This is a genomic window from Enemella evansiae (genome assembly GCF_002250705.1).
Taxonomy (GTDB): Bacteria; Actinomycetota; Actinomycetes; order Propionibacteriales; family Propionibacteriaceae; genus Enemella; species Enemella evansiae.
In genome coordinates this window covers 1-55,684 of record NZ_NMVP01000013.1, presented here as the reverse complement: position 1 = coordinate 55,684, position 55,684 = coordinate 1, and the positions used below count along the sequence as shown (strand labels likewise).

52 protein-coding genes are annotated in these 55,684 nt (G+C 69.7%); 37 read left to right on the top strand and 15 right to left on the bottom strand.

Annotated elements, in window-relative coordinates:
* Window positions 1-286: 286 nt before the first annotated feature.
* The 4 genes from BI335_RS10670 (at window position 287) to BI335_RS10655 (ending at window position 3,654) form a co-directional block, all read left to right on the top strand.
* On the top strand, window positions 287-1,417 hold the full coding sequence (locus tag BI335_RS10670; protein WP_094430896.1) for a serine hydrolase domain-containing protein: 1,131 nt from the start codon (window positions 287-289) through the stop codon (window positions 1,415-1,417).
* Between the two features lie 9 nt (window positions 1,418-1,426).
* Entirely contained in the window at window positions 1,427-1,780 is a 354-nt protein-coding gene (locus tag BI335_RS10665) for a TraR/DksA family transcriptional regulator (protein ID WP_094430894.1), read from the top strand.
* A 44-nt stretch (window positions 1,781-1,824) separates the two neighbouring features.
* Complete coding sequence (locus tag BI335_RS10660) at window positions 1,825-2,631, top strand: LGFP repeat-containing protein (RefSeq protein WP_144009110.1); 807 nt, start codon at window positions 1,825-1,827, stop codon at window positions 2,629-2,631.
* A gap of 105 nt (window positions 2,632-2,736) precedes the next feature.
* Window positions 2,737-3,654: an SDR family oxidoreductase gene (locus BI335_RS10655; RefSeq protein WP_094430890.1), complete on the top strand. Its 918-nt coding sequence runs from the start codon at window positions 2,737-2,739 to the stop codon at window positions 3,652-3,654.
* Window positions 3,655-3,657: 3 nt separating this feature from the next.
* Here BI335_RS10655 and BI335_RS10650 read toward each other — a convergent pair whose 3' ends face one another.
* Entirely contained in the window at window positions 3,658-4,248 is a 591-nt protein-coding gene (locus BI335_RS10650) for a DUF998 domain-containing protein (protein WP_094430888.1), read from the bottom strand.
* A gap of 1 nt (window position 4,249) precedes the next feature.
* Window positions 4,250-4,693, bottom strand: coding sequence for a MarR family winged helix-turn-helix transcriptional regulator (locus BI335_RS10645; protein ID WP_094430886.1), 444 nt, complete (start codon window positions 4,691-4,693; stop codon window positions 4,250-4,252).
* A gap of 66 nt (window positions 4,694-4,759) precedes the next feature.
* Between BI335_RS10645 and BI335_RS10640 the strand changes: the two genes are divergently transcribed.
* From BI335_RS10640 to BI335_RS10600, 9 genes are all read left to right on the top strand, one after another.
* Window positions 4,760-5,131, top strand: a complete 372-nt coding sequence (locus BI335_RS10640; protein ID WP_094430884.1) for a hypothetical protein — start codon at window positions 4,760-4,762, stop codon at window positions 5,129-5,131.
* The gene (locus BI335_RS10635) at window positions 5,132-5,398 is read left to right on the top strand and encodes a DUF1345 domain-containing protein (protein WP_094430882.1); all 267 of its coding nucleotides are present in this window, start codon (window positions 5,132-5,134) and stop codon (window positions 5,396-5,398) included. It begins immediately after the preceding gene.
* 71 nt (window positions 5,399-5,469) lie between these two features.
* On the top strand, window positions 5,470-6,177 hold the full coding sequence (gene pyrH, locus BI335_RS10630) for a UMP kinase (protein WP_094430880.1): 708 nt from the start codon (window positions 5,470-5,472) through the stop codon (window positions 6,175-6,177).
* Between the two features lie 56 nt (window positions 6,178-6,233).
* Window positions 6,234-6,788, top strand: a complete 555-nt coding sequence (gene frr / locus BI335_RS10625) for a ribosome recycling factor (RefSeq protein WP_172421843.1) — start codon at window positions 6,234-6,236, stop codon at window positions 6,786-6,788.
* Window positions 6,788-7,702 (top strand): phosphatidate cytidylyltransferase, encoded by a 915-nt coding sequence (locus tag BI335_RS10620; protein WP_094430876.1) that lies wholly within the window; start codon window positions 6,788-6,790, stop codon window positions 7,700-7,702. Before frr ends, BI335_RS10620 begins: the two co-directional genes overlap by 1 nt.
* A complete protein-coding gene (rlmN, locus tag BI335_RS10615) occupies window positions 7,699-8,880 on the top strand; it encodes a dual-specificity RNA methyltransferase RlmN (RefSeq protein WP_094430874.1) in 1,182 nt (393 codons plus the stop codon). The genes BI335_RS10620 and rlmN overlap by 4 nt, the downstream gene beginning before the upstream one ends.
* Window positions 8,881-8,936: 56 nt before the next feature.
* Complete coding sequence (locus BI335_RS10610) at window positions 8,937-9,320, top strand: nucleoside triphosphate pyrophosphohydrolase family protein (RefSeq protein ID WP_229119544.1); 384 nt, start codon at window positions 8,937-8,939, stop codon at window positions 9,318-9,320.
* Between the two features lie 15 nt (window positions 9,321-9,335).
* Complete coding sequence (locus tag BI335_RS10605; RefSeq protein ID WP_094430872.1) at window positions 9,336-10,823, top strand: DCC1-like thiol-disulfide oxidoreductase family protein; 1,488 nt, start codon at window positions 9,336-9,338, stop codon at window positions 10,821-10,823.
* Window positions 10,824-10,979: 156 nt separating this feature from the next.
* On the top strand, window positions 10,980-12,368 hold the full coding sequence (locus tag BI335_RS10600) for a dicarboxylate/amino acid:cation symporter (RefSeq protein ID WP_094430870.1): 1,389 nt from the start codon (window positions 10,980-10,982) through the stop codon (window positions 12,366-12,368).
* A 65-nt stretch (window positions 12,369-12,433) separates the two neighbouring features.
* Here the strand turns inward: BI335_RS10600 and BI335_RS10595 are convergent, their stop codons facing one another.
* Window positions 12,434-13,966 carry an MFS transporter gene (locus tag BI335_RS10595; protein WP_094430909.1) on the bottom strand — a complete coding sequence of 511 codons (1,533 nt, stop codon included), beginning with the start codon at window positions 13,964-13,966 and terminating at the stop codon, window positions 12,434-12,436.
* A gap of 150 nt (window positions 13,967-14,116) precedes the next feature.
* Between BI335_RS10595 and BI335_RS10590 the strand changes: the two genes are divergently transcribed.
* Window positions 14,117-14,734 (top strand): TetR/AcrR family transcriptional regulator, encoded by a 618-nt coding sequence (locus BI335_RS10590; RefSeq protein WP_094430868.1) that lies wholly within the window; start codon window positions 14,117-14,119, stop codon window positions 14,732-14,734.
* A 15-nt stretch (window positions 14,735-14,749) separates the two neighbouring features.
* On the opposite strand, the gene BI335_RS10585 is transcribed toward BI335_RS10590, so the two are convergent.
* Together BI335_RS10585 and BI335_RS10580 are read right to left on the bottom strand one after the other, a co-directional pair.
* Window positions 14,750-16,042: an MFS transporter gene (locus BI335_RS10585; protein ID WP_094430866.1), complete on the bottom strand. Its 1,293-nt coding sequence runs from the start codon at window positions 16,040-16,042 to the stop codon at window positions 14,750-14,752.
* A gap of 76 nt (window positions 16,043-16,118) precedes the next feature.
* Window positions 16,119-16,328 (bottom strand): heavy-metal-associated domain-containing protein, encoded by a 210-nt coding sequence (locus BI335_RS10580; protein ID WP_094430864.1) that lies wholly within the window; start codon window positions 16,326-16,328, stop codon window positions 16,119-16,121.
* 295 nt (window positions 16,329-16,623) lie between these two features.
* On the opposite strand from BI335_RS10580, the gene BI335_RS10575 reads away from it, so the two are divergent.
* Together BI335_RS10575 and BI335_RS10570 are read left to right on the top strand one after the other, a co-directional pair.
* On the top strand, window positions 16,624-17,619 hold the full coding sequence (locus BI335_RS10575) for a heavy-metal-associated domain-containing protein (protein WP_229119543.1): 996 nt from the start codon (window positions 16,624-16,626) through the stop codon (window positions 17,617-17,619).
* Window positions 17,606-19,936: a heavy metal translocating P-type ATPase gene (locus BI335_RS10570; RefSeq protein WP_172421842.1), complete on the top strand. Its 2,331-nt coding sequence runs from the start codon at window positions 17,606-17,608 to the stop codon at window positions 19,934-19,936. Before BI335_RS10575 ends, BI335_RS10570 begins: the two co-directional genes overlap by 14 nt.
* Here BI335_RS10570 and BI335_RS10565 read toward each other — a convergent pair.
* Window positions 19,929-21,017 (bottom strand): LOG family protein, encoded by a 1,089-nt coding sequence (locus BI335_RS10565; RefSeq protein ID WP_094430862.1) that lies wholly within the window; start codon window positions 21,015-21,017, stop codon window positions 19,929-19,931. The genes BI335_RS10570 and BI335_RS10565 overlap by 8 nt on opposite strands.
* Entirely contained in the window at window positions 21,017-22,579 is a 1,563-nt protein-coding gene (locus BI335_RS10560) for an LLM class flavin-dependent oxidoreductase (RefSeq protein ID WP_094430860.1), read from the bottom strand. The genes BI335_RS10565 and BI335_RS10560 overlap by 1 nt, the downstream gene beginning before the upstream one ends.
* Before the next feature lie 64 nt (window positions 22,580-22,643).
* Here BI335_RS10560 and BI335_RS10555 point away from each other — a divergent pair, with 64 nt between their 5' ends.
* Window positions 22,644-24,062: an MFS transporter gene (locus BI335_RS10555; RefSeq protein WP_094430858.1), complete on the top strand. Its 1,419-nt coding sequence runs from the start codon at window positions 22,644-22,646 to the stop codon at window positions 24,060-24,062.
* A gap of 133 nt (window positions 24,063-24,195) precedes the next feature.
* Here BI335_RS10555 and BI335_RS10550 read toward each other — a convergent pair whose 3' ends face one another.
* Window positions 24,196-25,788 carry a DUF222 domain-containing protein gene (locus tag BI335_RS10550; RefSeq protein WP_094430856.1) on the bottom strand — a complete coding sequence of 531 codons (1,593 nt, stop codon included), beginning with the start codon at window positions 25,786-25,788 and terminating at the stop codon, window positions 24,196-24,198.
* A gap of 245 nt (window positions 25,789-26,033) precedes the next feature.
* Window positions 26,034-27,578 (bottom strand): S8 family peptidase, encoded by a 1,545-nt coding sequence (locus BI335_RS10545; RefSeq protein WP_094430854.1) that lies wholly within the window; start codon window positions 27,576-27,578, stop codon window positions 26,034-26,036.
* A 156-nt stretch (window positions 27,579-27,734) separates the two neighbouring features.
* On the opposite strand from BI335_RS10545, the gene dxr reads away from it, so the two are divergent.
* The 10 genes from dxr (at window position 27,735) to BI335_RS10495 (ending at window position 38,060) form a co-directional block, all read left to right on the top strand.
* Window positions 27,735-28,985 (top strand): 1-deoxy-D-xylulose-5-phosphate reductoisomerase, encoded by a 1,251-nt coding sequence (gene dxr, locus BI335_RS10540; RefSeq protein WP_094430852.1) that lies wholly within the window; start codon window positions 27,735-27,737, stop codon window positions 28,983-28,985.
* Window positions 28,986-28,994: 9 nt separating this feature from the next.
* On the top strand, window positions 28,995-30,302 hold the full coding sequence (locus BI335_RS10535; RefSeq protein WP_094430850.1) for a M50 family metallopeptidase: 1,308 nt from the start codon (window positions 28,995-28,997) through the stop codon (window positions 30,300-30,302).
* A 40-nt stretch (window positions 30,303-30,342) separates the two neighbouring features.
* A complete protein-coding gene (ispG, locus tag BI335_RS10530; RefSeq protein WP_094430847.1) occupies window positions 30,343-31,482 on the top strand; it encodes a flavodoxin-dependent (E)-4-hydroxy-3-methylbut-2-enyl-diphosphate synthase in 1,140 nt (379 codons plus the stop codon).
* Window positions 31,483-31,506: 24 nt separating this feature from the next.
* Window positions 31,507-32,349, top strand: a complete 843-nt coding sequence (locus BI335_RS10525) for a GNAT family N-acetyltransferase (RefSeq protein ID WP_094430904.1) — start codon at window positions 31,507-31,509, stop codon at window positions 32,347-32,349.
* A gap of 55 nt (window positions 32,350-32,404) precedes the next feature.
* Window positions 32,405-33,148 (top strand): VOC family protein, encoded by a 744-nt coding sequence (locus tag BI335_RS10520; RefSeq protein WP_094430845.1) that lies wholly within the window; start codon window positions 32,405-32,407, stop codon window positions 33,146-33,148.
* A gap of 95 nt (window positions 33,149-33,243) precedes the next feature.
* Window positions 33,244-35,022, top strand: a complete 1,779-nt coding sequence (locus tag BI335_RS10515) for a proline--tRNA ligase (protein WP_094430901.1) — start codon at window positions 33,244-33,246, stop codon at window positions 35,020-35,022.
* Window positions 35,015-35,647 carry a LysE family translocator gene (locus BI335_RS10510; RefSeq protein WP_172421841.1) on the top strand — a complete coding sequence of 211 codons (633 nt, stop codon included), beginning with the start codon at window positions 35,015-35,017 and terminating at the stop codon, window positions 35,645-35,647. The genes BI335_RS10515 and BI335_RS10510 overlap by 8 nt, the downstream gene beginning before the upstream one ends.
* A gap of 74 nt (window positions 35,648-35,721) precedes the next feature.
* Window positions 35,722-36,546, top strand: coding sequence for a sulfite exporter TauE/SafE family protein (locus tag BI335_RS10505; RefSeq protein ID WP_229119541.1), 825 nt, complete (start codon window positions 35,722-35,724; stop codon window positions 36,544-36,546).
* A gap of 138 nt (window positions 36,547-36,684) precedes the next feature.
* Window positions 36,685-37,542: a DUF222 domain-containing protein gene (locus BI335_RS10500; protein WP_172421840.1), complete on the top strand. Its 858-nt coding sequence runs from the start codon at window positions 36,685-36,687 to the stop codon at window positions 37,540-37,542.
* Window positions 37,539-38,060, top strand: a complete 522-nt coding sequence (locus BI335_RS10495; protein WP_172421839.1) for an HNH endonuclease signature motif containing protein — start codon at window positions 37,539-37,541, stop codon at window positions 38,058-38,060. Before BI335_RS10500 ends, BI335_RS10495 begins: the two co-directional genes overlap by 4 nt.
* Window positions 38,061-38,150: 90 nt before the next feature.
* Here the strand turns inward: BI335_RS10495 and BI335_RS10490 are convergent, their stop codons facing one another.
* Together BI335_RS10490 and BI335_RS10485 are read right to left on the bottom strand one after the other, a co-directional pair.
* Complete coding sequence (locus BI335_RS10490; RefSeq protein WP_229119540.1) at window positions 38,151-38,813, bottom strand: DUF2071 domain-containing protein; 663 nt, start codon at window positions 38,811-38,813, stop codon at window positions 38,151-38,153.
* 33 nt (window positions 38,814-38,846) lie between these two features.
* Window positions 38,847-39,380 (bottom strand): PadR family transcriptional regulator, encoded by a 534-nt coding sequence (locus BI335_RS10485; protein WP_094430837.1) that lies wholly within the window; start codon window positions 39,378-39,380, stop codon window positions 38,847-38,849.
* An 87-nt stretch (window positions 39,381-39,467) separates the two neighbouring features.
* On the opposite strand from BI335_RS10485, the gene BI335_RS10480 reads away from it, so the two are divergent.
* The 6 genes from BI335_RS10480 to BI335_RS10455 are packed head-to-tail and all read left to right on the top strand — an operon-like array spanning window position 39,468 to window position 47,775.
* The gene (locus BI335_RS10480; RefSeq protein WP_094430835.1) at window positions 39,468-41,900 is read left to right on the top strand and encodes a xanthine dehydrogenase family protein molybdopterin-binding subunit; all 2,433 of its coding nucleotides are present in this window, start codon (window positions 39,468-39,470) and stop codon (window positions 41,898-41,900) included.
* A 2-nt stretch (window positions 41,901-41,902) separates the two neighbouring features.
* Window positions 41,903-42,682 (top strand): enoyl-CoA hydratase/isomerase family protein, encoded by a 780-nt coding sequence (locus BI335_RS10475; protein ID WP_094430833.1) that lies wholly within the window; start codon window positions 41,903-41,905, stop codon window positions 42,680-42,682.
* Window position 42,683: 1 nt separating this feature from the next.
* Entirely contained in the window at window positions 42,684-43,541 is an 858-nt protein-coding gene (locus tag BI335_RS10470; protein WP_094430831.1) for an FAD binding domain-containing protein, read from the top strand.
* The gene (locus tag BI335_RS10465; protein WP_094430829.1) at window positions 43,538-44,809 is read left to right on the top strand and encodes a xanthine dehydrogenase family Fe-S subunit; all 1,272 of its coding nucleotides are present in this window, start codon (window positions 43,538-43,540) and stop codon (window positions 44,807-44,809) included. The genes BI335_RS10470 and BI335_RS10465 overlap by 4 nt, the downstream gene beginning before the upstream one ends.
* Before the next feature lie 3 nt (window positions 44,810-44,812).
* Window positions 44,813-46,366, top strand: a complete 1,554-nt coding sequence (locus tag BI335_RS10460) for a class I adenylate-forming enzyme family protein (RefSeq protein WP_094430827.1) — start codon at window positions 44,813-44,815, stop codon at window positions 46,364-46,366.
* Window positions 46,363-47,775, top strand: a complete 1,413-nt coding sequence (locus BI335_RS10455) for an MFS transporter (RefSeq protein ID WP_094430825.1) — start codon at window positions 46,363-46,365, stop codon at window positions 47,773-47,775. Before BI335_RS10460 ends, BI335_RS10455 begins: the two co-directional genes overlap by 4 nt.
* On the opposite strand, the gene BI335_RS10450 is transcribed toward BI335_RS10455, so the two are convergent.
* Window positions 47,746-48,762: a DUF4439 domain-containing protein gene (locus tag BI335_RS10450; protein WP_094430823.1), complete on the bottom strand. Its 1,017-nt coding sequence runs from the start codon at window positions 48,760-48,762 to the stop codon at window positions 47,746-47,748. The genes BI335_RS10455 and BI335_RS10450 overlap by 30 nt on opposite strands.
* Window positions 48,763-48,896: 134 nt before the next feature.
* Between BI335_RS10450 and rimP the strand changes: the two genes are divergently transcribed.
* The gene (rimP, locus tag BI335_RS10445; RefSeq protein WP_229119539.1) at window positions 48,897-49,397 is read left to right on the top strand and encodes a ribosome maturation factor RimP; all 501 of its coding nucleotides are present in this window, start codon (window positions 48,897-48,899) and stop codon (window positions 49,395-49,397) included.
* Window positions 49,397-50,362: a transcription termination factor NusA gene (nusA, locus tag BI335_RS10440; RefSeq protein WP_094430821.1), complete on the top strand. Its 966-nt coding sequence runs from the start codon at window positions 49,397-49,399 to the stop codon at window positions 50,360-50,362. Before rimP ends, nusA begins: the two co-directional genes overlap by 1 nt.
* A 175-nt stretch (window positions 50,363-50,537) precedes the next feature.
* On the opposite strand, the gene BI335_RS10435 is transcribed toward nusA, so the two are convergent.
* From BI335_RS10435 to BI335_RS10425, 3 genes are all read right to left on the bottom strand, one after another.
* Window positions 50,538-53,066, bottom strand: a complete 2,529-nt coding sequence (locus BI335_RS10435; protein WP_094430819.1) for an excinuclease ABC subunit UvrA — start codon at window positions 53,064-53,066, stop codon at window positions 50,538-50,540.
* A gap of 22 nt (window positions 53,067-53,088) precedes the next feature.
* Window positions 53,089-53,790, bottom strand: coding sequence for a M50 family metallopeptidase (locus BI335_RS10430; RefSeq protein WP_094430817.1), 702 nt, complete (start codon window positions 53,788-53,790; stop codon window positions 53,089-53,091).
* A 276-nt stretch (window positions 53,791-54,066) separates the two neighbouring features.
* Window positions 54,067-54,615, bottom strand: coding sequence for a hypothetical protein (locus tag BI335_RS10425; protein ID WP_094430815.1), 549 nt, complete (start codon window positions 54,613-54,615; stop codon window positions 54,067-54,069).
* 119 nt (window positions 54,616-54,734) lie between these two features.
* On the opposite strand from BI335_RS10425, the gene BI335_RS10420 reads away from it, so the two are divergent.
* Both BI335_RS10420 and BI335_RS10415 read left to right on the top strand, forming a co-directional pair.
* Complete coding sequence (locus tag BI335_RS10420) at window positions 54,735-55,007, top strand: YlxR family protein (RefSeq protein WP_094430813.1); 273 nt, start codon at window positions 54,735-54,737, stop codon at window positions 55,005-55,007.
* A 184-nt stretch (window positions 55,008-55,191) separates the two neighbouring features.
* A partial coding sequence (locus tag BI335_RS10415) for a translation initiation factor IF-2 N-terminal domain-containing protein (protein ID WP_172421838.1) occupies window positions 55,192-55,684 on the top strand: 493 nt, incomplete at its 3' end.

Sequence of the window (55,684 nt, the reverse complement as noted above, 5' to 3'; positions counted from 1 at the left end):
TGGTCATCATCGGCCGGCTGCGCCGCGACCCCGACACCCAGGCCTACTTCCACCGACGCACCAGCGAACACAAGACCCGCGCCGAAACCATCCGATGCCTCAAACGCCACCTCGCCCGCACCATCTATCGAAACCTCAAAACCGACCTCATGACCACTTGACGATCTATAGGACCGTCGTTCGGCATTGCTCCGCTTCGCTGCGCATGCCGAACTACTCGATGAGCGTTCGGCACTCCGCAGGATCGGAGAAGTGGAACCCCGCCCGCGCCGAGCAGGCTGGTCCCATGAGCGAACTGAGCGAGCTGCTGCAGCGACACGTCGATGCCGGAACCCTGCCCGGGGCGGTGGCGGTCCATCGTCACCCCGGTGGTACCGAGACCGTCGCGGTCGGCGTACAAGACCTGGACACGGGTACGCCGATGGCGCCGGACACGCTGTTCGCGATCGCCTCGGTGACCAAGCCGATCACCGCCTTCGCCGCACTGCTGCTTGTCGCCGACGGCACCATGGCGATCGACGACCCGGTCACCCGCTGGCTGCCCGAACTCACCGACCCGCGCGTCCTCCGCGATCCGCACGGGCCGATCGAGGACACGGTGCCCGCGACCCGGCAGATCACCGTCGAGGACCTGCTCACCCTGCGCAACGGGCTCGGCTTCCCCGGCGACTTCACCGGTCCGGTGATGGACCGGCTGGTCAGCGACCTGAGCGAGGGTTCGCCGCTGCCACCCGGCGCCGAACCGGACGCCTGGCTGGCCGCCGCCGGCCGGATCCCGCTGCTGCACCAGCCGGGGGAGGGCTACAGCTACAACACCGGCAGCGCCCTGCTCGGGCTGCTCGTCGGCCGGGCCAGCGGCCAGGGACTCGCCGGGTTCCTCACCGAGCGGGTGTTCGAACCCCTCGGCATGGCCGATGCGCGCTGGTGGGTGCCGGCGGATCAGCGGCACCGGTTCGCGACCCGGTACGCACCCACCGACGATCCGACCCGCTTAACCGTCAGTGACCCCGTCGGCGGCGCCTGGGCGGCGCCACCGGCCTTCCCGAACGGCGCCGGCGGGCTGGTCTGCACCGCCGATGACTGGCTGCGCTTCGGCACGATGCTGCTCTGCGGCGGCGCCCACGAGAACGAGCAACTGCTGCCGCGCGAGCTGGTCGCCGCGATGATGACCGATCAGCTCACCGACGCCCAGCGGGCCTCCGCCGGCCTCTTCCTCGCGGGCGGCCAGGGCTGGGGTTACGGCGGTTCCACCCGCGCCGACGGGTCCTACGGCTGGGACGGTGGCACCGGCACCACTGCCCGGGTCAACCCGCGTACCGGGCAGGTCAGCATCCTGTTCACCCAGATCGAGATGCTCGACCCGCAACCCACCCCGATCGTCACCGAGTTCGAGTCCTTCGTCAGGGCGGCCGTCTAGGCTCACCGGATGGAGCAGGAGCGGGCGAAGCGGTTGCTGGTGGCCGCCCAGCGTGAGGTGCTGGAGCGGGCCGGGGCCCTGGACGACGCCTTCGACGACGTGGTCGCCGCGCTGCGGGACAGCAATGCCGACGACGAACACGACACCGAGGGGCAGACCATCGCCGTCGACCGGGCGATGGCCGACGCCCTGCGCCGCGGCGCCCGGGACCAGTTGGAGCGGATCGATGCCGCGCTGGAGCGGCTGGACGAGGGCACCTACGGGGTCTGTACCGCTTGCGGTGAGCCGATCGCCGATGAGCGGCTGGAGGCCCTGCCGACCACGACGCGGTGCATCACCTGCGCCGCCCGCACCGCGAACTGATCGAACCCTTGACTCGCTCCGCACCGCGGGGTGAGAGTCGTCTCATGAACAAGATCGCTCGGGGGACCGGTCTTGCCACGCTCGCCAGCCTGCTGATCCTCAGTGGTTGGGCGAGCAGTGCGCAGGCCGCACCCACCCCCACACCGACAACCATGTCCACAACCACACCCGCGACGGCCCCCAGGGGCACGCCGACACCGGCTTACCCGCCGTTCACCTGCTACTGGCCCACGATGGAGGACACCTACGACGCCAACAAGGACTGGCTCGGTGACTACGTGCGCAGCGCGACGTGCATCGCCGAGTTCACCAATGGCGCGTTCGACAGCGGCAACAAGTACGAGACCTACCTGATCCGCGACCGGATGTGGACCAGGTACCACGCCCTCGACGGCTACACCGGCTTCCTCGCCCGGCCGACGAGCAACCAGTTCCCGGTCCGCGACGGTGGGCTGGTGCAGCGCTTCGAGGGTGGCACCATGTACGCCGTGCCGAACGCCGGTACCTACGTGGTCCGCGATGAATTCCTGCGCCGCTACGGTGAGTTCGGCTATGAGAACGGCGTGCTGGGCTTCCCGGTCTCCGACCGGTTCTGCGGGTTACGCGGAGGTGGATGCGGTCAGCACTTCCAGACCGGTTCGCTCTACCAGGCGGCCCCCACGGCCGCGATGTTCGCGGTGCACGGACTGTTCCGCGACACCTGGTCGGCCAACGGCTGGGAGAACGGGTACTTCGGCTATCCGATGACCGATGAGATCAACGAGACATCCGACCAGGTCACCCAGCGATTCGAGGGCGGCTGGATGCGCTACAACTTCCGCACCGGCGTACTGACCACCGGTCGTTGGTGACCCCGCTCCGCGCCCACGGAATTCGCCGCCCGACGGCCGTTTAACGACCCCTGATCTCGGGGAACACACAGAGTGAATCCCCCGAGAAGCGAGAAGGAGTCGACGATGGCCGACGGCCAGAACGAGCAGCAGACCGACCAGCTCACCCTGCAGAACCCCGTCACCCGCTACGAGCAGATCTCCCCGCCCGCGGAGAAGCAGTCCGGGACCGGGCTGGATGCCGAGATGACCCCGCAGGCCGACCTGGGGGAGAAGTCCTATCGCGGGACCGGCCGGTTGAAGGGCCGGCGTGCGCTGATCACCGGTGGTGACTCCGGGATCGGCGCCGCGACCGCGATCGCCTTCTCCCGGGAGGGTGCCGATGTCTGCATCAACTACCTGCCCCAGGAAGAGGAGGATGCGCAGAACATCGCGAAGGTGATCCGCGAGGATGGCGGCGTGGTCGCCCTGGTACCCGGCGATCTGCGGGACCGTCACTTCGCCAAGAAGCTCGTCGACGAGGCGGTACGCGAGCTCGGCGGCCTGGACATCCTGGTCAACAACGGCGGCAAGCAGGTGGCTGCCAAGGAGTTCGACGAGATCGACGACGAGCAGCTCGAGGCGACCTACGACGTGAACATCCTGGCGATGTTCCGGCTGGTCCGGCAGGCGCTGCCGCATCTGGAGCCCGGCTCGACGATCATCAACTCGACCTCGATCCAGGCGTACAAGCCCTCGCCGACGCTGATCGACTACGCCTCGACCAAGGCGGCGATCAACAACTTCACCAAGGGCCTGGCGCAGCAGCTGGCACCGGCGGGCATCCGGGTGAACGCCGTCGCCCCGGGGCCGGTGTGGACCCCGCTGCAGCCCTCGGGCGGGCAGCTGCCCGAGGACCTGCCGGAGTTCGGCCAGTCGACGCCGCTGGGCCGGGCCGGTCAGCCGACCGAGCTCGCGCCGGCGTACGTCTTCCTGGCCTCGCCGGAGTCCAGTTTCGTGGTCGGCGAGACGCTGAACGTCAACGGCGGCCAGCCCACGCCCTGACCCTCAGCCGAGGACCGCGGCGACGGCGAAGGTCAGGTAGAACAGCGCGATCGCGAGCAGGAAGATCCGCTCGAACAGCCCGAACCAGCGCCGCAGCCGCGGTACCAGGCAGACGCAGAGCAGGATCAGCGAGATCAGCGCGACCCAGTGCAGCCCGACCAGCAGCCCGCCGCCGGTGGTCATCATCCGGGAGATGTCGCCGGTCAGGCTGTAGCTGAGCCCGAAGCCGAGGATCGCGATCAGGTAGTGCAGCAGCCCGCGGCGGGTCAGCTTCTCCCCCTCCAGGTCGGTGGGGACGAACAGCAGGGCGGCGCCGAGTACGCCGAGGGCGACCAGCATCAGCGCCGCAGTACCGCGATAACTCCAGTCGGGGAAGGCGAACCAGGTGCCGAGCGCCAGCGCCAGCCAGGCGGCGGCCTGCAGCCCGCCCATCACGCTGAACAGCCGCCGGCTCGGCCCGACGCCGTAATCGCTGACGGCCTCGCGGACCGGGTGCCGGTCGGAGGTGCGGTGCAGCGCGACGAAGACGCCGAGGCGGCCGACGATGAGGGCGGCGGCCCCGCCGAAGGCGAGGGCGGGAATGGCGAGGGGCATATCAGTGTCCGTTCTGGTTGTCGTCAGAGGTCGGTTCGGGGGAGAGCATCAGCTCGTGGATGTCGCGCAGGGCGCGGGCCAGGGCCTCGGGGTCGTGACCGCTGCGGCGTACCAGCTCGTCGAAGCCCGATCCCAATGCGGCGGTGGTACGCCCCAGCAGTGCGGTTCCGCTGTCGGAGAGCCGCAGCTGCTGACGGTTGCCCGAACCGGGCTCGGCCGCGTCCACGACCCAGCCGGCGGCCAGCAATCCACGGACGATCCCGGTGGTGGCCGGGGCGCTGACCCGCAGCCCGCCGGCCAGCTCCCGGCCGGCCAGCCCGGGGTGCTGGCCGATGATGGTCAGCGCGATGTGCTGGCGCAGGCTCACCCCGAGCGGGGCGAGGAGATCACCGGCCTGCCGATCCATCGTCAGCACCAGATCGTGCAGTTCGAAGGAGAGATCCATGGCCACTACATTAACTAGTTAATTTAAAGGGCGCAAGACGCTTGCGTGGGGCGATACGCTCACGGGGTGAATCGGGTCTGGCGCTGGGCGACGTGGCTGGCGGAACTGCTGCTGGTGGTCCTGGCCGTGCTGGTGATCACGGCCTCGGACAACGACGTGCTGTTCGCCCTGCTGGCCTGGAACCTGGTCGCCCTGGTGATGCTGATCCTCGGTGCCATCCAGCTCCGGCGTTCCCGGGACCGCGAGGTGGACGACCTCCCCGATGCGAACCGGGCGAACTTCCGGCTCACCGGTTTCCTCTGGGCGGTGATCCCGCTGCTGACCAGCCTCACCGGCATGGTCGCCGCGATCACCGTGGTGCTCAACGAGGAGAGCAGCAACCCCGATGCGGCGCTCGCCGCCAAGGTGATCGGCCCGCTGACGATGATCCTGGCCTAGCTGATCCTGCACGCCACCTATGCGCTGCGCTACGCGTGGTGGTACGCCCGGCTGGGGCGGCGCGGGCTCGAGTTCCCCGAGACCGAGAATCCGCACCTGATCGACTTCTACTACTTCTCCTTCACCCTGGGCACCAGCTTCGCCACCTCCGATGTGAACATCACCGACCGGCGGATCCGCTGGCAGGTGCTGGTGCAAACCGTGCTCGGCTTCTTCTACAACGCGGTCGTGCTCGCGGTGGCGTTCAAACTGCTCACCGGCGGCTGACGCGTCGGTTTGGGTCGCGCGAACCGGGTACGCGATACTGGCGGGCAGTGTCCACAGGCGAGGGAGAACCCATGGCGTACAAGCGCGTGCTGCTGAAGCTGTCCGGTGAGGCCTTCGGAGGGGGCAGTGTCGGGGTGGATCCCGATGTGGTGGCCTCGATCGCCAACCAGGTGGCCGACGTGGTACGCAGCGGCGTACAGGTCGCAGTCGTCGTCGGCGGGGGCAACTTCTTCCGCGGCGCCGAACTGCAGCAGCGCGGCATGGACCGCGACCGCGCGGACTACATGGGCATGCTCGGTACCGTGATGAACTGCCTTGCCCTGCAGGACTTCTGCGAGAAGGCCGGGATCGACACCCGCGTGCAGACCGCGATCACCATGGGCCAGGTCGCCGAGCCCTACATCCCGCGCAAGGCCGAGCGGCACCTGGAGAAGGGCCGGCTGGTGATCTTCGGCGCCGGGTCGGGGATGCCCTACTTCTCCACCGACACGGTCTCGGCCCAGCGGGCCCTGGAGATCGGTGCCGAGATTCTGCTGATGGGCAAGCAGGGCACCGACGGGGTGTACGACGCCGACCCGCGGACCAACCCGCAGGCGCAGATGTTCAGCGACCTCAGCTATGACGAGTTCCTGGCCCGCGACCTCAAGGTCGCCGACGCCACCGCGATCTCGATGGCCCGTGATTACGCGCTGCCGATGATTTTCTTCAACCTCGATACCGAGGGCAACATCGCACGAGCCGTCAGTGGTGAGAAGATCGGTACCACGGTGCACGCCTGAGCACCGGTGCCGCCCGAGATTTTCAGTCCAGCAACCAGGAAGGAGCGGTCGCCGTGATCGCTGACATCATGCGTGAGGCCGAGCAGAAGATGGACGCTGCGGTCGAGCACGCCAAGGAGGAGTTCGCAGCGATCCGTACCGGCCGCGCCCATCCCGCCATGTTCAACAAGATCATGGCCGAGGCGTACGGGCAGCCGATGCCGATCCAGCAGCTCGCCACCATCCAGGTGGTGGACGCGCGGATGGTGCTGGTCAGCCCGTTCGACAAGTCCACCCAGAACGCCATCGAGAAGGCGATCCGCGACTCCGATCTCGGCGTGAACCCGGCCAGCGACGGCCAGAACATCCGCGTCGCCCTGCCGCAGCTCACCGAGGACCGGCGCAAGGAGTACATCAAGCTGGTCAAGAACAAGGCCGAGGAGGCCCGCGTCTCGGTCCGCAACGCCCGGCGTACCGCCAAGGACGGGATGGACAAGCTGGTCAAGGACAAGGAAGTCGGCGAGGACGAGGTGACCCGCGCCGAGAAGCAGCTGGAGTCGGCGACCAAGACCCGTACCGACCAGATCGACGAGGTGCTGAAGAACAAGGAAGCCGAGCTGCTCGAGGTGTGATGACCACGTCCGAGCCTGGTGCGCGCGAGCCACAGGCCTCCACTCCGGATGCGAGTGGGGCCCCGCGCAACCATGGCCGGGCCGGGCGCAACCTTCCCGCGGCCATCGGGGTGGGGGTGGTGCTCGGCGCCGCCCTGGTAGTCACACTCGGATGGTGGCCGCCCGGCTTCGTGCTGCTGGTGGCCGCCTTCCTCGCGCTCGGCGCACTGGAGGTCCATCAGGCGCTGAAGCGGCTGGACATGCACTCGGCGATCCTGCCGATCCTCGTCGGCACGGTCAGCATCGTCACCGGTTCCTATTTCGCCAGCAGCCAGAGCCCGCTGGAGATACCGACCAACACGCTGATGCTGGCGATGATCGGGATCACCGCGCTGGTCTGCATGGTCTGGCGGATGTTCGCCGGCGAGCACGGTTATGTCCGCGATGTCGCGGCCAGCATGCTGATCATCGGTTACATCCCGCTGCAGGGCGCCTTCGTCGGGCTGATGCTGGGTGACCAGCTGGGCCGCGCGCGGGTGATCACCTTCATCGTGGTGGTCGCCTTCGGGGACATCGGCGGCTATGTGCTCGGGGTGCTGTTCGGGCGGCACAAGATGGCGCCGCGGATCAGCCCGAAGAAGACCTGGGAGGGTTTCGCCGGATCGCTGCTGTTCGGCATCGTGGCCGCGGTGCTGATGACCACGCTCGTGCTGAAGGCCGCTTGGTGGGTGGGGGTTATCCTCGGAGTGGTGCTGGTCGTGGTCGGCGCCTGCGGCGACCTGATCGAGTCGCTGATCAAACGCGATATCGGGATCAAGGACATGTCCTCGATCCTGCCCGGCCACGGCGGGGTGATGGACCGGCTCGACTCATTGCTGGTGGCCGCGCCCGCAGCCTGGTTGTTGATGTTCCTACTGATCCCGGGGGTCCGATGAGTGTCGGTGAGCCGCTCAAGCTCGTCTTCGACGCGCCGCGCCGCGGCAAGCCGCCGAAGCACTGGGCCGATCTGGCCGTCGCCGAACGCCGGCCCGCGCTGAGCGAGGCCGGGCTGCCGGCGTTCCGCGCCGACCAGCTGTCGCGGCACTGGTTCGAGCGGCTGGAGACCGATCCGACCACCTGGACCGACCTGCCCGCCGACCAGCGCGAGGCGGTCGCCGAGGCGTACTTCCCAACCCTGCTGAACCCGCTGAAGCGGCAGGCCTGCGACGACGGCACCACGCTGAAGACGCTGTGGCGGCTGCACGACGGCTCCCTGGTCGAGTCGGTGCTGATGCGGTACGCCCGGGGCGTACGCAGTGCCGACGACCTCGCCGACGACGAATCCCCGGAGTCGAAGGGAAAGGGCATGCGATCCACCATCTGCATCTCCTCCCAGGCCGGCTGCGGGATGGCCTGCCCGTTCTGCGCCACCGGACAGGGCGGGCTGCAGCGCAATCTGTCCACCGCCGAGATCGTCTCCCAGGTCGCCGACGGGGCCCGGATGCTGCGCAACGGCGAGGTACCGGGCGGGGTCGGCCGGATCAACAACGTGGTCTTCATGGGCATGGGGGAGCCGCTGGCGAACTACAAGGCGGTGATCGGCGCCGTCCGTTCGCTGACCACCCCGGAGCCGCACGGGCTCGGCATCTCCGCGCGCGGCGTGACGGTCTCGACCGTCGGGCTGGTGCCGCGGATCCGCCAGCTGGCCACCGAGGGCCTGCCGGTCACCCTGGCGCTCAGCCTGCACGCCCCCGACGACGAACTGCGCGATGAGCTGGTACCGGTGAACAACCGCTGGCCGGTCGACGAGGTCGTCGACGCGGCGTACTTCTATGCCCGCGAGACCGGTCGCCGGGTCTCCATCGAGTACGCCCTGATCCGCGACATCAACGACCAGGCGCACCGCGCCGACCTGCTCGCCAAGGTGCTGCGCAAGCGCGGCAAGGGCTGGGTGCACGTCAACCTGATCCCGCTCAACCCGACTCCCGGATCGAAGTGGACGGCGTCGCGTCGTTCCGATGAGAAGGAGTTCGTACGCCGGCTCGAGGCCGGCGGGGTACCGGTCACCGTCCGCGACACCCGCGGTCAGGAGATCGACGGCGCCTGCGGCCAGTTGGCCGCCACCGAACGCTGACGTTCGGCACCGGTTCGGCAGCGGCCAAGCGGTGAGACCGTGAAAGGCTGCCACCCATGGAAATGTCCGAGTGGATCGATCGGCTGGAACTGATCTCCGACGGGTACGCCGAGGTGTACGGCATCGACCGCAGCCCGGAGTGGATGCTGCTGAAGCTCACCGAGGAACTGGGGGAGCTAAGTCAGGCCTGGCTGGTCGCCTCCGGCCAGGGCCGCGACCGTAACCAGTCACCGGCGCAGGCTCAGGCCACCCTCGCCGCCGAGTGCGCCGATGTCGTCGCGATGGCGCTGCTCACCGCGCGCCGGATGGGCGTCGATATCGAGGCGTCGATGAGCGAGAAATGGCTGGTCTGGGAGGACTACCACCGGCGCCGGCGCGACGAGGGCGACGCCGCTGTACCGCCGATCGCGCTGGACGGCAACGCGTTCGGCACCGCCTGATGTGATGATGGCGTGATGCTGACGGTGCTCTACGACGGCCAGTGCGAGATCTGCCAGGCCGGCGTCTCCTGGATCGCCGCCACCGACACCCACCACCGGGTGCGACCCGTTGCCATCGAGGACGCCGACCCGGCGGCGTACGGGCTCACCGAAACCGAGTGCCTCACCCAACTGCACGTCATCGACGAGGCCGGCACCGTCCGGGCCGGCTGGGAGGCCGTGGCCGCGGTCGCCCGGGCGCTGCCGGCCTTCGCGCCGCTGACCGCGCTCGACCGGATCCGCCCGCTGCACCGGGCCGCCGACCGCGGCTACCGCTGGGTCGCGGCGAACCGGCTCGCGCTGTCCACCTGCCGCGGCGGCAGCTGCCACGTCGCCGACGTCACCGACGTCCGCCGGCGCGCCGACTCCGGCGCCTTCTGGAGCTGCTGGAGCCTCGGCCTGCTCGCCCGGCTCCCGCTGATCGCCGCCCTCGGCGTACGCGACCAGGCCCTGCGGATCCGCGACCACGCCGCCACCTTCCGCAAGCGGATCGTGGTGATCCCCGATCTGCTCGAACTCTGGTTCCTCGGCGGGCGGGCCAGCGACCTGGTACCGCTGGCGTTCGGCGAACGGTTCTGCGCGATCTGGTACGACGGCGCGATGCTGGATCCCGGATCGGTGGTGATGCGCCGCTCGCTGGCCCGACACCTCGACGCCCATACCGGCCGCGGCGGCACCCTGACCGCGATCGCCGCCACCCACGCCCACGAGGAACACATCGGCAACCTCGAATGGGCCGCCGACCGCCACCACCTCCCTGTGTACGCCGCAGCGGCCACCGACGCGAGGCTCCGCCCGGCCGAACGGATCCCGCTGGAACGCGCCCTGGTGATCGGCCAACCACCCAGCCTCACCGGCCCGACCCACGACACCACCACCGGCGTACCGCTGCGCGCCGGCCGCCGACTCGACGCCCACCCCGCCCCCGGCCACTGCGCCGACCACATCGTGCTGTTCGACCCCGAGCACAGGGTCGCGCTGGTCGGCGACGCGTTCATGGGGGCGTACTTCTCCTCACCGAACGCCGAGGTCGACTCCCGCGTCTGGATCGCCACCCTGGAACGATTGCTGGCACTCGACGTCCGCGTGCTGGTCGAGGGTCACGGCCACGTGCACACCCTCGACCCGGCGATCGCCGACCGCACCGGGGTGGTGATCCGGGAGGATCCCCGCGCCGCGATCGAGGAGAAACTCACCCAACTGCGCTGGCTCGCCGACCGGATCGACGAGGCCGCCGAGCTCGGCATGGAGCCCGGAGCGGTGACCGCGAGCTGCTTCCCGTGGGGGAGACGCAACTCCTGGGAGACCTTCCTGGCCGACGAGACGGCCCGGCTCGCCACCCGCGGCGGATTCTCCCGCGGCGAACTGATCCGCTCGTTCAACCGCCGGCCGGGGGAGACCCTGCCGACCCTGTTGGAGGCCCGCATCCGCAGCGGGCAGAAAACTCCCGACCGGGTGGAATGAAACCGCCCCCGGCGGGGTTGCCCTGATCGTGCACAACCATGTCTGCGGCCTGTGGTGCCGCCGCTACGTCGACCTGGCGCGGACCGCCAGCGCAGTGTGTCGACCGCGGTCGATGTCCTAACCTGCTTTCACCAACCCCAGACCCGGAGCACACCCATGTCTTCTTCCACCACCCATGCGGCCGAACCCAGTCCGGCCAAGCCCAAGCGCCGCGGCGTACCCTTCTGGGCGCAGACTTTCATCGGTCTCGCCGTCGGCATCATCCTCGGTTTCGCGGCCCGCCAGTGGGACATCAACTGGCTGACCACCACCCTGACCACCGTCGGCACCATCTTCGTGCAGTTGCTCAAGGTGGTCGTCGTGCCGCTGGTGCTGACCGCGATCATCGTCTCGATCGCGAACCTGCGCCAGGTGGCCAACGCCGCCAAGCTCGCGGTGCAGACGCTGATCTGGTTCGCGATCACCTCGGCCATCGCGGTCGTCATCGGGATCGCGATCGGCCTGCTCACCAACCCCGGCGCGCACGCCTCCCTGGACACCGCCGCCGGCAAGGCGCCGAGCAGCACCGGCAGCTGGCTCGACTTCCTGAAGTCGATCGTGCCGGGCAATGTCTTCGGCCTGGAGGTCTCCAGCAAGGCCGCCGGCAGCGGCGCGGCCATCCAGGTCACCTCCAGCCTGTCGTTCAACGTGCTGCAGCTCGTGGTGATCGGCATCTTCGTCGGCGCCGCCGCCCTCGCCGTCGGCCCCAAGGCCGAACCGGTGCTGAAGTTCGCCGAAGGCGTGCTGGAGATCTTCTCCAAGCTCACCTGGTGGGTGATCCGACTCGCCCCGATCGGTACTGCCGCGCTGATCGGCAAGGCCGTCGCCAGCTACGGCTGGGATCTCCTTGCCCCTTTGGGAATCTTCACCCTCGACATCTATCTCGGCTGCGCGATCGTGCTGTTCGTGGTCTACCCGCTGCTGGCGAAGCTGCACGGGCTGAACCCGATCAAGTTCTTCGCCGGTGCCTGGCCGGCGATCCAGTTCGGTTTCGTCTCCCGGTCCTCGGTGGGTACGCTCCCGCTCACCCAGCGCGTCACGACGCGGAACCTGGGCGTGGCCGAGGAGTACGCCTCCTTCGCCGTGCCGATCGGTTCGACCACCAAGATGGACGGCTGCGCCGCGATCTACCCGGCGATCGCCGCGATCACCATCGCCCAGCTCTACGGCATCCCGCTGGGCATCCAGCAGTACCTGCTGATCGCGCTGGTCTCGGTGATCGGTTCGGCCGCCACCGCCGGCCTGACCGGTTCGGTGGTGATGCTGTCGCTGACGCTGAGCACCCTGGGTCTGCCGCTGGAGGGCGTCGGCCTGCTGCTCGCCATCGACCCGATCATCGACATGATGCGCACCGCGACCAACGTCGCCGGCCAGGCGCTGGTACCGACGATCGTCGCCAAGCGCAACGGCCTGCTGGACCAGAAGGTCTACGACGCCAGCACCTTCGGCAATGCGGAGGAGCGCCTGGACACCCCGGAGAACGACCGCGCGAAGGTCGCCGCCTGAGGGGTTGGCTGGCGGCTGCCCGTCGACCGACGGGCAGCCGCGTCGCTTGGTTCGGATCCGCACGGCTAGTCCGTCTTGCCGGTGGGTCGGACGTGGCGCAACCGGGTGGCCGCGATGATCGCTGTGATACCGGCGATCGCGGCCGAGACGATCGCGGCGGTGTTCAGCCCGCTGCTGAACGCCTCGCGTGCGGCAACGGCGAGAGCATCCCCGATACCCGGCGGCAACTGGGATGCGGTGACCAGCGCTCCATCGACACTTTCGGTTGCGGCGGACCGTGCCTCCTCCGGGAGCCCACCCGGCAGCAAGCGGGTGATCTGCGAACGGTAGGCAACGACACCGATACTGCCGATGATCGCCACGCCCAGGGAGATGCCCAGGTCATTGGCCGTGGTGGCGAGCCCGGAGGCGCCGCCCGCCCGCTCCGGCGGTACCGAGCCGACCACCAGGTCGGTGGTGAGCGCCATCGCCGGGGCGACACCGGGGTAGGTGAGAACGAAGCTCGCGATCACCAGAGCAAGACCGGTACCTGCGTCGAGCTGGGTGAACAGGAGGTAGCCGATCACCTGGGTGGCGAGGCCGATCGCGATGACACTGCCCGGGCGGAACCTCCGGGCGAGCACCGGTGCGATTGTGGCGACCACGATCAGAACGGCGGCCGCCGGCAGGATGGCCAGACCCGCCTGCAGCGGCGAGAGGCCCTGCACCGACTGCAGGTACTGGGCGAACAGCGAGTAGATCCCGCCCAGCGCTGCCGCCGAGAACATGAACACCACGAGCGCGGCGCTCACGGTCCGGTTGGCGAACAGTCGCACGTCGAGCAGGGGTTGCTCGGCGCGGAGCTGCCGGATGACGAACCACAGGCCGATCAGCGCCCCGGCCGCCAGCAGCCCGATCGAGGGGCCGGCGGGCTCCTGGGTGGCGAATCGCTTGATGCCGTAGATGATCGCGAGCAATGAGCTGACCAGCAGCAGGGCGCTCAGCAGGTCGATCCGTGCGGTCGGATCGCGGTGCTCGGGCAGCAGCAGCGGCGCGCCGATGGCCACGATCGCCATCACCGGCACCGCGACCAGGAAGGTCGCCTGCCAGCCGAAGCCCTCCAGCAGTACGCCGCTGAGCAGCGGGCCGAGCGCCACGCCGGCGGAGATGCCGCCGGCCCAGACCCCGATCGCGATACCGCGCGCCTTCGCGTCGGCGAACATCACGAAGATCAGGCCCAACGTCGAGGGGACCATCATCGCCGCCGTGAGCCCGAGCAGGGCCCGCCAGGCGATCATCAGGCCGGCGTCGGTGGTCAGGGCTGCCACGACGGAGAGGATGCCGAAGCCGATTGCGCCGATGACCATCAGCAGCCGCTTGCCGACCCGGTCGCCCAGGACGCCCATCGCGACGAGGAAGCCGGCCATCACGAAGCCGTAGATGTCGAGAATCCACAGCAGTTGGGTACTGGTGGGTTTCAGATCGGCCGCCATGCTCGGCGCGGCCAGGAACAGGATGGTCAACATCATGAACAGCAGCGTCGAGGGCAGCACGAGCACTGCCAGCCCCCACCACTGTTTCGCGCCGGTGCGGGCCACCGGCTCTTGGGTGTCGGTCATGATCATCTCTCTCTTTCGGTTCGGATGGCGGGCCCACCGCCCACCATCACAAGTCAATCATCTAAGTACGAGTTATAACCACGATGCTATCTCATGCATTCCCGTACGAGATAACTTCTTTGGGCTAGGTTTGGCGATGGAGGTGGATCAGTGACGCAGAAGCAGCGCGCCCCGCGGGGTACGCGGAAGCAGGGTGTCGAGCGGGCGGCGAATCAGCGGGCCGATGCGCAGCGCAACCGGGCGGCGATCCTGGCCGCCACTCCGCTGGCCCTGCGCAAGAATCCGGACGCCTCGATCGCCGATATCGCGGTCGAGGCGGGGGTCGGGCGGATGACCCTCTATGGGCACTTCAAGAGCCGGGCCGAACTCCTCGACGCCGCGCTGGTGGATGGGCTGGAGCGTGCCGAGTCGGTGCTGTCGGGGGTCGATCTGGACGGTGATCCGGCGGAGGCCCTGGCCCGGTTGATCGAATCGAGCTGGTCACTGCTCGACCAGGTCAGCAGCCTGTTGGTGGCCGCCCAGAAGGAGGTGCCCGGTCGCCGGATCCGCGAGATGCACCAGAAGGCCGAGGCGCGGATGCGGGGCCTGCTGGAGCGCGGGCAGGCGGAGGGAGTGTTCCGGGACGACCTGCCCGTCGGTTGGCTCCTCGCGGTCACGCACGCGACCATGAATGCCGCCGCGGCCGAGTCGACGGCCGGGCGGCTGCGGCCCGCCGACGCCCCGGGCTTCATCAATGCAGTCCTGCTGCAGGCATTCGCGGCGGCCTGATCCGGGCGACCCGGCTCACACTGGGCGAGTGCAGGCGCACTGCCCCGCCAGCAGGGTGCCCTCGGCAGCGTCGGGTTCAGCCTCGGCACCGGCGGGCGGAATCGCTTCGACTGCTGGAGATTCTGGGCGCCACAGCAGTGGTGCGGCGATCGCGCCGGAAAGGGCCAGGATGCCGAGGATGCCCCAGGCCCAGCTCAGGCCTGCTGCGGTGCCGATCCAGCCGGCGATCGGGTAGCTGATCAGCCAGGCCAGATGGGACAGGGAGAATTGGGCGGCGAAGGCGCCGGGCAGGGCCGACGTGCCGACCGAGGCCCGGATGACCCGCCCGGTCGGGGTGATGATCAGCGCCATGCCGGCGCCGATGAGCACCCAGATCGGGGCGGTGACGATCCAACTGGCGATGCCGGCCAGGGGCATCATGAGGGCCGCCAGGACGCCGAGGACGAGCACGGCGGCGCCGGTCAGCATCACGCCGCGATCGGCGATCCGGTCGAGCACCCTGGGCAGGGTGAGGGCGACGAGCAGGGTCCCGCTGCCGGAGGCGGCGAGCATCCAGGCGACGTCGGCCTGGCTGCCGCCGAGCACGTCGCGGACGTAGTTGACGGTGTTCACCACCACGATCGAGCCTGCCGCGGCGACCACCATGTTCAGGGCGAGTACGCCGCGCAGCCGCGGGGTGGCGAGGAATGTCCGGATGCCCGCTGAGATGCGGTCCCAGACGCGCGTCTGACCGCTTGCGGTGGCGTTCGGGATGCGGGTGGACAGCACCAACCCCGCCGAGACGAGGAAGCCGACCGAGGTGCCGAGGAACAGCCAGTTGAAGGTCATGAACGTCAGCGCGACCGCCGCGAGCACCGGGCTGAGCAGGCTTTCCATGGTCGAGGCGACCTGTGAGGCCGACAGTGCCCTGGTGTACTGCGCCTCCTCGGTGACGATGTCGGGGATGACGGCCTGGAAGGTCGGCGTGAATGCGGCCGAGGCCGCCTGGAGCAGGCCGACGAGCAGATAGATCTGCCAGACCTCGGTGACGAACGGGAGGACGAGCACGACCCCCGCCCGCACGCAGTCGAGGATGGTGAGAAAGGCTCGCCGCGGCAATCGATCGGCATAGGCGCCGGCCAGCGGGGCGATGACCACATACATCACCATCTTGATCGTCAAGGCCGTGCCCAGTACGGCCCCGGCACGAGGGCCGGCGAGGTCGTAGGCGAGCAGGCCGAGTGCGACGGTCGCAAGTCCGGTGCCGAAGAGAGCGATGATCTGCGCCCCGAACAAGTGCCGGTAGTCGCGGATCGCGAAGAGTTTCATGCGGGGTCTCCGATGCTTGGGGGCCGCGCCCGGTCCGCATCCGATCTGGATGCGGACCGGCGCAGTGGCGGACGGGTCAGCGGCTCGTGAGGGTGTAACCCGCCTTCTCGACCGCCTCCTTGACCGCCTCGTCGGCAACGGGCTCATCGGATGTCACCGTGATGCCACCCGTGGCCAGATCGACGTCGATCCGGGTGACGCCGGGAATCAGTTCCACTTCGCCGGTGACCTTCCCGGCGCAGCCGCCACAGGTCATTCCGGCGACGTTGTAGGTGCTGGTGCTCATCGGTGTTGGCTCCTCACTCGGTTGGCGGGGCGGCGACCTCTTCACGGTCAATCCGTACCCCATTGCACGATTTGTGCTTGTTCCGCAGGTTATACCCCTGTAGGGTATGAATCAAGTATAGACGTGATCTGTTTTGGGTGGCCGCGGGACTGTTCGTCGAGGCACCACTGTCGGATCAATATACCCTCTGGGGGTATAAAGTTTCGTACGAGGAAAGGAAAAGAGTCATGACGACCAACATCTGCACCATGACCGCTGCGGCCGCCGAGGCCAGATCTGAGGGGGTCTCTTCCTGATGCGCGCACCACTCAAGCTGACCCTCTTCGGCCTGGGACTGGCCGCCGCGTTCGGTATCGCAGCGGTCACCGCGAACGCGGTCGTGCCGACATCGGTCGTGGACAACTGGACCAGCTCCGCCGGTGAGCATGCCGGCATGAATGACAACAAGATGGGAGACGAGGCGATGGAAGGGATGGACCACGCGAGCGATGGCGCCGCAGCGCTCGGTCTGGGACGAGCGCAGAACGGCTTCGCGCTCACCGATGTCACGGCACCCACCGACGTGGGTACGCCGGGCGAGCTCAGGTTGACCGTGCGGAATGCCGACGGCACCGCCGTCACCGAATTCGACCGGGAACACGAGAAGGAGCTGCACCTCATCGTGGTGCGCTCCGACGGACAGCAGTTCCGACACGTGCATCCCGAGCGCGGCCCCGACGGGGCCTGGTCGATTCCCTGGGTGTGGGACGCCGCCGGCACCTATCGGGTGTTCGCCGACTTCGTTCCCAGTGCCACCGGCGAGGGGCTGACCCTGTCGACCATGGTGCAGGTCTCGGGCCCGTTCCAGGCCCAGCCGGCCACCGGGGCGGTGACCGAGGTCGAGGTCGATGGCTACACGGTTCGGGTGACCGGTGAGCTGGTCCCGGGCCGTGCCTCGGCGTTGACGCTGAGCGTCGATCGCGACGGGAAACCGGTGACGACCCTGCAGCCCTATCTCGGCGCGTTCGGGCATCTGGTCGCGCTGCGAGACGGCGATCTGGCCTACCTGCACGTGCATCCGGAGGGGGAGACGCCGACCGCAGGGGAACTGTCGGGCCCGGAGGTGCGGTTCCAGGCGACCACCCCGACTGCGGGGCGATACCTGCTCTATTTCGACTTCCAGGTCGACGGGCGGGTGCACAGCGCACCGTTGGTGCTCGACACCACCGGTGGGAGCGCGCCCGGCACGCGACCGGCAACAGGCAACGAGACGACACCGAATCAGGGGAGTGACGGCAATGAGCACGACTGAGACCGAGGGCCAGGAGAGCCGCAGCGTCGAGCTGCAGATCGGCGGCATGACCTGTGCCTCGTGCGCGAACCGGATCGAGACGAAGCTCAACAAGCTCGACGGAGTCTCCGCGAGCGTGAACTACGCCACCGAGAAGGCCAGCGTGAATGCACCTGCTGGCTACGATCCGCAACTGTTGATCGCCGAGGTGGAGAAGACCGGTTACACCGCGGCACTGCCCGCGCCAGCCAACCAGCAAGCGACCGGTGGCGATGACGTCGCCGAGTCGGCCGAGGACGCCGAGCTGCGCTCACTGCGTACCCGATTGATCACCTCGGCCGTGTTGGCGGTTCCGGTCATCGCGCTGGCGATGATTCCGGCGCTGCAGTTCGACTACTGGGGCTTCGCGTCGCTGGTGCTGGCCGCCCCGGTCGTGGTGTGGGCGGGTTGGCCGTTCCATCGCGCCGCCTGGATGAACCTCAAGCATGGCGCGGCGACCATGGACACGCTGATCTCGGTGGGGACGACGGCCGCCCTGCTGTGGTCGATCGTCGCGCTCTTCTTCGGCACCGCAGGCGATCGTGGGATGACACACGCCTTCGAGTTCACGATCTCGCGCAGCAACGGTCTTTCCTCGATCTACCTGGAGGTCGCGGCCGGGGTGATCACCTTCATCCTGCTCGGCCGCTACTTCGAGAAGCGCTCCAAGCGGCGGGCCGGTGCGGCCCTGCGGGCCCTGCTCGAGCTCGGCGCCAAGGAGGTCGCGATCCTGCGTGACGGGGTGGAGGCCAGGGTGCCGATCGAGGAACTCTCGGTGGGTGATGAGTTCGTTGTCCGGCCCGGGGAGAAGATCGCCACCGACGGAGTGATCGCCTCCGGCACCTCCGCCATCGACGCCTCGATGCTCACCGGTGAATCGGTGCCGGTCGAGGTCGCCGAGGGCGATCCGGTCACCGGCGCGACCGTCAACGCGGGCGGCCGCCTGATCGTGCGCGCCACCCGGGTCGGCTCGGACACCCAGCTCGCGCAGATGGCCCGGCTGGTGGAGGACGCCCAGTCGGGCAAGGCCGAGGTGCAGCGGCTCGCCGACCGGGTCTCCGGCGTGTTCGTCCCGATCGCGATCACCATCGCCGTCGTCACCCTCGGCGCCTGGATCGGTGCCGGGTTCCCGCTCTCGGCCGGGTTCACCGCGGCAGTGGCGGTGCTCATCATCGCGTGCCCGTGTGCACTGGGCCTGGCCACGCCGACCGCGCTGCTGGTGGGCACCGGTCGAGGTGCGCAACTCGGGGTGCTGATCAAGGGCCCGGAGGTGCTGGAGTCCACCCGGCGGGTCGACACGATCGTGCTGGACAAGACCGGCACCGTGACCACCGGCAAGATGACGCTGACCGAGGTCATCACCGGCGAGGGGGTCGAGCGGGCCGAGTTGCTGCGGCTCGCCGGCGGACTGGAGAACGCCTCCGAGCATCCGATCGCCCAGGCCATCGCCACCGGCGCGGCCGGCGAGATCGGCCCGCTCCCGACCCCGGAATCGTTCGACAACGTAGCGGGCCGGGGCGTCCGGGGCACCATCGACGGGCAGGTCGTGCTGGCCGGCCGCGAAACGTTCCTGGCCGACGAATCGATGCAGCTCGATGTGCAGCTGCGGACGGCGAAACGGGCGGCCGAATCCGAAGGCAGGACCGCGATCGTCGTCGGTTGGGACGGAGCGGCCCGCGGCGTCCTGGTCGTCTCGGATCGGATCAAGCCGACCAGCGTGCAGGCCATCGCCCAGTTCAAGGAGCTCGGTCTGACGCCGGTGCTGCTCACCGGGGACAACCAGACGGTGGCCGCACAGGTCGCCGCCGAGGTCGGAATCGACCAGGTGCATGCCGAGGTGCTGCCGTCCGACAAGGTCGATGTCGTCGTCCGGCTGCAGCAGCAGGGCAAGGTCGTCGCCATGGTCGGTGACGGCGTGAACGATGCCCCGGCGCTCGCTCAGGCAGACCTCGGGCTGGCGATGGGCACCGGCACAGATGTGGCGATCGAGGCGGCGGACATCACCCTGGTCCGCGGGGATCTGCGGGCTGCCGCGGATGCGATCCGGCTGTCCCGCAAGACGCTGGGCACCATCAAGACGAACCTGTTCTGGGCCTTCGCCTACAACTCGGCAGCGATCCCGCTGGCCGCGTTCGGTCTGCTCAACCCGATGCTCGCCGGCGCAGCAATGGCGCTGTCCAGCGTCTTCGTCGTCAGCAACAGCCTGCGTCTGCGCGGCTTCCGGGCCCGCGCCGATGACGATCCGGGGACGACTCCCGCTCGATCGGCACCGGCGCGCGAACCCGTGGGAGTCAGTTGACCAGCAGAGCCATCACGTCGCCGGCTGCATCCACCAGATGCAGCCGGCGGCCCATCTCCCGGCCCGCCCCGAGTGCCTGCAGCAGTGGCCAGGCGGGCAGCTTCTCGGTCCAGTGCTCGCGGCCGACCAGCACCATCGGCGCGACCAGGGTGTCGTCGGCGGCGTAGTAGTTGCCGGTCGCGGCCTGGAAGATCTCCTGCACCGTGCCGGCCGCGCCGGGCAGGTAGACGATGCCGCCGCGGCAGCGCTGCAGCAGGGTGTCCTCGCGCAGCGCATTCGCGAAGTACTTGGCGATGTGGGTGCAGAACACGTTCGGCGGCTCGTGGCCATAGAACCAGGTCGGGATGCCGATCGAGAGCACCCCGTCGGTGGCCGGCCAACGCCGCCGCACAGCCAGCGCGATCCCTGCCCAGGCGTCGATATCGGGGCTGAAGCTCGGGGCGGTGGCCAGCTCGGCGATCGCCTCGTCCAGCGCATCACCGCGGCCCGCGAACCAGGCGCCCAGATTGGCCGCCTCCATCGCACCCGGGCCACCACCGGTGAGCACCACGTACCCGGCCTCGGCGAGCCGCTGACCGAGCCGGGCCGCTGCGGCGTACGCCGGGTCGTCGCGGCGCAACGCATGCCCGCCCATCACGCCGACCACCTTCGCCGGATCCAGTTCCAACTCGTCCAGCGCGTCGCTGATCGCGTGGTCGTGCAGCGCCGTGGCCAGGGTGTCCGGGATCGGCGGTACCGCACCCTCGGCGCGCGACCAGGCGTACACCCGGGCATCGACCGAATCGGCATAGCGCGGCTGGTCGTAGAGCTCCTCGGCGGTATAGAGCGTGCCGCGGTAGGGATCGAAGGGCACATCCGGCAGTTGCGGGAACAGCAGCGCACCCCGACCGGGCAGCTCCCGCTCGGTCTGCTCATCCAGCCGGCAGCCGAGGAAGACCGCCCCGGCGACGTCGACCCGGGCCAGCTCCGCGGCGCGGTCGGTCAGGTCGACCGACTGCAGGAACCAGCCCCGCAGCGAGTCGGTATGGCCGATGTGCTCGTCGAACTCGGCCAGGGTTTCGATCTCGGTGAATTCACGCATCACTGGAAACCGTAGCGGGCCAGGGGTACCAGCAGTTCACGCTCCTCGTAGGCGAGGTGGGAGAGCAGGGTGTCGGTGAGCAGATCGATCTGGGTCTGCAGCCGATCCAAAGCCTCCCGGCCTTTGGCGCCATACCCCTCGGCGTCGACGAGGCCGACCAGCGCCCGGTCCAGGGCGTCGAGGACCTCGTGGATCACCTCGTGTTCGTCTTTCAGCCGATCCAGCACCGGCGCCAGGTCGGGCTCGGAATGCCGCAGGTGCGGGAAGATGCTGCGATCCTCCAGGGTGTGGTGGCCGGTGACGATTCGGCAGTAGGACTCGCAGAACGCGCCCAGGGTCCAGTTGTTCTGCCGCATCGTCATCGTATTGATCACCGAGCGCGCCTGGCCGACCGACAGGTGCCCGGTACGGACCTGGGAGACGACGTCGCGGACCTGCTCCAGCTCGGCGCGCAGCCCGTCGTGCATGTCGATCAGGTGCTGCGGCACGGCGAGCTGGGCGGCGGTGAACTCGCTCTGGTCCTGGGTCTGCGGCTTGGTGGGCCGGGTGCTCTCGTCCCAGGGCAGGGACGTGCTGAGGCGTACGCCGTCGTCGGGCGTGGGGGTCACCCGGAGTTGCTGGCCGGCGGACGGTGCGGCCGCGGCCTTTTCCTGTGCTGGTTCGGATTCCGGGCGGGACGTCGGATTCGCCCGCTCGGCGGCGACCAGCTCGCGGACCGCCGGCGCCACCTCGGCCGCCAGGATCCGGACCGTGTCCGGATCCTCGGTACCGACGATGAAGGTGCTCATCCCGGTGGTCAGCGCCAGCTCGGCGAGCTGCTCGGCCCAGTCCGCCGGCGTGCCCTGCAGGAACCCGCCGCCGCGGCCGAATTTTCCAAATATGTTGTAGATCCGCTTGATCGCACCGGGCGAGCGGCCGGCCTTCAGCGCGGCCTCGTCGAGCACCTTGCTGAGCTCCGGCAGGGCCGGCGGGTCGGCGTACCCCATCGAGGGCACCCAGCCGTCGGCGAGCCGCCCGGTCAGCCGCAGCATCCGTGGTTTGTAGGAGCCGATCCAGATCGGGATCTCGTGCGCCGGTACCGGCCCGGCATGCAGCCCGTGCACCCGGTAGTGCTCGCCGTCGAAACGCAGCGACTCCCCGCGCCACATGCCGCGCAGGATCTCGATCGCCTCGGCCAGCGCGTCCACCGCTTCCCCGGGCGTACGCCGCGGCCCGCCGGCCGCCTCGATGGCGTCCCAGAACGCGCCGGCGCCGAGGCCGAGCTCGACCCGGCCCGCGGTGAGCAGGTCCAGGGTGGCCGCCGCCTTGCCGAGCATCACCGGCGGGCGCAGCGGCAGGCTGGCGACATTGGGCGCCAACCGCAGCTGCGAGGTACGCGTGCCGATCACCGACAGCAGTGTCCAGGTGTCGACGAACTGGCCCTGGTAGGGATGGTCCTGGATCGCGATCAGGTCGATGCCGACCGCATCGGCCAGCTCGGCGAGACCGACCAGCCGTTCCACGCTGTCGGCCGCCGGGGTGGGGAAGATCCCGAACTCGATCTCCTGGAAGTAGTCGACCATCACAGACCTCGGTTCACTCGCCGTCCGTTCTGTCAGCACCCTAGCCGCGTGCCATGCTGGGTCGGTGAGTGGCCAAGCGGGAATCCGGATCGCCTCGCCGACAGGGCGCTGGGTGTTGGCCGCCGCCACCCTCGGTTCCGGGATGGCGCTGCTGGACAGCACCGTGGTCAACGTCGCGCTGCGCCGCATCGGCGAGGACCTGGACGCGGGCCTGGCCGACCTGCAATGGATCTCCAACGGCTACCTGCTCAGCCTGGCCTCGCTGATCCTGCTCGGCGGTTCGCTGGGGGACCGGTACGGCCGGCGGAAGATCTTCGTGCTCGGGGTGATCGGGTTCGCGCTGGCCTCGCTGGCCTGTGGGCTGGCGCCGACCGCACCGGTGCTGATCGCCGCGCGGGTGCTGCAGGGCGTGGCGGCGGCCCTGCTCACCCCGGGTTCGCTGGCGATGATCCAGGGCGCGTTCGTCCGCGACGACCGGGCGCGGGCGATCGGTACCTGGTCGGGCCTGGGCAGTGTCGCGACCGCGATCGGGCCGTTCCTCGGCGGGTGGCTGGTGCAGTACGCGAGCTGGCGCTGGGTGTTCCTGATCAACCTGCCGATCGCCGCGGTGACGCTCTTCGCCGCCCGGCACGTGCCGGAGACCCGCGACGAGGAAGCCGTTGCCGGCTTCGATGTGCTCGGTGCGGTGCTCGGCAGCCTCGGACTGGCCGGCATCACGTATGCGTTGATCGAGTGGACGACGCTGCCGCAGGTCGCGCTGGCCGCCGGCCTCGTCGGCCTCGCCGCCGGGGTCGGTTTCGTCGTGCAGGAACGCCGTTCGCCGCACCCGATGATGCCGCCGAAGCTGTTCGGGGCCCGGCAGTTCTCGGCGGCGAACGCGATGACGCTGCTCACCTATGCCGCGCTAGGCGCGGTGATGTTCTTCCTGGTGCTGCAGTTGCAGGTCGTCTCCGGTTTCGATGCGCTGACCGCGGGGCTGTCGACGCTGCCGGTTACGGTGATGATGATCTTCCTGGCCGGGCGGGGTGGTGCGCTGGCCGCGCACATCGGGCCGCGGCTGCCGATGACCGTGGGTCCGCTGCTCTGCGCGGTCGGCACGCTGCTGCTGTCCCGGGTGGGGGCGAGCGTGAACTACTGGCTGGACGTCGCGCTGCCGCTGGTCGTCTTCGGGCTCGGGCTGGCGACCCTGGTGGCGCCGTTGACCGCGACCGTGCTGGCCGCCGCCCCGGATCACAACGCCGGCATCGCCTCCGGCATCAACAACGCCATCGCCCGGGCCGGCTCGCTGCTCGCGGTCGCGGCGCTGCCGTTGCTGGTCGGGCTGTCGGGCGATGACTACCAGAACCCGGCCGCGTTCGGTGCGGGGTACCGGGCGGCGATGTTCTGGTGCGCCGGCCTGCTGGCGGCCGGTGGGCCGCTGTCCTTCCTGACGATCCGCAATCCGGAAGGGGTACGCCGGGCCGCGCGGCAGTCGCGGTCCTGAGGAGGACGCCTTCCCACGTCGGCTGAGCGAGGAGGAACGACGAGTCGAAGCCACTGCCTCTGGGTGACGATGGTTTCGACTCGTCGCTGCGCTCCTCGCTCAACCAACGTGGTGGGATCGCTGCACTTCTCGCTCAACCAACGTGGTGGGTCACCTTGTTCTGCTGCGGCTTGTTCGGCTTCGTGGCCTTGGCTGCTTTGGCTCGTTCGCGGGCGGCCTGGCGTTGCTCGCGGAGGCGTTGCGCTTTGCGGGCACGGCGGAGCCGCTCGCGTTCGCGAGCTTCGTCGGCGGCCTGTTCGGCTTCGGCCTGTTCCTTCTCGAGCTGGGCTTTTCCGTTGCACAGGGTTTCGCGGAGCAGGGTCTCGTATCGGCCGGCGCCGGCAGCGGGGTCGTTGATCAGAGCGTCGGGTGGGGGATGATCCCAGGTCCCGTGCCGGCTGACCCAGACTTCCTGCCCGGCGGGGGATCTCCAGTGGAACACCCCCGGCGAGGGTTGGTCGACCTGATAGCCGGCATGGGTCCGGGCCCGGTGCGGTGCCCGGTTCAGCGGACCCAGATTGTCGGTCGAGGTCGGCCCGTCCGGTGCGGGAACCGTGTGGTCCAGGTCGACACCTCGGCCGAACGCGGAGCGGTTGGAGTGGGGGAACATCACATACCGGTCCCGGAGCTTGACCCGCATGCCGAGTTCGTCGGTTGGGCGGTAGGTGTTCACCATGACCGGGGCGGCCAGGTCGATCACCGGTTTGATCGTCACCTTCCCCGTGCACCGTTCGAGGAGTTCCTTGAGGTGTTGCAGGGTGATCGGGCCGAGAGCTTCGCCTTCGCCGCCGCGGCCGTTGGCCAGGTCCTTCTGGTGGAGGTGCAGGATCAGTTCGGCACCGTGTCGGCATCGTTCGTGAGTAGTGGTGACGATTTCGCCGTCCCGGTTGACCACATCCCCTTGCGGGGTGACGGTCGCGCCGTCGAGCAGGGAGGGTTGTAGCAATTGTCGGGCGCGGTCGGGATGCGCGAGGTGGCCGAGAGCTTCGGCGCGGAGTTCGTCGCGGGAGGCGGTGGATCCGCCCGCTTTCAGCACGTCGGCGAGTCGGTCGAGGGTGCCGTTGAGGTGGGCGGCGTCGCCGGCGTCGAGACTGGCGTAGAGGTCGGTGATGCCGGGAACGGTGCGACTGGGGGTCAACTCGACGCGGCGGTGTTTCTTCGCAGCCTGTCGTTCGGCTTCTTTGTCGACGTTGAGGATCAGTGCGACCTGGGTTTCGGTGGTCTTCACCGCCCGTCGCGGGGTGAGGGAGACGAGTCGCAGTGCCCACAGCGAGTCGAATTCGCGAGCCTGCGTGAACGACAGGTGGAGTGCGGCGCGGGAGACGTCGCGGGCGACCCAGACGGGGATGTCACCGGCGATGGTGGCGTCCCACAGCATCGGATGTCGGTGCCGCAGGTTCAACACGTCGGCGGTCCAGACCTGCGCGGTCTCCGGTGAACAGCCCAGCGACAACGCCAACTCGAGGTGGAAGAACTCGGTGATCCCCGGCGTCCCGTCCGCACCGGGGAACACGAGCTGCTCACCGTGCAGGACGCGGGCGGTCTGTTCACCGGTGTGGGTGTCGAGGCCGGAGTAGGTGTCGCAGGCGACCGCGATCGCGACCAGGCGGCGCGCTTCGGCGGTGGTGATCGCGTCGCTCTCGGCGCGGATCGCTGCGAACAGCTGCGCGCGCTGCGGGTCGGTCATCGGTGGTCACCTCCTCCATGTGCTATCTACCAGATTAGCATAGATGTACGAATCTACACCGGTGAAGTTGGAACTTTCTTGGGGGTGGGTGTGGGCTTCGACTCGCTCGTTCCTCGCTCGCTCAGCCGGCGTACAAGGGGTGGGCTTCGACTCGCTCGTTCCTCGCTCGCTCAGCCGGCGTACGGGGGAGCGGGCATGACAACGGGGCCGGTCCGCGATCGGACCGGCCCCGCTGGGTCAGGACGTCAGCTGCGCGGCTGCACCGCCTTCAGGGCGTCCACGATGCCGTCACCGTAGAAGCTGTTGTAGGCGGCGGTACCGGTGCACTTCTGATCCTGCGGGTACCGCGGGTCAACCGTGTAGGTCGTCGGGCACGGGGTGTCCTGCGCCTGCGCCTTCAGCATCGAGATCAACTGTGCCGGGGTCGCGTTCGGGTTGGCCGACTTCATCAGCGCCAGCACACCGGCGACGTGCGGGGACGCCATCGAGGTGCCGCTGAGCTTGGCGTAGTTCGGCGCCGTCGGGTGATCGGTCGGCATGGTGGACAGGATCGCCGAACCCGGGGCCGACACGTCGATCACGCCGTAGCCGTAGTTGGAGAAGCCGGACTTCTGCCTCGCCTGGTCCACCGAGGACACCGTGACCACACCGTCGAGCTCGGTCGGGATGTCCTTGCACGAACTGTTGATCTGCCGAGGGACGGCCGTGCTGTCGTTCGGAGACCCCTCATCGGTCGTCTTGTTCGCCAGGTCGTAGCTGGAGTTGCCGGCAGCGGCCGCGTGCACGACACCCTTGCCGGTGGCGTACGCCACGGAGCGGCGGACCGCCTCCATCGCCGGGGCCTGGTTGGCCTGATCGCCACACCAGAACTCGAACGGGTCGACGAAGTAGGAGTTGTTGGTGACGTCCATGTTCTTGTCACCGGCCCAGACGAAGCCGCAGATCGCGTACTCGGGGTAGATGAAGCCGTCGTCGTTGACGACCTTCACCGAGGCCATCCGCACGTTCGGCGCGACGCCGACGATGCCCTGGCCGTTGCGCGCGGCGGCGATGGTGCCCGCCACGTGCGTGCCGTGGTAGGAGGTGGTGTCCTCCCAGGCGTACTTGTTGTCGATCCGGCCGGTGTTCGGCTGACCGGCGCCCACACAGCTCACCGAGTTGCCCACGTCGATGTTCTGGCGCAGATCCGGGTGGTCGTAGTCGATGCCGGAGTCCAGTACGCCGACCAGCACGTTCCGCGAGCCGTCGGTGATCTTGTTCGCCTGATCGGACTTGATCATCTGGTTGTTCCACTGCTGCGACTCGCCCGGATCCTGGGCGGTCGCCGGAGTGGTGGTGCCGCGCTCGTCACCGTTGGGGAACTGCGGCTTCTTCTTGTAGCCCGAGGCGCCCTTGGAGCGGAAACCGGAGGTGCCCGGCGTACCCTCGGTGACCGGCGCGGTACGCGACGGACCGGCGGACTCGACGACGTTCTTCTTGGTCGCGCGGATCTTGGTCAGGAAGTCGGCCTTGGTGGAATGCGCGATCACCACACCGATCTGCGGCCAGGACTGCACCACCTTGCCGCCGGACTCGACCACGGCCTTCTCGGCCTGCTTGGTCTTGCCGGGGTTGGCGCCGTTCACGTTGACCACATAGCTGTTGATCTCACCCTCGACCGGGGTGAAGGGCACCGGGGTCGACGGCGGTTCAGCCTGCGGGGCGGCCATGGCGGCCGGCACGGCGGGCAGCACCAGTGCTACCGCGGCCACGCACGCCAGTGCGCCCCTGCGAAGGGTTCGGATCTGCATGGATCTCCTTTGATCGGCTCGGGGTCTCCGAGACTTGGGGTGTCCGGGGGTGTGGAAAGAACTTACTGAGTAGGCCGGTGATTTGTGAAGGATGACTGGATCGGGCGTCCAACTGAACGTTCTCTCATCGGGTGCCGGTCTGACACACTGGCAGGCGTGCGTGAGGTCATCATTCTCGGCAGTACCGGCTCCATCGGTACCCAGGCGCTGGAGGTGATCGGCGACCGCCCCGAGCAGTTCCGGGTCACCGGGCTGGCCGCCGGCGGCAGCAACATCCCGCTGCTCGCCCAGCAGATCCTGGACCATCAGCCCAAGGTGGTCGCGGTCGGTCAGGCGCAGGCGGTGCAGGACCTGCAGCTGGCCCTGTACGCGGAGGCGAAGCAGCGCGGCTGGGCCACCGGCGACACCACGCTGCCGAAGATCCTGGCCGGCCCCGACGCCGCCACCCGGCTGGCCGCCGAGGGGGCCGACGTGGTGCTCAACGGGATCACCGGTTCCGCCGGGCTCGGTGCCACCCTGGCCACCCTGGAGGCCGGTACCACGCTCGCGCTGGCCAACAAGGAGTCGCTGGTGATCGGCGGCCGGCTGGTCACCGACAAGGCCGCCGACGGACAGCTCGTCGCGGTGGACTCCGAGCATTCGGCGATCGCCCAGTGCCTGCGGGCCGGGCGTCGGGACGAGGTACGCCGGGTGATCGTCACCGCCTCGGGCGGCCCGTTCCGCGGGTGGACGCGCGAGCAGATGCGCACCGTCACCCCCGAGCAGGCGATGCAGCACCCGACCTGGAACATGGGCCGGGTGATCACGATCAACTCCGCGACCCTGGTGAACAAGGCGTTGGAGGTGCTGGAGGCGGCGCTGCTCTACGACGTCGACCTGGCCGACATCGAACCGGTCGCGCATCCGCAGTCGATCGTGCACTCGATGGTGGAGTTCGTCGACGGCTCCACGATGGCGCAGTGCTCACCGCCGGACATGAAACTGCCGATCGCGCTCGGCCTCACCTGGCCCGACCGGGTCGCCGATGCGGCGTACCCGATCGATTGGCGACAGGCCGCCAGCTGGACCTTCGAGCCGATCGACCACCAGGCCTTCCCGGCGATCGAGCTGATCAAGCGGGCCGGTCGCCTCGGTGGTACCGCGCCGGCGGTCTTCAACGCCGCCAACGAGGCCTGCGTGGACGCCTTCTGCGCCGGCCGGATCGGCTTCCTCGACATCGTCGACACGATCGCGCGGGTGCTCGACGAGCACACCGGCGACGGCCGCGCCGACGGCGCCACCATTTCCGGCGAGGACGTAGGATCGGCACTGGTCCCCCCGGACCGGGTCACCGTCGCCGACGTGCTCGCGGCCGACCGTTGGGCTCGCGGCCGGGCCGACCGGCTCACCGAAACGCCCGAGGAGTGACGAGCGCGCATGGACATGCTGATCTACATCGGCGGGGCGATCCTCTTCTTCGCCCTGATCATGGCCTCGATCGCGCTGCACGAGGTCGGCCACATGGTGCCGGCCAAGCTCTTCGGGGTGAAGGTCACCGAATACTTCGTCGGCTTCGGCAAGACCCTCTGGTCGGTCAAGCGTGGTGAGACCCGTTACGGCGTCAAGGCCATCCCGCTCGGCGGTTATGTGAAGCTGATCGGGATGTACCCGCCGGAGAAGAAGACCGGCAAGGTACGCAACTCCGGCACCTCGGCGAACCCGCTGGCCTCGCTGATCGACGCCGGCCGGGAGGCCGAATGGGCCGACATCGATCCCGCCGACGACGGCCGCTTCTTCTACCAGAAGAAGACCTGGCAGAAGCTGATCGTGATGATCGGCGGCCCGCTGATGAACCTCATCCTGGCCTTCTTCATCCTCTGGGGCGTCTTCGGCATCCACGGCATCAACCAGCCGCAGCCGGTGGTCGGCGCGGTCAGCCAGTGCATCGTCCCCGCCGACCGGCCCGACCAGCAGACCTGCCAGCCCGGGGATCCGCAGACCCCGGCCGCCGCGGCCGGGCTGCGGGACGGCGACCGGATCGTCTCCTTCAACGGCGTCCAGATCGCCGACTGGCAGCAGCTGCAGGACATGATCCGCGACAACCGGGACGGGGCCGCCGCGATCGTCGTCGAGCGTGGCGGCCAGCAGGTGCCGCTGACCCCGGTGAACACCGTGATCAACGGCGTCCAGTCCGAATGGGATCCGGGCAAGAAGGTGGAGGCCGGCTTCCTCGGCTTCGTCCCGCGCTCGGAGATGGTCCGCGGCGGCCCCGGCATGGTGGTCACCCAGATGGTGGACATGACCAAGACCTCCGCCGCCGTGCTGGCCCAGTTCCCGGTGAAGGTCTGGAACACCGCGGTCGACATGGTCACCGGCAAGCCGCGCGATGTCTACGGTCCGATGAGCATCGTCGGCGCCAGCCGGGCGGCCGGCGAGATCTCCGCGACCGACCAGCTCACCGCCGGGGACAAGGTGGCCACCTTCATGGCCCTGCTCGGCAACGTCAACCTGTTCGTGGCGATCTTCAACTTCGTCCCGCTGCTGCCGCTGGACGGCGGCCACATCCTGGGCGCGATCATCGAGGGGATCCGGCGCGGCGCGGCGAAGCTGTTCAACCGCCCCGACCCCGGGCACCTGGACACCGCCAAGATGCTGCCGGTGGCGTACGCCGTCTTCGCCTTCATCGCGCTGTCCGGTGCGGTGCTGATCCTGGCCGACATCTTCAACCCGCTCAGACTCTTCTGACCCGTAGCTCTTTCTGATTCCGTGACGAGAGAATGGATCCATGACTGATCTGCCCACACCCGAGGTCGTGCCGGTACTGGCGCCGCGCCGCAAGACCCGCCAGATCAAGGTCGGTGACGTGCTGGTCGGCGGCGATGCGCCGATCTCGGTGCAGTCGATGACCACCACCCAGACCACCGATGTGAACTCCACCCTGCAGCAGATCGCCCAGCTCACCGCGGCCGGATGCGACATCGTCCGGGTCGCCTGCCCGAGCCAGGACGACGCCGCCGCGCTGCCTGAGATCGCGCAGCACTCGCAGATCCCGGTGATCGCCGACATCCACTTCCAGCCGAAGTACGTCTTCGCCGCGATCGACGCCGGCTGCGCCGCGGTCCGGGTGAACCCGGGCAACATCAAGGCCTTCGACGACAAGGTCGGTGAGATCGCGAAGGCCGCAAAGGACGCCGGGGTCAGCATCCGGATCGGGGTGAACGCCGGCTCGCTGGACAAGCGGCTGCTCGCCAAGTACGGCAAGGCGACCCCCGAGGCGCTGGTCGAATCCGCGGTCTGGGAGGCCTCGCTGTTCGAGGAGCACGACTTCCACGACTTCAAGATCTCGGTCAAGCACAACGACCCGGTGGTGATGGTGCGCGCCTACCAGCTGCTCGCCGAACGCGGCGACTGGCCGCTGCACCTGGGCGTCACCGAGGCCGGCCCCGCCTTCCAGGGCACGATCAAGTCCGCCACCGCCTTCGGCGCGCTGCTCAGCCAGGGCATCGGCGACACCATCCGGGTATCGCTGTCGGCCGACCCGGTCGAGGAGGTCAAGGTCGGCACCAAGATCCTGGAATCGCTGAACCTGCGTCCGCGCAAGCTGGAGATCGTCTCCTGCCCGTCCTGCGGCCGTGCCCAGGTCGACGTCTACACCCTGGCCGAGAAGGTGACCGCCGGACTCGAGGGGCTGGACGCGCCGCTGCGGGTTGCCGTGATGGGCTGCGTCGTCAACGGGCCGGGCGAGGCCCGGGAGGCCGACCTGGGTGTCGCCTCCGGCAACGGCAAGGGTCAGATCTTCGTCAAGGGCGAGGTGATCAAGACCGTTAAGGAGGCCGAGATCGTGGAAACCCTGATCGAGGAGGCGATGCGGCTGGCCGACGACCTGCCGTCCGGCTCCCCGGAGGTCAGCGTCGCCGGCGCCTGAGCCACGGAGCACCCGGTGACCATCCTGCACACCGAGGTACGCACCCTCGACGACGGCGATCTGGCTGACGCCTGGCAACTGCTCGGCCGCGACCCGGTGGCGCACGTCTTCGTCGCCGCCCGGGTGCAGGCCTACGGTCTGGACGCCTGGCGGCTCGGCTGTCCGGTGCTCGGTCACTTCCGCGACGGCGAACTGGTCGCGATGTGCCACTGCGGCTCCAATCTGGTGCCGGTGGAGGCCGACGCGGAGGCGCTGGCCGCATTCGTGGTCGCCGGGTCGGGGGTACGCCGCTGCAGTTCGATCGTCGGGCCGGCCGACCAGGCGCTCACGCTGTGGGAACTGTCCGCCGAGAAGTGGGGACGGTCCTGGTCGGCGGTACGCGAGGTACGCCGCAGCCAGCCGATGCTGGCGATCGCGGGCGAGCCCGTGGTGCCGATTGATGAGCGGGTCATCCGGATCGGACCGGAACATCTGGAGGCGTACTTCGATGCCGCGGTGCGGATGTACACCGAGGAGGTCGGGGTGTCCCCGTTGGTCGGTGGCGACCGCGGGCCGTACCTGAGTTACGTCCGCCGGCTGATCCAGCAGGGCCGCGCGTTCGGCATCGTCGAGGACGATCGGGTGATCTACAAGTCCGACATCGGCTCGGTGGCCCAGGGGGTGGCCCAGGTGCAGGGGGTGTGGCTCAGCCCGGAGCTGCGCGGGCAGGGGCTCGCCGCGCCGGCGATGGCGGCGGTGGTGCGGTTGGCTCGGGAACAGGCCGACACGATCTCGCTGTATGTGAACAGTTTCAACGCGCCGGCGCGCGCGACCTACGCCCGGGTGGGATTTCAACAGGTGGGGGAGTTCGCCACCGTCCTCTACTGAACGGTGCCTCGCTAGGCTGAGGGGAACGACCGGAACCGGCCCCCTGGGAGGAATCGTGACCGCAGATTTCGTGGTCTGTCTGTACCGCCCGACCCACGATGTCGAGCGGATGAGCGCCTTCCTGGAGGTGGTCGGGCTGCACCGCACCGTCCGTCGCGATGGCGACGGCGCGGCGTTCGTGTGGGGCCGCGGCGGGATGGTCGCGCTGTTCCCCGCGGAGGGCCCGGCCCGGCCCGGTCGCAGCGAGCTCACCCTGGAGACCACCGATCTGGACGCGGCCGAGCAGGCGGTCCGGGTGGCCGGGCTCGCCGCCCGCCGGATCAGCGACACCGACTTCCCCGGACTCTCGGTGACCGCACCGGATCGGCGTACCCTCTGGATCGCGGAGAGCTTCCGCGATCCCGACGACCAGGGCTCGGACTATCCGCATCACGCGCTGGACGTGCTCGCGCTGCACCACAGCAGCAATCCCGACGACGCGGTGGGTCTGTTCGAGATCTTCGGTTTCCGCCCGATCGCCCGCGGCGACAACCTCTGGCTGGTGATGTTCGGTGACGAGGCCAGCGGGGCGATCGCGATCGAGGGCCGCGGCCAGAGCCCCGAGCAGGGCCCGATCATGGTCCAGCTCGGGCTGCGCACCGAGGAACCGCTGGCCGAGGTCGCGGCGCGCCTGCAGGCCGCCGGGCATCCGGTGGGGGAGATCACCACCGTGGGCGGGTTCCCGTTCCTGTCCGTCACCGACCCGGATCAGATCACCCTCGGCATTTTTCAGGTCGGCCCGGAGGTCCCCGGGCGGTAGGCTGCCGCTCGTGCCCCAGGACGGTGGGGCATTCGGCGTACCCCGCCGAACGCTGTGAGCCGAGTGGAGGAGTGCCCGTGACCCAGGTCGCACGGATGTCGGAGCTGTTCGTGAGGACCCTGCGGGAGGATCCGGCCGACGCCGAGGTGCCGAGCCACCGGTGGCTGGTCCGGGCCGGTTACATCCGCCGGGTGGCGCCGGGCATCTACTCCTGGCTGCCGCTGGGCCTGACCGTGCTGCAGCGGGTCGAGGAGATCGTCCGCGAGGAGATGAACGCGATCGGCGCCCAGGAGGTCCGCTTCCCGGCGCTGCTGCCGCGCGAGCCCTACGAGGCGTCGAACCGGTGGAGCGAATACGGCGACAATCTGTTCCGGCTCAAGGATCGCCGCGACAACGACATGCTGCTCGGGCCGACCCACGAGGAGATGTTCACCCTGCTGGTGAAGGATCTCTACTCCTCCTACAAGGATCTCCCGCTGGCGCTGTACCAGATCCAGATCAAGTACCGCGACGAGGCCCGGCCGCGCGCCGGGCTGCTCCGCGGCCGCGAGTTCGTGATGAAGGACTCCTACTCCTTCGACATCGACGACGCCGGTCTCGAGGCCAGCTACCAGAAGCACCGCGAGGCCTACATCAAGGTCTTCGACCGGCTCGGCTTCGACTACGTGATCGTGCAGGCGACCTCTGGTGCGATGGGCGGCTCGGCGTCGGAGGAATTCCTTGCCGTGGCAGCAAATGGCGAGGACACCTTTGTCCGCTCCCCGGGCGGGTACGCCGCCAACGTCGAGGCCGTCAAGGTCGCCGCACCCGAGCCGATCCCGTTCGACGACGCGCCCGCCGCACATGTCGAGGACACCCCGGACACCCCGACCATCGAGACCCTGGTGCAGGCCGCCCGGAAGCTGTTCCCCGACCGCGACTACGCGGCCGCCGACACGCTGAAGAACGTGGTGTTCATGCTGCGTCAGCCCGACGGGACCCGCGCGCCGCTGGCGGTCGGACTGCCCGGTGACCGGGAGGTCGATGCCAAGCGGTTGGAGGCGGCGGTCGAGCCGGCCGTGGTCGAGCCCTTCGCCGAGGAGGACTTCGCGACGTATCCCCAACTGGTCAAGGGATACATCGGTCCGCAGGTGCTCGGCGTCGGGGACCTCGAGGGCGACGAGGCCGCCGGTCGGGTGCGGTATCTGGTGGACCCCCGGGTGGTCTCCGGGACCGCCTGGGTGACCGGTGCGAACCAGCCCGGCAAGCACGTCTTCGATCTGGTCTGCGGCCGCGACTTCACCCCCGACGGGGTGCTCGACGTCGCCGAGATCCGGGCCGGCGACCCCGCACCCGACGGCTCCGGTCCGCTGGAGCTGGCCCGCGGGATGGAGATGGGCCACATCTTCCAGCTCGGCCGCAAGTACGCCGACGCGCTGGGCCTCAAGGTGCTCGACGCCAACGGCAAACAGGCCACGGTGACGATGGGCTCCTACGGCATCGGCGTCTCCCGGGCGGTCGCCGCGGTGGCCGAGGCAACCTGCGACGACAAGGGACTGAGCTGGCCGCGGGCGCTGGCCCCCTATGACGTGCAGGTGCTCGCCACCGGCAAGGGCGAGGAGCTGCTGGCGAAGGCGACGGAGATCGCCGAATCCCTGACCCAGCAGGGGATCCGGGTGTTGCTCGATGACCGCAAGGCCTCCCCGGGGGTGAAGTTCGCCGACGCCGAGATCATGGGCATGCCGACCGCGCTGGTGGTCGGCCGCGGGCTGGCCGACGGCGTGGTCGAGCTGCGCGATCGGCGTACCGGGGACAAGCAGGAGATCCCGGTCGACGAGGCGGTCACCCGGGTGGCCGAGGTGGTCCGGGGCGCGTCGGGGCAGAGCGGTGCCTGACCAGGCCCACCTGCTGGGCTTCGTGCTGGCGGCGGTGCTGCTGGCGCTGCTGCCGGGGCCGAATGTGGTCTTCCTGCTGGCCCGCGGTGCCCGGGACGGGCGCGCGTCGGCGCTGCGCTGCGCGATCGGGGTGGAGACCGCGACCCTGCTCTATGCGATCGCGACCGCCGCCGGTCTGGCGGCGGTGATCGCGGCGAGTGTCACGCTGTTCCAGGTGATCAAGTGGATCGGCGTGATCTACCTGCTCTGGTTGGGAATCCAGGCGTGGCGGCACCGCAACGACGACCCGGCCGCACCCGAGGAGGTCGTGGTGGCGCCCCGGCTCGGGGCCGAGCTGCGCTCGGGTTTCCTGGTCGGGATCACCAACCCGAAGGTCGCGCTGTTCTTCATCGCTTTCCTGCCGCAGTTCGCCGATCCGGCCCGGCCGTTGGGGCCGCAGCTGCTCGTGCTCGGCCTGGTGTTCACCGCCTGCGGTCTGCTGATCGACGGGATCTGGTCGCTGCTGGCCGGTGCGATCGGCGGCTTCATCCGCAGTCGGAACGGAGCCCGTGCGCTGGCGAAAGGGTCGGCGGCGGTGTTCTTCGGGATGGCCGGCTGGGCGGCGCTGTCCGGGTCCAAGAACTGATCAGCCGCCGCTGTTGTTGCAGCGGGCGCTGTAAGGGTTGAGATGCATAAAACAGTTACAGCAGACTGGGGCCAGTGATCTCCCCGCTGGTCCTGATGGTGCTCGATCTGCCGGTGCCCTGGTACGCCCTGCTCGGCCTGATGGGTGCGGCCCTGGTGGCTGGCTGGGTGGATGCCGTGGTGGGCGGCGGGGGACTGGTGCAGCTGCCCAGCCTGCTGATCGGCTTGCCCGCCGATACCCCGACCGGGGACGTGCTGGGCACGAACAAGGTGTCCTCGGTGGCCGGTACGGTCGCGGCAACGATCACCTATCTGCGCTCGGTGACGGTGGACTGGCTGGGGGTGCTGCCGCTGGTCCTGCTGGCCGCGTTGGGATCGACGCTCGGGTCGCTGGCAGCGCGGCTGATCCCCAAGGCGTACCTGACCCCGATCGTGCTGGTCGCGCTGATCGCGGTGGGGTTGTTCACGATCTTCCGGCCGACGCTGGGGTTGGAGCACGCGCCGCGGCACACGGGCTGGGCGCAGGCCTGGCGGACCGGCGCCATCGGGCTGTCGGTCGGCGGTTACGACGGGCTGCTCGGGCCGGGTACGGGCTCGTTCTTCCTGATCGCACTGGTCGCCGTGCTCGGCTACGGCTTCCTGGAGGCCAGCGCCCGCACCAAGATCGCCAACCTGGCAACGAATATCGCCTCGATCATCGTCTTCGGTGCGCACGGCGAGGTGCTCTGGCTGGTCGGCGGCTGCATGGCACTGGCGAATCTCACCGGCGGCTGGCTCGGCGCGCGGACCGCGGTACGCCTCGGCAGTTCCTTTGTGCGCAAGGTTTTCCTCGTGGTGGTCTCTGTCCTCATCCTCAAACTCGCCTACGACACCGCCCTCCCGTTCATCGTGTCGAGATGAACGGGTACGCCGGCTGAGCGAGGAGGAACGACGAGTCGAAGCCAAGTCCCCGGAAAAGTTGTCCACAGATTTCGGTATCTTCTTCATGGACAGGGAATCCGGCCGAAAGTGTCAGACCCCTCCTATTGAATGGGAGGTATGAACGGCAGCGCAGCCACCATCCTCGAGACCGTCACCACGGTCAACGAGCTGCTGCGTTCTGCCCTCGCCGAAACCGATGAACTCCTCACCGACGAACAACTACTCGAACTCGGCGAGCTCAACGAACAGCTCACCGCCCGCACCCACGCCCTGACCACCCGGACCCTGGCCAGCATCGACAGCCGCGACGCCGCCCAGCACGTGCACGGAGTCCGCACCACCACCTGGATGCGGGAACGCCACGGTTACGCATCGAATCACGCCGCCGGGGTGCTGCGCGAAGCGATCCGTACGGTATGCGCACCGATCGTGTGGCAGGCACTGGCCGACGCGCAGATCTCACCCCGGCAGACCTTGGCGATCCTCACCGCGCTTAAACATCTGCCGCCGGACCTCACACCCGGCAAGGAAACCGCCGCCGAGTGCAGCATGGTCGAGCACGCCCTGACACTTGATCCCGCCGAGCTCGCCGTGGTCGGCAACCGCCTCGTAGAGGTCATCGATCCCGACCACGCCGACGCCCTGCTGGAACATCGTCTGGAACGCGAAGAGCACGCCGCCCGCCGAAACCGCGAACTGCACCTCAACCACGACGGCATGGGCTCCACCCTCATCAAACGCCGAGTACCGGCCGCCGAGGGTGAGAAGCTGGCCGCGTTGCTTGATTCGTTGGTGGACAAGAACAAGACCGAGGAGCCACCGGTGTGCGGGTCCTATTGCACCGGTCCGTCCTTCGGGCTGTGCGGCGGCCGGCCGTCGCGGGCGATGCGCCGCGCCGACGCGCTGCTGGAACTCGCCCAGGCCTACGCCGACGCCCGCCACGCCCCGGCGCGTGGTTCGGACCGGCCCGGGTGAACGTGACCGTCGACTACGAAACCCCGCGCCGCGGCATCGGCTGCATCGACACTCCCGCCGGCCCGATGTCGGCCCAGCAGCTCCGCCTGCTCGCCTGTGATGCCGAGATCATTCCGGTGGTCCTCAACTCCATGGGCGTTCCGCTGGATGTGGGTGAAACGCAGCGGTTCTTCGAGGGTGAACTGCGGGCCGCGCTCGTCGCCCGCGACGGTGGCTGTGTCTTCCCCGGCTGCGATCAGCCGGCCCGGCGTTGCGACGCCCACCACATCCGGCCGGTCTGGGCCGGTGGACCGACCAGCCTGGACAACGGGGTACTGCTCTGCCCGCATCACCACGCCCTGGCGGAGCCGTCCCATCAGCAGCTGCACAACGAGAATCGCTGGGAGGTCCGGATCAACCCCGAGGACCGGCTGCCGGAGTTCCTGCCACCACAGGGATTGGACCGAAATCGCCGACCACGGCGCCACCTACGGCATCGCCTACGCACCAGGCGGGCCGGATCGGACGACGACCACTGACACGGAAGACGCCGACCCCTCAGCGCATCGGGGCGTCACCGGCGGCGCGCAAGCTGCTCACCGATTCCCAGTCGACCGGTACCCGGCGCATCAGCAGCGCATTGTCCAGCGGGGGTATCGCTCCGGGTCGTCGAAGAACGTCGACTGCGCGACGCGCACCTGGACCGGTTCCACCCGCCAGCCGATGGTCCGCAGCCGCAGGCCGTCGTGCCGGGCCGGGTCTCTGGTCGCCGACCAGCCGATCGCGCCCTGCTCGAAGAAGGCAGACGCCTCGGCCAGTGACCCGAACAACAACGACTCGGGCAGGTCATCGTCGACCGCGACGTCGACACCCACCTGGGCCGTCCCGTCATCGGCGGCGAACGCCACGCGCAACCGTTGGTCGGTCTCGTGAACATCGAACCGGGCGTGGTGATGCTCGCCCGGAAAGGCCCGGCCGCCGAGCGCGACCGTGAGCCGGGAATTGCTGTCCCGGCGGGGGATCCAGACCCCTGCCCGCTGCTCACCGCCCGGGCCGTCCCACTCCACCGCGATCCGATGAGCGGCGTTCTCGCTGCGCATCCCGAACATCGCCGGTAGCCCGGAGGGGCGCAGCGCGCCGAGCCGGATCAGGCAGATCCCGGCGACGGCGTACCCGTTGCGCAATTGCGGCCGAAACGGGGCCGGCAGCAGCGGAGCGATGAACTCCGGTGTCACCCGATAGTTCACCAACAGACGGCGCTCGATCTCGCCGTGCAACCGGGGGATCCGCATCTGCCGCCTCGCCTTCGAAACCGTGCCTGCAGTCTAGAAGTTCTCCTCGCGCAGCTCGGTCCAGAACTTCAGTGACGTCTCCTCCAGGGCGATGCCGAGCCGCAGGGGCACCAGGCGGGCGGCGACCTCGGGCTGGTCGCCGAAGCGCTCGGCCATCTCCGAGTAGACCCGCAACCGCTCGGTGTGCTGGCGTACCTGGTCGTCGGCCAGAGCGCGGAGCCCGTCGGGGGAGGTCAGCTCGCCGAAGAAGAGCTTCAGCTCCGCGACGTCACGCACCTGCATTTGCTCCGGGGTCGGCGCCTCCAGCCACTCCTGCAGCGCCTCCCGGCCCGCGTCGGTGAGCGTGAACGTCTGCCGCCGGCGCCCCTCGGTCTCCTCGTCCACCTCGAGCAGCCCGGCGGCCGCGAGCCGCCGCGGTTCGGAATAGAGCTGGGCATGCGGGAAGGGCCAGAAGTAACCCACCGAATGCCCAACCGCCCGCTTCAACTCGTACGAGGTGGACGGCCCGCGCAGCGCCAGCAGTCCCAGTACGACATAGGACGTCACGGTCAGCCGGGGTGTTGACATGGAGGACAGGTTAGCGGCTACAGTACTGTCCACCTCGTACGGTATGAAACAGACGATACGATTTGACTCATTCACTCGGAGGTACGGATGGCAGGCAGCGGCGCTCGACCGCCGGGCAGCGGGCTGGCGCGCGTCGAGGACGCGGCGCTGCTCACCGGCCAGGGTGAGTTCCTGGACGATCGCGATCCCTTCGGGCAGAGCCTGGTCGCCGCGATCGTGCGCAGCCCGCACGCCCATGCCCGGATCCGCGGGGTGGACGCCGGCGCCGCCCTCGCCCATCCCGGGGTCACCGCGGTGATCACCCCCGACGACGTGAGCGAACTGCTGCGCCCGTTCCCGCTGTCCCTGCGTACGCCGATGCCGTACCTGCCGATGGGTACCGATCGGGTCCGCTTCGTGGGGGAGCCGGTCGCCGTGGTGGTCGCCACCGATCGCTACACCGCCGAGGATGCCGCCGAACTCGTCCGGGTCGACTACGAGCCGTTGCCCGTGGTCGTGGACGCGCTGGCGGCGACCGATGCGGACGCGCCCCGGTTGCACGAGACCGCGGACAGCAATGTCGCCAGCGATCGCACCTTCTCCTTCGGCGCGGTGGCCGACGCCTTCGCCGAGGCCGACCGGATCGTCGAGGCCGACTACTACTTCCCCCGCTACTCCTCGACGCCGATGGAGTGCTACGTGGTGGCCGCCGATTGGCGGGAGGGGCCGCAGGGCCCCGATGTCACCATCTGGTCGAACTTCCACGGCCCGTTCTCGATGGTTCCGGTGCTCTGCGGTGCGCTGGGGCTGTCCAGCACCCAGCTGCGGTTGAAGATGCCGGCGGACAACGGCGGCAGCTTCGGGATCAAGGCCGGCATCTATCCCTACATGACGCTGATGGCGCTCGCGTCCCGGATCGCCGGGCGACCGGTGCGCTGGACCGAGGACCGGATCGAACACCTGCTCGCGAGCTCGGCCGGATCGGATCGGCACATGCGCTTCCGCGGCGCCCTGGACGGTGACGGCATCGTCCGCGGCCTGGAGATCGACTTCGTCGAGAACGTCGGCGCCTACCTGCGCCCACCCGAACCGGCCACCCTCTACCGCTGCTTCGGCAACCTCACCGGCCCCTACCGGATCGACGCGGTGGGACTGCGGGCGCGTGCGGTGGTCACCAACAAGACCCCGACGGGGCTCAACCGCGGCTTCGGCGGACAGCAGCTCTACTTCGGGCTGGAACGGCTGATGGATCGCGCCGCCGGCGAACTCGGGGTGGACCCGCTGGAGTTCCGCGTCCGCAATCTGGTGGCCACCGATTCCTTCCCCTACGCCACGCCGACCGGCGGGATCTATGACTCCGGCGACTACCCGGCCGTGCTGAGCCGGCTGGCCGAGAGTTCCGGGTACGCCGCCCGGCGGGCCGCCGACCGAGCGGCCCGGGCCAACGGTGAGCTGGTCGGGACCGGGATCGCGCTGGCGGTGGAACCCTCGGGAACCAACATCGGCTACGTCGGCCTGGCCACCCCCGCCGAGGACCGGGTACCCGGCCGGGGCAAGTCCGGATCCACCGAACACGTGCACCTCAGCATGGACGCCCAGGGCGCCGTCACCGTCACCCTGGGCACCCTGCCGCAGGGCCAGGGGCACGCCACCGTCGCCCGCGACGTGGTCGCCGCCGAACTCGGCCTGCGGCCGGAGCTGGTACGCCCGGTGGTCACCATGGACACCGCGACCACCGCCTGGACGATCACCACCGGCAGCTACTCCTCCCGGTTCTCCCCGCTGCTCACCTCCGCGGTGGTGGACGCCGCCCGCGAGCTGGGCAACCGGTTGCGGCGGATCGCGGCGCACCGCCTCGACGCGCCGGCCGAGGAGCTCGAGCTCGCCGAGGGGGTGGTGCGGGTGATCGGCGACCACTCCCGGTCGGTACGCCTCCGCGAACTGGCCGGCGTCGTGCACTGGGATCCGGGTTCGCTGCCGGAGGGAGAACCCGCCCTGCTCGAGGTCAATGCCGCGTTCACCCCACCCCAGGCCCAGGCGGCGTCCCGCTCCGACACCATCAATTCCTCACTGTGCTACGGATTCGTGGCCGAGGCGGTCTCGGTACGCATCGACCCGGAGACCCTCGAGCTGAGCATCACCGATGTCTTCAGCGTGCACGATCCGGGCACCGTGCTGAACGAACAACTGCTCGAGGGCCAGATCCACGGCGCGATCGTGCACGGTCTCGGCGGCGCGCTCTATGAGGAACTGGCCTACACCGACTCCGGCCAACCGTCCTCGACCTTCCTCGACTACCTGGTGCCGACCTCGGCGGAATCCCTTTTCCCGTTGACAAGTGAGCATCTGAGCACGCCGTCGCCGGTCACCCGGCTGGGCGCCAAGGGCGCCGGCGAAGGCTCGAGCATGAGTTTCCCCGCGGCGGTGGCCAACGCGGTGGAGGACGCGCTGTCCCGCCTCGGCGTACCGATCGATTCGCTGCCGCTGCACCCGTCCCGGCTGAATCAGCTGATCACCGCCTCGACCGAATGGAAGGACTGACCATGCCCACCACCGGTGGAACCATCGACCTGTCTCGCAGCCACGACGGCCGGGTCGCGAACCTCACCCTCAGCCATGGCCGCTACAACATCGTGACGATGGAGATGCGGGCCGCGATGGCCGAGCGCTTCGCCGAGATCGACGCCGATCAACAGATTCGTGCGGTGGTGATCCGCGGGGAGGGCGAGCACTTCACCTCCGGCGGCGACATCGCCGGCTTCATGGAGGTCGAACCCTACGAACTGACCGACCTCGGCCAGGACATCACCGCCCCGGCCCGCTCCCCGAAGCCGGTGATCGCGGCGGTCGACGGTTACTGCTTCGGGGTGGGTCTCGAACTCGTGCTCGCCACCGACATCCGGCTCGCCACCACCCGCACCGAGTTCGCGCTGCCGGAACTGCGGCTGGGCATGATGCCGGGCTCCGGCGGCACCCAGCGGCTGGCCCGATTGATCGGTCTGTCGCGGGCCAAGTACCACATCCTCACCGCGAGCCGGATCAGCGGCCAGCAGGCACTCGACTGGGGGCTGATTCCCTCGCTGAGCAAGGATTCCGACGTCCTCGAGGAGGAGGTGCAGCGGGTGCTGGACACCCTGCTCGGGTTCTCCCCGATCGCCCTGCGCACGGCCAAGGAGGTCCTCGACCGGGGGATCGACGGGCCGCTGGCGACCGGTGTCGAACTGGAGCGCAAGGCGTACTCGATGCTGCGCAGCACCTACGACTTCGCCGAGGGGGTCGCCGCCTTCGGCGAACGCCGGGCACCCCGATTCGAGGGCCGCTGAGGTGAAGGCGGCACCGTTCGACTATCTCCGTCCGGACGCCCCGGACGATGTCGTCGCCGAACTCGAGCAGGCCGGCGGATCCGCGAAAGTGCTCGCCGGTGGTCAGTCGCTGCTCCCGGTGCTGGCGATGCGGCTGGGGCGCCCGACCGCGCTGATCGACATCACCCGGGTCCGGGACTGGGACCGCTGGGACGAGCGCGACGGCTGGCTCCGCATCGGTGCAGCGGTTCGGCAGCGCACCGCCGAACGGCAGCTCGCCGATCGCCTGCCCCTGCTCGGGTACGCCCTCCCGTTCGTCGGGCATCGCGAGATTCGCAGCAGGGGAACGATCTGCGGTTCCCTGGCCCACGCCGACCCGGCCGCCGAACTCCCCGCCGTCGCCGTCACCCTGGCTGCCCGGTTGCGCATCCGGGGACGTCAGGGTGAGCGCACCGTGGCCGCCGCCGACTTCTTCACCGGCGCGATGACGACCGCACTCGGGCCGGGGGAGGTGCTCGGTGCCGTGGAGTTCCCGCTGCCGACTCCCGGTGAGGGGTACGCGCTGGCAGAGGTCGCGCGCCGGCACGGGGACTTCGCCCTGGTCGGCGTGGTCGCCCGGGTCCGGGTGCGCGACGGAGAGGAGGTCGAATCGGCCCGGCTGACCTGCTTCGGCGTGGCCGACCGGCCCCAGGTCCGCGATGTCACCGAGCTGATGAGCGCCGGGCCACCGACCGCGGACGACCTGGCCGCGCTCGCCGACGAGGTCACCACCACCGCCGGCGACCGGCACGGCGACGTGGCCTATCGCCGCCGCCTGGTCCGGGTGCTCGGCGCCCGCGAACTCGGCCGCGCCGCGCGACGAGCGGGGGCCGCCCGATGACTGGAAATCGTTCCCTGACGGGGATCGCCCGGCTCGCCCGGCAGCGGTTCACCGGCACCGGGACCCGCTCCGACAACACCCGGCGGGCGGCCGATCGGGCCGACAAGGTCGAGTTCACCGTCAACGGCAGGCAGGCCAGCGTGCACGTCGCCCCGCGGGTCACCCTGGCCGACGCGCTGCGGGACCATCTCGGGTTGACCGGCACCCACGTCGGCTGCGAACACGGGGTCTGCGGAATGTGCACCGTGCTGATCGACGGGGATGCCGCGCGCTCCTGCCTGGTGCTCGCCTGCCAGGTCGAGGGCAGCGAGGTCACCACCGTGGAAGGACTCGGTACGCCGGCCGAGCTGCATCCTCTCCAGGAGGCGTTCGGCCGGCACCATGCGCTGCAGTGCGGTTTCTGCACACCCGGGCAGTTGGTCAGCGCCTACGACCTGCTCAGCGAACGGCCGGGCATCCCGGCCGAGGAGCTGCCGGAACAGCTCTCCGGGGTGCTCTGCCGATGCACCGGGTACCGCAATATCGTGAGCGCTGTTGCCGAGGTCGCCGAGGCGCATCCCCAGGGGGTGCCGGAACCGCTGAACTGCGGGGCCGGGCGGCTGGCGCCCGCGCGGCTGGGCGGACCGGGGGAGCCCGGCGCCCTGGCCGCCGACGACGACGCGCCGCCGGCGGAGGTGGTGGTCCCCGGCGGGGATCCGACGGCCCGGATCGCGGTCGCCGAGACCGTCGCGGCCACCCCCGCGGAGGTCTGGCGGGTGGTCGAGGACACCCACCGGTTGGCCGCCTGTCTGCCCGGCGCCGAGATCGTCCGGGACTTCGGGGATGATCGCTACCGCGGCCGGGTCGGGCTGGCGCTCGGGCCGGTGCGGCTCGCCTTCCTCGGCGACGTGCTGGTCACCGAACGCGACCAGGCGGCGTACACCCTGGCGGCGGACGCCCAGGGGTCCGATGCCGCCAATGGACAGGCCGTCGCCCGGTTGCGGCTCCGGCTGGAACCCGACCCGGCGGGCACCCGGGTGAGCGCCGAGGCCGACCTGTACCTGTCCGGCCGGATCGCCCAGTTCGGGCGCGGACTGGTGGCCGACGTCAGTCGCGACCTGTTCGCCCGGTTCGCGATCGCGCTCGGTGCCGCCGCCCGCGGGGAGGCCCCGCTGGAGGGCCAGGCCGCTCCCGCAGACGCGCTCGCGATGGCGCGCGCCCTGCTCATCTCCCGGCTCCGGAGCCTGCGCGGACTCGGCAAGAAATTCCGTACTCACCGAAGGGACTGATCAATGGAGATCGGACGCGTACTGGCCTGGACGGCCGAGCGGTTCGGCGAACGTATCGCGCTGGTGACCGACACCGAGCGCATCAGCTGGCGCGAGCTGGACCGGCGCTGCAACCAGATCGCGCAGCTGCTGCTGCGCCACGGCGTGAACAAGGGCGATCGGGTGGCCCTGTTCCTGTCCAACAGCCACCGCTTCGTGGAGGTCCATCTGGCCTGCCAGAAGCTCGGTGCGCTCTCGACGCCCTACAACATCCGGTTGTCCGCGACCGAACTAGGCTACTGCCTGACCGATTCGGAACCGAGTGTGGTCGTGGTCGACGAGGCCGCTGCCGGTATCGCCCGGGCGGCACTCGAGGTCGCCGGGACCAGACCGGGCACCGTGTTCACCATCGGTACCACCGGTCTCGACGGCACCGATCTCGTCGCGGCCGCCGCCGAGTGCTCGGACACGGCGCCCGGAATCCCTGTCCTGGCAGAGGATCCGAGCGTGATGCTCTATACCTCGGGCACCACGGGCAAACCCAAGGGCGTCCCCCGCAGCCAGCGCAACGAGTACGCCGCGACCAGCGCGCACGTCATGCAGACCCGCCTGGCGATCGGCGAATCGACACTGGGCGCGATGCCGATGTACCACACCATGGGCCTGCGTTCGATGCTCGCCTGCGTGCTGCTCGGCGGGCCCCTGGTCTGCCTGCCCGGGTTCGATCCGCAGCGGGCGGCGGAGCTGATCGAGCAGGAGCGGGTCACCTCGCTCTACCTGGTGCCGACCGCCTACTGGTCGCTGCTCCGGGCGGCCCGCGAGGGCGCGCTCGCCTCGGTGCGCAAGCTGGCGTACGCCGGGGCGCCGATGACCAGCACCCTCGCCCGGCAGCTCGCCGACGAACTGCAGCCGGAGGTTTTCGTGAACCACTACGGTTCCTCGGAGGTCTACACCTTCGCGATCAACCCCGACGCCGGCAGCAAACCCGGCTGTGCCGGCCGGGCCGGGCTGAACACCCGGCTGCGCGTCGTCGATCCCGACAGCGACGCGGAGCACGAACCGCTGCCACCGGGTACGCAGGGCGAGGTGGTGGTCGACCTCGCCGGTGACGAGTCCTTCGCGGGCTACTGGCGGCGACCGGATGCGGACGCGAAGGCGCTGCGGCACGGCTGGTACCACACCGGCGACCTCGGCCAGCTGGACGAGGACGGCGACCTGTGGGTCTCCGGCCGCGTCGATGACATGGTGATCAGCGGCGGGGAGAACGTGCATCCGGTGGAGGTGGAGGACGTGCTCGCCACTCATCCCGACGTCGCCGAAGTGGCCGTGGTGGGTCTCGCCGACGAGCGCTGGGGGCAGGCGGTGACGGCCTTCGTGGTGTTCAACCAACCGCCCGATGACCCCGAGGCCGCGGCGGCCGAGCTGCGCCGCTGGGCGCGGGAGGACTCCGGGCTGAGCCCCTACAAGGTGCCCAAGCGGGTGATCGTGGTCGCCGAGGTGCCGAAGAGCCCGGTCGGCAAGATCCTGCGCCGCAAGCTCATCGAGTCGGCGACCGAGGACCAGGGGGCGCGCTCATGAGCAGGCGTACCGAATCCGCCAATCCGGCCAACCGGACCGCGCTGCCCGCCGCGTTCGCCTCGGTGATGGGCTGGGCCTTCGATCTGTTCGATCTGTTCCTGCTGCTCTACGTCGCCGGCCCGGTCGGAAAGGTGATCTTCCCCCAGGGCAGCGAAACCTTCAGCCTGGCGCTGGTGTTCGTCTCGTTCGCGGTGAGCATCCTGATGCGCCCCGGCGGCGCCGCCCTGTTCGGCTCGTTCGCCGACCGGCTGGGGCGCCGGCGGGTGATGGTGGTGGTGCTGCTCGGCGTCGGACTGTCCACCGCGGCGATGGGCGCCGTCCCGGCGTACGCCACCGCGGGTGCCATCGCACCGGTGATCTTCCTGATCCTGCGGGTGATCCAGGGGTTGTTCGTCGGCGGTGTCTCGGCCGTCACCCACACCCTCGGCACCGAGAGCGTTCCACCCCGCTGGCGCGGCCTGATGTCCGGGCTGGTCGGCGGCGGTGGCGCCGGGATCGGCGCGGCGATGGCGAGCATCGCCTACATCGTGATCGGGCAGATCTTCCCCGGTGAGCGCTTCAACGAGGTCGGCTGGCGGTGGATGTTCGCGACCGGCCTGCTCGGTGCGCTGCTCAGCTTCTTCGTGCTGCGCAAGGTGGAGGAATCCCCGGTCTGGTTGGAAACCCAGGCGCGGGCGGCTGCCGCTCCCAAGGCGCAGCAGCTCACCCTCAAGCAACTGCTGCGCGGCCCGCTCGGAGTGGTCACGCTGGTCAACATCGTCATCGCCGCCGGCGGCGGCGCGCAGTACTACCTCACCTCCGGCTTCCTGCCGACCTATCTCGGGGTGGTCACCAAGATCCCGACCACCGAGCGGGGCTGGGTGCTGCTCTCGGCCAGTGTGTTGTCGGTGGTCGGCGCCACGCTGGCCGGGGAACTCAGCGAGCGCTGGGGTCGGCGGCGGACCATGCTGGTGGTCGGTGCGGTGAACCTGGTGGCGATCCCCACGCTGCTGATCGTGCTCGCCCGGATCCCGAGCTCGTCGGTGTGGACCGCGGTGCTGCTCAGTTCGCTGATCGCCTTCCTCGCCAACGCGGTCTACGCACCGGTGCTGATCTTCCTGAACGAGCGGTACCCGACCGCGATCCGGGCCCGGGGGACCGCGATCTCCTGGAACACCGGCTTCATGCTCGGCGGTCTGCTGCCGACCTTCGTCACGCTGGCCAGCCCGACGACCGCGGACATCCCGTCCCGGTTGGTCGTGTTCGTCGTGGCGAGCGTGCTGGTCTTCCTGGTCGCGGTCTGGCGGGCGCCGGAGACGAGGGGTCGGATCGAGGAGGAGGAACGGCAGGCGGTGGCCGATCTCGCGCGGCAGGCCGAGCCGGATCCGGCCGGACCGGAGTCAGAGCGGCCAGCCGGGCCAGACCGGTAGCGGGCCGCCCCAGCTCACCGCGAGCTGGGCGGCGTCCTCCAACGCCTCCTGGGCGAGCCGGCGATCGGGGGTCTGGGTGGCGGCGGCCACCCAGCCCCCGGTGAACGGGGCGAACGCGATCTCCATCCGCCACAGCAATTCCCGGGCGGTGGCCGCGTCACTCGGCTGGACGGGCAGCTGGTACGCCGCTTCGGCGGGCGGAGCCTGCTGGCCGCGGTCGCGCAGCAGCGCGGTCACCCGGTCCCGCAGCGTCCGGCGACGGGCCAGCACCGTCAAGGCGTTCTGCGCCTCGGCACCCCGCAGCGAACCGATCGCCACCTGATAGCCGTAGACCAGCGCATCGGTCTGGCGCAGCAACTGCTGGGGTGCCTCGACATCGCTCGCCGGCGCGGGCGGGCGGACCTCCGCCGCCGGCGGCTCGGGCCGTGCCGAGGTGCTGCCCAGCAACGTTCCCGCCGCCCGGGTGTAGGCGGCGAGCGAGCCCCACAGCAGCGCGGTCGTGCCGGAACTGGCCAGCGCGGACTCCCGGTACGGATCGGTGCCGCGGCCCTCCCGTTCGGTCACCGCGCGCAGCGCCGCGGCCCGGTCCGAGGGCAGGCTCACCGTCGGCGTCGGCACCGGCCGCGGGCTCCACCGGGCGTCCGGGGTGGGCAACGTCGTCGGCCGGTCGCTGGGGCGTACCCCCAGCAGGGCGGTCAGATGCGCCTGGTGCGCGGTCGCCAGCCAGCCCGCCGCGGACGCCTGCGGGGCGGGCAACTGCAGCGCGCCGGCGTTCTGCTGCAACCGTGCGCACAGCGCCGCCAGTTCGCTCTCCAGGCCGATCGCCACCTGCTGGCCGGGAATGGTCGGCAACGGGCTGGGCGGGGGCTGTGGGGGAGGCGTGGTGGGACCGCCGACGATGCGTGGATCGCTGACCGTGCAGCCGGTCAGGGCGAGGATCCCGGCCCCCGCGGCGGCCAGGAAGCCGCGACGGTCGGTGGAGATCACGCGCCGACGCTATCGCACGGAGCGCCGACCCGCGGGCTGCGACATCGGCGGGTATGATGCTCCGCACAACTGAGACCGACAATCGGATCGCGGGCCCCGGTGAGACCAGGAGCGCGCAGGGAGAGGTGAGTGGTGTGAAGGAATCCCAGTTGGCTGCCCTGCTGACCCCCATCCTGACCCAGCACGGACTGGAACTCGACGACCTGGAGTCCGTGCCGGCCGGCAAGCGCCGGCTGCTGCGGGTCACCGTCGACGGCGACGGCCCCGACGGTCACGGTCCCACCCTCGACGACATCTCCGAGGCCACCCGCGCGATCTCCACCGCCCTCGACGACAGCGACGCGGTCGGCGACGCGGCGTACACCCTCGAGGTCTCCAGCCGCGGTACCGGCCGGCCGCTCACCGACCCGAAGCACTGGCGGCGCAACCGGGACCGGCTGGTCAAGATCACCCCGACCGAGGGGGAGCCGGTGACCGGCCGGGTCACCGACAGCGACGATTCCGGTGTCACCCTCAGCGTGCTGGTCGACCCGAAGAAGCAGACCACCAAGGACGAGCGCTGGGCGTACGCCGATATCGCCAAGGCGATGGTTCAGGTCGAACTGAACCGCAAGAACGAGGAAGGGAATCTCTGATGGACATCGATATGGCGGTGCTGCGCACCATCGAGAAGGACAAGGAGATCCCCCTTGAGGTCCTGGTGACCGCGCTCGAGGAGGCGTTGCTGAACGCCTACGACAAGACCGAGAACCCGGTCCCCGGCTCCCGGGTCCATCTGGACCGCAAGACCGGCAAGGTGCAGGTGCTCTCGCCCGAGCTGGACGAGGAGGGCAACCGGATCGGCGAGTACGACGACACCCCCGCCGACTTCGGCCGGGTCGCCGCCTCCACCGCCCGCCAGGTGATCTTCCAGCGGCTCCGCGACGCCGAGGACGAACGCAAATACGGCCACTTCGCCGCCAGCGAGGGCGACATCGTCGTCGGTGTGGTGCAGCAGGACCGCGACGCCCGCACGGTCCGCGTCGACCTGGGCAGCCTGGAGGCGATCATGCCGCAGGCCGAACAGGTGCCCGGCGAGGACTACAGCCACGGCAAGCGGTTGCGTGTCTATGTGGTCTCGGTCCGCAAGGAGGTACGCGGCCCGCAGGTCGTGGTCTCGCGGACCCACCCCGGCCTGGTCGAGAAGCTGTTCGCGATGGAGGTCCCCGAGATCGAGCAGGGCGTCGTGGAGATCAAGGCGGTCGCCCGCGAAGCCGGCCACCGCACCAAGATCGCGGTCAAGTCCAACGATCCGAACGTGTCCGCCAAGGGCGCCTGCATCGGCCCGATGGGGCAGCGGGTACGCGCGGTGATGCACGAGCTGAACGAGGAGAAGATCGACATCATCGACTACTCCGACGACCCGGCCGAATTCGTCGGGCACGCGCTCTCCCCGGCCAAGGTGAGCAAGGTGACCGTCGTCGATGAGAACCTGCGCGCCGCCCGCGTCATCGTCCCGGATTACCAACTGTCATTGGCAATCGGCCGGGAAGGGCAGAACGCCCGGTTGGCCGCCCGGCTCACCGGCTGGCGGATCGACATCCGTCCCGACACTGAATAACTGATCTGTCGGCTCGCGCGCGGCGCGCCCAATCCCCGCTCTTCGGCCCAGTCGTCGAAATCCACGCGGGGGGATCGGCGTCGGTCGAGTCTGCGACGCGGGGATTTCTCCTTGGTGGGCCTGCATCGCGGGGGCGCGCCGCTGGACGCTCGCCGACCCGGGGGTTGGTCCCAGTTCAAGTGCTGGCCAGGTAGCGGCCGGTGATCGAGGCGGGGTCGGCGGCGAGCTGCTGGGGCGTACCGGTGGCGACGATCCGGCCGCCGTCGGTACCGCCGCCGGGGCCGAGGTCGATCACCTGGTCGGCGTTGGCGATCAGATCGAGATCGTGCTCGATCACGATCACGGTGGCGCCGCGTCGGGTGAGCTGGTCGAGCACCCGGATCAGGGTGCGGACATCGAGCGGATGCAGCCCGACGCTCGGCTCGTCCAGCACGAACACCGCGTCGGATTGGTTGCGGTGCAACTGGTTCACCAGCTTCAGCCGTTGCGCCTCGCCGCCGGAGAGCGCCGGGGTGGCCTCGCCGAGGGTGAGATAACCGAGCCCCAGTTCGTCGAAGGCGTGCAGCCGGCGGCGGACCCGGCTCAATCCCGTGACGGTCTCGAGGGCCTCGCGGATCGTCAGTTTCAACAGCTCCGGCAGCGCCAACCCGTCCCGTCGGTAATCCGCCGCCGCCGGGGCGTACCGGCTGCCGAGACAGACCGGGCACTCGATGTCCACATCGGGCAGGAACTGCACGTCCAACGAGATCTCGCCGGTACCACCGCAGCGTGGGCAGGCCAGAGATCCTGTGTTGTAAGAGAAATCCGAGGCCGTCAGCCCGGCGGCCCGGGCGGCGTCGGTGTCGGCGTACGCCTCCCGCAGGTCGTCCATCACCTTCGAATAGGTGGCCACGGTCGAGCGGACGTTGATACCGATCGGGGAGGCGTCGACGACGAGTACGCGCAGCGGTTTCGCCGGGGCCGGGGTCACCTCCAGCGAAGTCACCGGCGGCGGCAGCGAGCGATCCTCGGCGCGGGCCCGTAACGCGGGTACCAGCGATTCCAGTACCAGCGTGGTTTTTCCCGATCCGGACACCCCAGTCACCGCGATCAACCGGCCGCGCGGGAACTCCACCGACAACGGGTGCACGGTGTGGATCGCCTCGGTCGTCAACCGGATCGCACCGTGCGCGAACAGCTCGGCGGCGGCTGCCCGGTCGCGTACCACGATCTCCTCCGAGCCGCCCAGAAACCCACCCAGCAAGGAATCCCGGTCGGACTCCAGTTCGGCGGGGCTGCCCTGGGCGATGATCCGGCCACCCTCGGTACCCGACCCGGGGCCGAGCTCGATCAGCCAGTCCGCCCGCCGCAGCGCCTGCACGTCGTGGTCGACGAAGACCACCGAATTGCCGTCGTGCAACAGATCGCCCATCACCCCGAGCAGGCCCGCCATGTTCGCCGGGTGCAGCCCGATCGACGGCTCGTCCAGCACATAGAGCACCCCGGTGGTCCGGTTCCGTACCGCCCGGGCGAGTTGCACCCGCTGCCGCTCGCCGGTGGACAGGCTGCTCGAGGCCCGATCCAGGGTGAGGTAGGCCAGCCCGAGCTCCAGCAACCGGCCGGCCATGCGGCTCAGCGTGTCGACCAGGTTGTCGGCCATCCGGCGCATGTCGTCGGGCAGGGTGGCCGGCACGGTCGGCGCCCAGTCGAGCAGGTCGCCCAGCGACAGCGCGGTCGCCTCGGCCAGATTCAGCTCACCCGATGCCGGGGTGCTGATGACCGGGGCCAGCGCCTCGGGGCGCAGCCGGGTGCCGTGGCAGGCCGGGCACGGTCCCTCGACGAGGAAGCGGCTCACCCGGGCCAGCCGCTTGTCGGTGTCGGCGCGCTCGAGTTCCTTGGTCACCGAGAGCCGGGCGTTGCGGAAGGTGAAGTCGAGGTCGTGCACGCCGTTGCGGGAGGTGACGGTGATGTGCTTCTTCTCCTCCGGGCCGTTGAGCACGATCTCTCGCTCGGCGTCGGTCAGGTCCTGCCAGGGCACATCGGTGCGGACCCCGAACTCGCGCGCGATCGCCGGTTGCACGTTGAACCCGAACATGTTCCACGGCACCACCGCGCCGCCGTCGAGGGTCTTCGTCGGATCGGGTACCAGCGCGGCGTCGTCGACCTGCCGGACCACACCCAGGCCTTGGCAGCGCGGGCAGGCGCCGGTGGAGTTGAACGACAGCTCCTCCGCACTCGGCGGGTGCACGCGCGCCCCGCAGACCGGGCAGTCGAACGGCACCTCGGCGGCGACATCGATGGTCGGCGGTACCCGGTGGCCGTTGGGGCACAGATGTGACGCGAGCCGGGAGAACATCAACCGCAGCACGTTCAGCAGTTCGCTGGCGGTGCCGAAGGTGGAACGGACCCCGGGTATGCCGGGGCGTTGCCGCAACGCCAGCGCGGCCGGGACGTATTCGACGGAGTCGACGGCCGCGCGCGGTGCCTGGGACATCCGGCGGCGGGTGTAGGTGGACAGCGCCTCGATGTAGCGACGCGACCCCTCGGCGTACAACACCCCGAGCGCCAGCGAGGACTTGCCCGACCCGGAGACCCCGGCGATCCCGACCAGGCTGCGCAGCGGTACGTCGACGTCGACATCGCGCAGATTGTTCACCCGGGCGCCGCGGACCTCGATGCAGGTGGGATCGCTGTCGGGTCGTCGGGCGTGTCGAGGGTCGGCCATGGGGTGAGTCTAGGGAGCGGCCTCAGCGACCGAGGACGCCCGGGGCGAGGACGCCGACCCCGCCGATCAGGCAGGCGATGGTGACCACACCGAAGAGGAAGGTCCACACCCCGGCCGGGATGCCGGTGGTGCGGGCGAGTTGGGCGGAGTCGGAGGTACGCCCGCCGCGGGCCGCCAGTTCGAAGACCGGCCGCGGGGCGGAGAGCAGCAGCACCCAGCAGACCAGGTAGGCCAGCCAGGACTGGTGGATCGGCTGCAGGTACCACGACGCCGCACCGATCCCGGCGACCGCCGGCAGCAGGACCAGGAGGCCGTAGAAGTTGCGGATCATCAGCAGCATCGCCGCCAGCGCGAACGCGACCAGCCAGAGCAGCCCGATCGCGTGCCCGGCCGCCAGCAGCCAGGCGGCGGCGAAGCCGAGCAGCCCGGGCGCGGGATAGCCGGCGGCCAGCGTGGCGACCATCCCCGGCCCGCGCGGTCGGCCCTTGGACAGGGTCAGGCCGGAGGTGTCGGAGTGCAGCCGGATGCCGGTCAGCTGGCGGCCGGTGACCACCGCGGCCAGCGCGTGCCCGGCCTCGTGGGCGATGGTGGCGGCCATCCGGGTGACCGGCCAGGCGGCGACGACCAGGCCGAGCGCGAGCAACCCGAGCAGGGCGACGGTCTGGGTGCTGGGTACCGGTTGGGTCGCCGTGGCGCGCTGCAGCAACTCCTGCCAGATACTCATCACCTGCCATTGTTGCGGATCGGTACGCCGGGACCGGGGACCCGTGCCGGAACACCCCGGGAACGGGTCGGACGCCGTCCACCCCCACCAACTCGGCCGGATCCTCGGGAAAGGGATCGGATCCGTCCGGATCGGTGGGTGTGAAGGGCGTCCGATTCACTCCACCCCATCAGCGTTCACCCCATTGCGATCGCTGGCCCCCATTCACTCGGTCGGGGCTGGCACCGCGGTCGGTATTTCCTGTGTGTCGGCTGTGGGTGGCTGTGAGCGCACCGGTCAGCGACCGCGTCCGCCTTTGCCGATCACCCCGGCATCGGCGGCCTTCTTGACCGCATCGGCCTCCGCCTGGGTGAGCTTGCCGTCGGTGACCGCCTGCTGGAGCCGGTTGCTGAAGTCGGCGTCGCGCTGGGCGGTCTCGGCGGCCTGGATCTCGGTCAGGGCCGTCGCCACCTTGGCCTGATCCACGCCGAGCTTCTCGGCGAGCTTGGCGGCCAGCTCGGCGTTCCGGGTCGCCGGATCCGGCTTGGCGGTCGGCGGGGTACCACCGTTGGCCGCCTTCTGTTCGTCGTGGATGGCCTTGAGCGCATCGCTGACCTTCGTCTGGTCCACACCCAGCTTGGTCGCGAGCTGCTGGGCGAGCTGACCCTCTCGCTGCCCCTTGCCGCCGCGGTCCCCGGCCTGTCCCGCGGTACCCGGGGAGGCGGTGGCGGACGGGTTCGGGGTCGGGGTCGGATCGGCGAAGGCGGTCGCTGCCGCGCCGATCCCGACCCCGGTGAGGGCGAGTCCGCCCAGCAGCAGCCCGGCGAGCTTCTTCTTGGTCTGCATGTGTTCCTCTCGATCGGTTCTGGTATCTGGATCCATTGCGCCGGGGCCGGGTGGGAATTGGTCCTGACCGATCTGTCAGAGCACTGTGGCTGGCTGTGAGGGTGGATAGGGTGTGGCGGGTGGGGGAGAGCAGCGGGCCGGTGCGTACCTGCATCGGGTGCCGGGCCACGGCACCGGCCGCGGAGCTGCTTCGCGTCGTGCTGCAGCAGGGCCGCGTGGTGCCCGACCCGACCCACCGGCTCCCGGGACGGGGGGCGTACCTGCATCCCGACCCGCGCTGCATCGAGACCGCGGTACGCCGCCGGGCCTTCGCCCGGGCGCTGCGCGGCCAGGTCAACGCGCTCCCGGACGCGGCCGAACTGCGGGCCGCTTATGCGAAATCACCACCGTAGGCATAGACTGGTGGGCGTTCCCGCGCCGGTTTCCGACGCGGGTGCGGTTCCAGCGCCCGGGCCATTGTGGCCGGGCACGATCAGAAGGTGGGCTGACGCTCATGACCACTCGATGAGTACGCACCGATGAGTTCGCAAGACAACTAACGGGTCCGCGCACAGACGCGGGCTGAGAAGGAGAGTAGTGGCCAAGCCCCGCGTCTACGAGATCGCGAAAGAACTCGGACTCGAAAGCAAGCAAGTACTGAAGACCCTGAACGACATGGGCGAATTCGTCCGCTCCGCGTCATCGACGGTGGAGGCCCCGGTGGTCCGGCGGCTCCGCGACCGGATCGAGTCGGAGCAGGGTGGCGGTGCCCCCGCCAAGGAGAAGGCAGCCAAGGCGCCGGCCAAGAAGGCCGCCGCCACGAGCGCCCCCGCAGCAAAGGCGAAGGCCGACGGCGCCGAGAAGCCGGCAGCCAAGGCCGACGCGACCCCGACCAAGTCCGCCGAGAAGCCGGCGGCCAAGTCCGCGCCCAAGCCGGGTGCCGCGCCGAAGGCGCCGACCCCCGGTCCGCGTCCGGGCCCGCGGATGCCGAAGGCGGCCGGCGGTCCGACCGAGACCCGTCGCTCCGAGGCACCCAGCCCGCGCTCGGCGAGTGCGCCCGAGACCCGTACCGGTCCGCGTCCCGCGCCGC

Excerpts from the sequence above, each read along its gene's own strand:
- BI335_RS10670 (WP_094430896.1), top strand. The coding sequence starts at position 287 with ATGAGCGAACTGAGCGAGCTGCTGCAGCGACACGTCGATGCCGGAACC.
- BI335_RS10665 (WP_094430894.1), top strand. The coding sequence starts at position 1,427 with ATGGAGCAGGAGCGGGCGAAGCGGTTGCTGGTGGCCGCCCAGCGTGAG.
- BI335_RS10660 (WP_144009110.1), top strand. The coding sequence starts at position 1,825 with ATGAACAAGATCGCTCGGGGGACCGGTCTTGCCACGCTCGCCAGCCTG.
- BI335_RS10655 (WP_094430890.1), top strand. The coding sequence starts at position 2,737 with ATGGCCGACGGCCAGAACGAGCAGCAGACCGACCAGCTCACCCTGCAG.
- BI335_RS10650 (WP_094430888.1), bottom strand. The coding sequence starts at position 4,248 with ATGCCCCTCGCCATTCCCGCCCTCGCCTTCGGCGGGGCCGCCGCCCTC.
- BI335_RS10645 (WP_094430886.1), bottom strand. The coding sequence starts at position 4,693 with ATGGATCTCTCCTTCGAACTGCACGATCTGGTGCTGACGATGGATCGG.
- pyrH (WP_094430880.1), top strand. The coding sequence starts at position 5,470 with ATGGCGTACAAGCGCGTGCTGCTGAAGCTGTCCGGTGAGGCCTTCGGA.
- BI335_RS10620 (WP_094430876.1), top strand. The coding sequence starts at position 6,788 with ATGACCACGTCCGAGCCTGGTGCGCGCGAGCCACAGGCCTCCACTCCG.
- rlmN (WP_094430874.1), top strand. The coding sequence starts at position 7,699 with ATGAGTGTCGGTGAGCCGCTCAAGCTCGTCTTCGACGCGCCGCGCCGC.
- BI335_RS10610 (WP_229119544.1), top strand. The coding sequence starts at position 8,937 with ATGGAAATGTCCGAGTGGATCGATCGGCTGGAACTGATCTCCGACGGG.
- BI335_RS10605 (WP_094430872.1), top strand. The coding sequence starts at position 9,336 with ATGCTGACGGTGCTCTACGACGGCCAGTGCGAGATCTGCCAGGCCGGC.
- BI335_RS10600 (WP_094430870.1), top strand. The coding sequence starts at position 10,980 with ATGTCTTCTTCCACCACCCATGCGGCCGAACCCAGTCCGGCCAAGCCC.
- BI335_RS10595 (WP_094430909.1), bottom strand. The coding sequence starts at position 13,966 with ATGACCGACACCCAAGAGCCGGTGGCCCGCACCGGCGCGAAACAGTGG.
- BI335_RS10585 (WP_094430866.1), bottom strand. The coding sequence starts at position 16,042 with ATGAAACTCTTCGCGATCCGCGACTACCGGCACTTGTTCGGGGCGCAG.
- BI335_RS10580 (WP_094430864.1), bottom strand. The coding sequence starts at position 16,328 with ATGAGCACCAGCACCTACAACGTCGCCGGAATGACCTGTGGCGGCTGC.
- BI335_RS10575 (WP_229119543.1), top strand. The coding sequence starts at position 16,624 with ATGCGCGCACCACTCAAGCTGACCCTCTTCGGCCTGGGACTGGCCGCC.
- BI335_RS10570 (WP_172421842.1), top strand. The coding sequence starts at position 17,606 with ATGAGCACGACTGAGACCGAGGGCCAGGAGAGCCGCAGCGTCGAGCTG.
- BI335_RS10565 (WP_094430862.1), bottom strand. The coding sequence starts at position 21,017 with ATGCGTGAATTCACCGAGATCGAAACCCTGGCCGAGTTCGACGAGCAC.
- BI335_RS10560 (WP_094430860.1), bottom strand. The coding sequence starts at position 22,579 with ATGGTCGACTACTTCCAGGAGATCGAGTTCGGGATCTTCCCCACCCCG.
- BI335_RS10550 (WP_094430856.1), bottom strand. The coding sequence starts at position 25,788 with ATGACCGACCCGCAGCGCGCGCAGCTGTTCGCAGCGATCCGCGCCGAG.
- BI335_RS10545 (WP_094430854.1), bottom strand. The coding sequence starts at position 27,578 with ATGCAGATCCGAACCCTTCGCAGGGGCGCACTGGCGTGCGTGGCCGCG.
- BI335_RS10535 (WP_094430850.1), top strand. The coding sequence starts at position 28,995 with ATGGACATGCTGATCTACATCGGCGGGGCGATCCTCTTCTTCGCCCTG.
- ispG (WP_094430847.1), top strand. The coding sequence starts at position 30,343 with ATGACTGATCTGCCCACACCCGAGGTCGTGCCGGTACTGGCGCCGCGC.
- BI335_RS10515 (WP_094430901.1), top strand. The coding sequence starts at position 33,244 with ATGTCGGAGCTGTTCGTGAGGACCCTGCGGGAGGATCCGGCCGACGCC.
- BI335_RS10500 (WP_172421840.1), top strand. The coding sequence starts at position 36,685 with ATGAACGGCAGCGCAGCCACCATCCTCGAGACCGTCACCACGGTCAAC.
- BI335_RS10490 (WP_229119540.1), bottom strand. The coding sequence starts at position 38,813 with ATGCGGATCCCCCGGTTGCACGGCGAGATCGAGCGCCGTCTGTTGGTG.
- BI335_RS10485 (WP_094430837.1), bottom strand. The coding sequence starts at position 39,380 with ATGTCAACACCCCGGCTGACCGTGACGTCCTATGTCGTACTGGGACTG.
- BI335_RS10480 (WP_094430835.1), top strand. The coding sequence starts at position 39,468 with ATGGCAGGCAGCGGCGCTCGACCGCCGGGCAGCGGGCTGGCGCGCGTC.
- BI335_RS10475 (WP_094430833.1), top strand. The coding sequence starts at position 41,903 with ATGCCCACCACCGGTGGAACCATCGACCTGTCTCGCAGCCACGACGGC.
- BI335_RS10465 (WP_094430829.1), top strand. The coding sequence starts at position 43,538 with ATGACTGGAAATCGTTCCCTGACGGGGATCGCCCGGCTCGCCCGGCAG.
- BI335_RS10460 (WP_094430827.1), top strand. The coding sequence starts at position 44,813 with ATGGAGATCGGACGCGTACTGGCCTGGACGGCCGAGCGGTTCGGCGAA.
- BI335_RS10455 (WP_094430825.1), top strand. The coding sequence starts at position 46,363 with ATGAGCAGGCGTACCGAATCCGCCAATCCGGCCAACCGGACCGCGCTG.
- nusA (WP_094430821.1), top strand. The coding sequence starts at position 49,397 with ATGGACATCGATATGGCGGTGCTGCGCACCATCGAGAAGGACAAGGAG.
- BI335_RS10435 (WP_094430819.1), bottom strand. The coding sequence starts at position 53,066 with ATGGCCGACCCTCGACACGCCCGACGACCCGACAGCGATCCCACCTGC.
- BI335_RS10430 (WP_094430817.1), bottom strand. The coding sequence starts at position 53,790 with ATGAGTATCTGGCAGGAGTTGCTGCAGCGCGCCACGGCGACCCAACCG.
- BI335_RS10425 (WP_094430815.1), bottom strand. The coding sequence starts at position 54,615 with ATGCAGACCAAGAAGAAGCTCGCCGGGCTGCTGCTGGGCGGACTCGCC.